Below are 57,671 nucleotides of genomic sequence, written 5' to 3' on the forward strand. Positions count from 1 at the left end.
TCATAATGGGGAATTTCATTTCGTTGAAATTGGGGAAATTTGAATCGTTGTTGACAACAGATACTCCTTGCCACTATTTATGGTATGACTCGTTTAATTATATAAAAACAAAGAATAAGCATTGGAATCTATAACCGAATGCTCATTCCTGTTTTTTCACCTTTTATAACGTTTCAACCTGTCTCATTTGGATATTTCGTAATGCTCGTGTGGAAACTGGACACTTATATCCATTTAACATTTCAATATACCTTTCCTTTTTATTAATTTGAATCACATGCTGGAGATTCACTACGAAGCTTTTATGACATCTAAAGAACGTTGGATGAATATGTTCAATATTCTTAAGTTTACCGTAAAACTCGTATACTCCACTCTTTTCAAACAATCGAACTTTATGGACATTCTCAGATGTTTCAAAATACCAAATGTTTTCATAGGGAATATTTTTTATGAACTCCCCTATTTTTACTTGATAGAAGCCAACCGAGTTAATCTTTCCTAATTTTTCATAACGTTGAATCGAGCTTTCAAAAGAATCAATTAGCTGATCGGTGAAACTTGCATCCGTTCTTTTTATAATAAAATCTAATGCAGCTACCTTGTATTTAAATGTTAATTTTTGTGCTTCTGAATAGTCTGTTATAAATATGATACTCGCTAAAATATCTTTCTTTCTAATTTCAGCAGCTAGCTCAAGTCCATTCTGGCCCTGTCCAAGCTCGATATCTAAAAAGTAACAATCAGCTTGGTTTGTTTCCATAAATGATAAAACTTGCTCTGCATTAGATGCTACCAAGACAATTTCAACACCTGAATGATAAATCATGGCATAGTTTTTCAACCTGGTATAAAGCACTTTTTGTTGTTGTGGATTATCCTCACATATTACGACCCTCATGAAATCCCTCGTTTTTTTTAATTTCGATAATTTGGGTAAATAAGTGCTTCTCTATGCTTGTATTCAAGGTTAAATTGGGATAATTATCAATAATGTTTTTAACAATATTTAAACCTTTTCCTCGTTTTTTTCCTTTCGTAGAAAAGCCATCTGTGAAAATTTGATTAATTGTTATGGAACTGTTATCGAAGGTGTTTTCAATAATAATAATGGTGGAACCAGACATGCTATTAAAAAATGCAATGTTAACCTCTTTTTCTTCCTGCATATCATTTTGCTTATTTGCTTCAATTGCATTATCTAAAAAGATTCCTACTATTCTTGCTAAATCGATTATATTTATACTGATTTCATTAATTTCATCGGAAATTTCAACGTTGAATGATATTCCCTCTTTTTCAGCTTGTAAAGATTTTGTTATGATTAGTCCTTTAAGGCCTGTAATTTGTAACTTGGATAAATTGACAAAGCGTTTATTTCTTTTTAATGTTTCTTCTCCAGCAGTCAAGATATACTTTTTAAAGTACCTCTTTAACTCTTCAAATTCATCTGCTTCTATATAACCTTGCATTGTAACTAAGATATTTGTGTAATCGTGTTGAAACTTCTGCATATCATTATTAATCAGTTCTAACGAATGCATATAGCTAGTAAATTGCTTCGTTTCGATCTCAATTTTTCGAAAGTGAGCTTCTTTCCTAATATTAATAATGGTAATATAAAGAACGGCAATCATCATTGTAAAATAGATAATTTGTGTGATGATATTAAATGTTAAAATGCTATTTCTTGATAAATAATTCGTTAAATAGATATTAATATAGAACGTACTCATCGTGACGAGTGCAACAGACAAAATAAGCATATAAGCCGTCTTCAATTCGCCAATTAATGTATAGATGTTTCGTGTCAGAATACGATAAATGAGAATACTAGCTATAAATAACACGAAAAAAATACAATAATGGATGAATACATGGGGAAGAAATGCAATATGAGTAGCTACCGCTATGTATTGAGTAAAATTGTCCGTTAAAATACCAATAATTAATACAAAGCAAATATGTATGAAAATAAGAAGATCTTTTGATAACCAAAAAAAGTAGATAAAAGAGCTAATAATTAAGTAAATAATTCCTTGCCAATTCCCACCAAGCTCATAAATAAGTGTGGTGGGAATAACAATGAATACAGTATAGATGATTGTAGACTTTATACTAATCTTAATTTGTGTTGTATAGATAACAGCCCAAAAGATTAAAGCCAACTCAATCATTAAGGTGAACAAATCCATTTTCTTCTCCGAATCAATTTATTCTTTGTTAGCTGCAAACGGATGACTGTCAATCAGTTCACTAGGAACCTTGTTCTCATGAAATAACGTAGTACAACCTGTAATAGTTGCCATTCCTCCTACTGAAACTACAATTTGAGCTACCTTTGATACGAAAAATTTTAAATTAAGTTGTTTTTTATTCATTTTTAATTCCTCCTATGATTGTTTGCAAAACTAGCATAATTGTTTCTAAAAATATTCCATAAAAAATAAAAAACTTTACTACTATTGGACTAAAAAGGTATACACCTATCAAGAGTAATCATCGGATGCTCATTTTTCTTCTTAAATAATCTTTATGTGTTTTACTAATGACTGGTTGATTATGAGTCCCTTTTGGTGCAAGTATATAAATGAACAGTAAAACTAGACAAAACGCAATATTCAATGAAATAGCTGAGAAATTTGTATAAGAACTGGATAAGTAATAAATGACTCCAGGGAATGCAACCATACTCCATGCAATACAAGTAGACAAGCTTTTAAAGTGATAACCAAAACATACTTGTCTTAAAAGAAAGAAGGACAGATGCGTAATTAAAGTTGGAAGCACACAATCTAATAAAACTGCCACCAAATAGATTAATAGTAATTTGGCAAATTCCGATAAAATGATTTTTATACCGAATTTCAGCTTTTCTCTTTCAAGAAACGAATAATGCTCCTGATTTAATAAATTAAATAGAGTATTTTCTAACCTATATATTTTGTATCACCCCACTTATTAAAAGCCTCATTATACCGCAGTAATCCTTCTCTTTCACAGTACATAGTATACCATTATTTCCTATTTATTCATTTTTTCCTCATAATTGTTCATATTCTTGTCATAATCGTACCTATCTTTGTGTATTAGTTTCATTTCGTTTTTTATCATACGAATAAAACACCCTAACTTTGACATATAAACCCGAAGTGTTGTTAAGGATTCTGGATATACCTCCTCATCATTTACACTTACCACAGTAGATCCTTGCAAAAAAAAGTGCGCCATACTGTGGCTGAGACATGAGCAAAAGGAAGAAAGGTATTCATACGAAAACCCTTGCCTCTTTATCCGTTATCAATTGGACTTTTCAGGCAAGGGTCTGTTTTAGGATGAGATAAATATGGTTATGCTTTACCTCTTTTCATACCTTATCTTACTATGAAAAGAAAAGTAGTTATAGCTCATTACATAAATTATAAGTTGATGACCTTAGAACAATTTGAGATTGCATCTTCATCGTGACTCACCATGATAACCGTCTTTCCTTGATTGTGAAATTCTTTAAGCAAACCCATGATAATTTCTCCATTCTTCTTATCCAAACTTCCTGTAGGTTCATCTGCTAATATAATTTCATTTTTGCGTAATATTAACCTTGTAATTGCTACTCTTTGTTGTTCACCACCAGATAACTGAAAAACTTTTTTATCTAAAATATCACCCAATCCTACTTTATTCAACTCCTGTAAAACCAGCTTTCTACCTTCTTTTTTAGGGATCTTATCTAAAACAATTTGTAAATTTTCATACACCGTTAAATCATCAATTAATGCATAGTTTTGAAACAAATAACCAATCTCATTTTTAAGTAGGTTACGTACTTCTTTTGTATTTCTATAACTTATTTTTTTCCCTTTAATCATTACATTTCCATCGCATTCTTCTAATAATCCTATTATATTCAATAGTGTAGATTTTCCCGCTCCACTCTTCCCTGTTATTCCTAGAAATTCACCTTTTTCTATTTCTAAATTGAAATTGCTGAATATCTGATTTCCATTATATGATTTTGTAATATTCTCTAGTTTTATGATGGTCATTTTCTTCTCCACTTCTATATTTATTCACCTTTTAAGACGAGCACTGCCTTACTTCTCATATATCGATGTAATAAAACTACATAAATCATTCCTTCGATGAAGAATAAAAAAAAGAAAATTGGATTTATAATTAGTGTGATTCCCACAGTAATAATTCCGTTTAATATGGCAAATTTACCGATTGATTTAATTGGGTAAAGACCATTTAATTGATATACTGCAAGTTCCTTTTTTCGTAGCTCTAAAAAGATAGTTATGATTGATAAAACACAAAGTAAAAAAGATAGTAGGCTAATTATGACGTGAAAGAGAGATTCAAAAAGATTCAATTCTAAATTTCCTTTTAGAACATGATAATCACTATTTAAGGAATCAATTCTTATACTATTTGTGTCTAATCCTAAACGAACTAATTCTCCTTCAATTATTTCTGCACCCTTTTTATCTAGTAAGTTCTCTCCTGAATTCAAATACAATGTTTTTTTAAATTCGTGTATATAGTAAATAGAGTCGTATATATAATATCCTGGCCACAAAATATTATCTTGAATTTGTCCATTTTTGATATAGATTATTTTAGTATTTTCGTCTAGCTGAAAATGATTAAGAACCATTTTTACATCATTTTTAATATGAACTGGAATTAATAACGTGTTTTCCTTTACTTGGGAAGCATTAATCTTATTGCCTTTTTCATCCACAATATTTAGCAATGTTAATACGTTAGGAGAAGTAGAAGTATAAGCAAACTCATCGGGACCTCTTAATTTACCGCTAGATTGATAAAGTTTGAGTTTGGTTATATCAAGTAAATGGTCTGTCGGTGAGTAATTATATACATGTTCATCATCTAAAGAAGCCATTAGTTGATCTAATTTTTTATGTATTTCTTCATCTGGTATAACAGAGGTTTGTATTTTATAGAAGTCATAATTTTGCAGCTTGCTTATGGATTGAATGTTTGCATTAACTTTGTAAATATTCGTAATTGAAGTATTTAACGACAGTAATAATAAGGTTACGATAACAAACTTAAATATAATCAATGTATAGAATAGTAATTTATTATTTCGCTTGTTTTTTATAGCTCCTACTTGATTTACCTTATATATATAAAGAGTCCCTATCAAGGCACATAATAAAAAGACTATTGCTAAAAAGAAACATAACAAAATATATATTCGAGCATATAGAATAACTTTGCTAAAATCACTTATAGCAATATATATACTAAAAGGTATCATTAAAAATAAACTAGCTAAATAAGAATGAATTAATAGCTTAAACAGTAATCTAAACGAAATTTTCCTATGATTCCATCCATGTAACTTTAAGATCCCTATTTCTTTTAATCGATACACATAATAAGTTGCTATACTTAATATGATCAACAGAGTAAGCAATGCAAAGAACTTTAAATTTAACGCAGAAAAAAGAATTCCTAAATTAAAGTTTATTGGCTCGCTTTTGCGTAAACTTACACCATATCCTTCTTTTTCGAGCGAAGTTTTCATCTGTTCTATTTTTTCATATTCATCGCTTTGAATCGTAAAAAGTTTAATTTGTTTGTCAATTTTCTCATCAAAAGCATAGTAAATAATCTTATTTCTAGGAAATACACTAGGCTGCTTTCCTAATTTAATGGTTGCAGCCGGATTAATAAAGGTAACCTCTAATTCGTTTCTTCCAAAGCTAATATTTTTAAAATTCACCAATCTAATCATCAAATTCGTATCTTCAACTATCTCTTTTAATTCTTTACCTGATATACTTTGAGACAACTCAAAATCATAAATGGTCTCGTCGTTATGATAGACCATCTTATCTGCAACTAGTAGAAAAAAGAAAAAAGAGAAAGCTGCTACTAATATACCTATCCCATAAAAGATTTTTTTCATATTTCTTCCTCTGTTCTCATTTTAAAATGGTTTATGTTACGTTAATTGTACAAATACAGTATTTCAGATGAAAAAAGTGTACACTGTAAAGCTTTTGAGAGCTTTACAGTGTAGATGTTGAGGATATATTAATTAGCAGATTTTGCTACAAAATCTTTATAACCAGTTCTTTCTGGTACAAATGGATTTGAATGAGTAGACGCTCTCGTTACTTTTACTTCTCCTGCTGCATCTACTCCGCTAGTTGTACCTGATTTTTGACTTGTAGTTCCTTTATCATCGGTAACCCAAACAGTTACAGAATATACTATGCCATCACTTTTTCGATCCCAAAGCTTAGAGTAAAGGATACCATCAGCATTTTCTCCACCATACCATGTCGCACCGCCACCATTTAAAGATTCAGAAGCTGCCATAGCAACTGTTGAAAACCCTAAAGTCATTACACATGCTGCAAGTAAACCTGTAGCACCTTTTTTGATTTTTTTGAATTCCATTGTATCCATCTCCCTCTATTAACAGTAATTAATCAACGATTTAAATTTTTAAAAAGCTTGAAAACTTGAATAGATTAACAATTTAAGGAATACTTCGCTAGAGTCTTTTAACAAATAAGTAATCCAAACACTCAGTGATATAACCTTGTCATGCATTGGAATCTTTATGTATATTTAAACGCTCATAATTAAGTTTTCACATTCTCTAACATACATACTGGCGCATATAAACGCACCACTACTCATTTTTAAAGCTCTCAACTCGAGAAGATATACAAGGCTTACGCTTAAATGTAATATCTACACGATTGGGTTTTGAGTTACTTGATTAATGACTTCATTCATATTAGAATTCATAAATAGAGTCCTTCCGTGTGATGATTGGTCAATGGCTGTCGACACTCATACATCATACTAGAGGGCTTTTTCATTCCAATACTTTCACAATCCCTCTCACACAAATACTCCTTAATGAAAATCCTTACATAATAGCTACTTCCGACGTCGGTAACCAAATTATAGCAAGTCAATTTTCTTAAAGACTATTTTTTTCATAAAATGCAATATTTCTATCATAATCGCTAATCGTCTCATTCTGACGATATGTTTAAAATTTTTAATGGTTTTATTCATCAATATAGGGGGGTTGCTGTGGTAGTCATATCACAGCATGAAGAAAGCAGCTATGGATATCGTATCGTAAAACTACTTTCTTTTCGTATCATGATCATCATGACGTCAAAGAGAAACCGGGTTAACCCCCTAATTTTGGACACATACTACTCTTAGCTTATTATTTCATAGAATTGCTCTTTATTTTAGGTGAGGCAAGAAAATCATCCTGCCTCATACTCTCACTTCTTTAATTGTTAGCTCTGCTGTTTGGTTTCGTTGATAAAATTCATTTGGTGCTAAATCTAAAATGCTCGAATGGATTCTTCGATTATTGTAGAAATCCATGTATTCAGCCACCTCATGATATGAATCTGTGTAGGAATGAAAAGCGAACCGCCTCAAACATTCATACTCTAGTAATCGGTGAAACGACTCGATATGGGCATTCATATTCGGTGTTCTCGGCGGAATGCGTTCATGTTCGATGTGGAACGTTTCACATGCTTTCTGAAATGCCAGAGAAATAAATTATGGACCATTATCCGTTCGGATGACTAGCTTTGTTTCTCTTTCAAATTTTGCTGGCGTTTAAACAAGGCACGCTGCACAAGTTGGCCAGCATCGTATCTGGTACAATGTAAACCAATATGATAATCAATGATGGAACGGTCATACACATCAATGAGTGACAGAATAAAGAAGAAACGCTCTTCGCCTTCGATGTAGCCGTATTTACTATCTGCTTCCCACAGCTAATTCGATTCAGTGATGATCCGGTTCCTTGCTAATTTTCTTGGATAGTGGAACTTCACTTCTCGCTGTGGCTGTAGGACATCGAGCTCCTTACATAACCGGTACACTTTCTTTTTGTTAATCTGTAGCGCATACTCGCTTCGAAGGCGGAGGCACAACTTTCGATAGCCATAGACACCAGATTCGCCTGAGATGAGTTCCATCAGCCATTCCTGTATTTGTTCATCCGGTATTTTCTTACCGTTCTTAGTGAGTGAATAGCCCGGAATGGGCCGGCCCTCACTTACTGATTTTTCTTCTTTCTTGTATTGATAATAGTACGCAGAAGGAGAAATCTCTAAAATCTTCAGGACTTTGCGGACGGCATAACCTTTCGCAATCCACTCATTCGCTACTTCAAGCGTTTCAGTAAGTGAGGGTTCTTCTTTTTTAGTACGTCACGGAGAATGGCAATTTCTAAATCTTTTTCGCCTAACAGCTTTTTAAGCTGGTCATTCTCCGTCTCCAACTGTTTGAACACTGAGAGAGAAACGATCTCCTGAATGCCGGAATCATCTAGATTTCCTTTTTCCTTAAAAGCTTTTACCCATTTGCTTACGAGATTTGGACTAAGTTCATGACGCCTTGCCACCAAAGCTCGATTGTCGGTTTCAATTGCTTCTTGTACCACCTGTTGTTTAAATTCTGCAGAATGTTTTCGTCTTTGCATCACAAAAGCCCCTTTATTTGGCTACTTTAAGTATAAAACCACTCTTAGTAGGTGTCCAAACTCATTAAGGGGCTAAAGAGCACTTAACAAAGCACATCAACTATATGAAGTTGCTTGTGAAAAGGAAATCCCTGTCTACGAGCCATTTGAGGGAGCCCTAATTGGAGAATTTAAAGTACTTTCCCCTTTCGAAGACTGGTATATTAACTACTTATTACCCTATTTCCCAAATTTACCAAATAGAAAGGAACAAAATGTTATTACTAAAGCAATTTCAGAGGCTTATGCAAAACTTTTAGAATGGATTGATGAAACATGGGATAAAGAAACTTTAAGTGAGAACTATGATTCTACTGGTGCAAGAAATGAAAGTAGTGTTGTCTTATACGCTAATATTGATGACTATCAAGTTCTACTTACTGGCGATGCTGGGAAACAAGCACTTCATAATAGTGCTGATTATGCTGAATCTTTAGGCATAGATTTAAGGGAATGTAAATTTGTACAAATGCCTCATCATGGTAGCAGACGCAATGTTTCACCTAGTGTTCTTGATAGGATTATTGGTGAAAAAATATCGGAAGGTACACAACCAAATACTACTACATTTGTTTCAATATCAAAGCAGACTGAAGATCATCCAAAAAGGGTTGTAGTAAATGCATTTATAAGAAGAGGAGCAAAAGTGTGTGAAACAAGAGGACAAACTATAAGACACCACAAAAATATGCCAGAAAGAACTGGTTGGACTGCCATAACACCTCTTTCATTCAATCCTAATGTTGAAAAATAACAATAATAGAGGAGATACAAATGAACCTAGATGTTGTACTAAATACATATGAAAGAAGAGCAAGATACCTACCAGCAGTTTTGACAGTTTCACCAGTTATTATTTGGTTATATCTTTGGTTCCCTGATATACGCTCATTAGAAGGGACATTTATTAGTTTAATTGTTGGTTTAGGTATTTCAGTTCCACTTTCTATACTCCCAAGAACCTTAGGTAAAAAAGAACAAGAGAAATTACTAGTTAAATGGGGTGCTCTTCCTGCTACTTTAATCCTAAAAAGTAATGATTCGTCTATAAATAGAGAAACGAAAAACCGTTATCATCAACGACTGAGGTTATTAACAAACGTGGATATTCCAACACCTGAAAAAGAATTAGAAGATCCACTAGATGCAACAAGAAAATTTGATTCCTGTATTGATTATCTTAGGCAAAGAACTAGAGATAAGGTTAAATATTCTTTAATTTTTAATGAAAACGTTTCTTATGGTCAGGCAAGAAATTTACTTGGGTTAAAACCTTTAGGATTAACACTATGTTTAATTGTATTAGCAATTCAATCATTTCATATTTATAAAAACTATGGGTTGGGACTGAATATTTCTGCAGTTCCAATTTTAGAAGTAATTTCAGTAGTTATTACCCTGATATTTTTATCGTTTTGGATATTCTTTGTTAGTTCCAAACAAGTATATAATGCTGGGGTAAATTACGGAAAAGCACTACTAGAGTCATGCGAACATATTGAATAAATTGGAACATATATGTATTTGCAGAAAAGAGAGAATGATTTTTTCATTTATTCTCTCTTTTTACTGCTAAATTGTGATAACAACTAAATAATGTTTAAATCTAAAAATAACTATTACATCAACCTTTTCAGCCACTCTTTATCAAGAATAACTTCAACTCTCTGCTTTACCACTATTTGTGATACGGTTCCCCCTATCAATTTAAAGGTAATGGACAATTAAAAGCAGTCATCAAGTAGTTTACTTGGTGACTGCTTACTCATTTATTCAGATTGGGCATCACTCCGATCTAAAAACTCCCCTAACTCCTGCTTCGATAAATCTTGTAGTGTCTTATTGTTGGTCTGACAATACTCATATAGAGCTCGCACCTTTACTCTTGGTTCGTATTTATCCCTTGGTACAGCAAATACTCCATCTTCAAAAAAGTCATCCATTTTCTTCCTATTAGTCAACCAACCCACCTCATAAGCGTGTTCTTTTCTTTTATAGACAGCCCTTTCATCTTCTCTTTCACATCATCCTCAAAGTATATTAATTCGTAGCTTTTGTCGAAGACAAGAAGTTGGTTGATGGCATTGACTTTTTCAATAATAGTTTCTATTGCGATTTCAATATCAGCGACTTCTTTTGTTCCACACAAATGTTCTCTTGCCACATTGATGTCACTCATGGTTTTCCTCCCATAACTATTTCCTTTTTAACAGTGTGTAGCATGCATTATGAGATGCCTTCATAAAAGGGTTATGTTTCTTCTGATGTGTTGACAAGTATTGTATAGAGATCGTAATTTGGCAGTATTCCTTTTTCTTTGCTTCATATAAGGAAATTAACTCTGATTGCAACTTAGATAGCGTTTCGTTTTTCCTAAAAATGACTTCTTTTGAAATGAGTTGTTCAATGTTGTTGACATCAGAGTAAATAACAACGTTCTTGACGTTCTTTCCCATATGCTTTTGAAAATGTTTAATACCAAACATTATTGCTTTCAGTTCCCCGTATATATTTTTTCCAATACAATCATAAGGCGGATAAAACGAGTACTGTTTTACGATGACTGAACCATTTGTTACATATGTACAAGCAACAGCCATCTCTTTGCTCCCTTCTGTCCTACAGGAGCTGTCACAATACACATACAAAGCATCTATACTATAATATTGTTGTAGTACGACCTCCTTTATTTCAACAGGTATACGATGTTCCCTACCTCTCCAAAAATTCACTTTCCCTACTCTTTTCACATTCCCTTTTGCTTTCATTCAAACATGCTCCATCTATTAATCATTTCAGATATAGTATAAACTATCACTTGTTAATTATCAAAATATTCAAATTATTTATAGTCGATAAAAAAATCCATGTTGCCTATATACAGCATGGGTGCATCCTTTTTTACTTGTCCTGGCTCGAACGACACCTTTCCAACATCTCTCCTAAGTCAATATCTAAAGCATTAGAAAGGTTAAATAAAACCTCAATACTTATATTATTTCTCTCTCCATTTTCAATTCTGAATATAAAAGAAGCACTTACCGATGATATTTCACTCAAGCGATTCAAACTTAGTGATTGCTCTTCTCTTTTCCTGCGTAATTTCCTTGCAAACTCTTTCACAAACACGTCTTCACTGTACATGTCCCTTCCCCTTCCCATCTTTTTTTCAAAAACCTTTTTCATGATTTCCCTATATCTTAAACATGAGCAAACCAGACAATAACTTCGCTTTTGTACTATTTTCTCTTGCTTGAATAAATTCAAGGTCAGGAATCTATAATGAAAAAACTTTATTATGAGAAAGGAGTTAGATTGACATGAACAGAGAACAATTTTACAACACAGTGCCTGAGAAAAGAGTTATTCTCATCAATGAAATGTTAAAAAACAGCAGTATAAAGGAAGTGGCAACTAATATTGGTGTCCCAGAAAGCAGTTTCAGTAAGGAGATGACAAACGGGGATTATGTCTATATCAAGAGAGATAATCAATATTACAAGTTTTTGAGAGACCCAAACTCTTCTATCACCAAAGAGTCACTTCCGAGTGCCGACACGATACAATTTGTTGAGGAGAATCTTGAAACATTACGAGACATTATCACTGTTTTCCAAAAACAACAAGACATGCTGGTGTTAGATGAACGAGTCTATAATAAAAGCAAAAAGTTTGTGAATAAGAGTATTAAAATGAATCATGACGTTTACGAGCAATTTGTGCAGTTTTGCGAGAAGCATTATCCCTATTTAACCATCCAAGACTTGGTGGCACAGAGTTTGCTTGATTTTATAGACAGGTATGAAAAAAAGTAGTGCTGCGATGCACTACTTTTTTCATTTAGGCTCTCAATCCTTCATATACTTCCTCAAACATATCTTCCATGATTAGCGTTTTGAAATCGTTGTTTTCAAGCATCTTCAGGAAGAACGCTTCATTTTGCGACATGCGTGAAATGACAAAATCCATAAATGCCTTTTCATAGCTGAACTTGAAGTTTTCTTTTGTGTTGTTCTTCGCTTTTTGAGCTAATTCCTCGTCTTTTATCATGTCTTCTTTAATTTGATCTCTTGACAGTTTGTCCGTTTCCGTAAATTCTGTTCCAAATCGTTCATTCAGTCGATCAATGATGGAGGATAAACGTTCTTTTTCTTCTTCTGCTTTTTTTCCTTTTCCATGTGATTGCGGGCTAAGCTCTACTTCTCCTTGGACAGTTAGGGAGATACTGCCTTCAAACACTTTTTCGTTTCGATAATATTCAAGAGCGACATCATCAGCTAAATAGACACCTTCTGATACGTTTTTCGGCAACTTTTTCAACAGATAGTTCAGGTACACATACAGCTTGTGTAAATCAATATCTGCAAACGGCCCAATCTGTAAAATGAACGAGTAGGTTCGAATGAACTTCGTAGAAGCCCCTTTGAAGTCGTCTTTTTGCTCTGGTGTTAAATCCTTATTGTAGCGGTTTACTGCATGATCAAGGATGGAATTGAGCTTTTCTTGAGTTCTTGTTGTCTTTTTCTTGCCACTGAACTCTAACTCACATACTTGATTGATTTCTTCTTCTGTGTAAACCTGACAAGCATCTAACTCTTGTTGCAAGTCGTATAAGAGATTGGGATCTGTCGTACTTTCTAATCCTGTCACTTCATAATAAGGCTGGAAAGCTTTTTGAATGTCTTCTGCTTCATTGACAAAATCAAGTACGAACGTGTCATTCTTCCCCTTGCATGTTCGATTCAGTCTGGAAAGAGTCTGAACGGCTTTAATCCCATCAAGAGGCTTATCGACATACATTGTGTGAAGCAAAGGCTCGTCAAAACCTGTTTGATACTTCTCCGCAACAAGTAATACCTTATATTCATCTTGGTGAAACTTCTCAGGCAATTCTTTTTCTCCAAAACCGTTCATATCTGGTTCAGTGTATGACATTCCACCATCTTGAACGGTCCCTGAAAAGGCAACAACTGCTTTGAGGTCGTCATATCCCTTTACATGAATATACTTATCAAATGCTTGCTTGTATTTAACAGCATGAAGACGGCTTCCTGTCACAACCATTGCCTTTGCCCGACCACCAATTTTGTGCCTTGTGACTTGTCGGTAATGTTCAATCATTATTTCGGTCTTCTGTGCAATGTTATGGGGATGAAGCGACACATACTTAGCAATTTGTTTCGTTGCTTTACCTTTTGCCACCTCTGGATCATCGTCTATACTCTTCGCAACCTTGTAGAAGGTTTTATACGTTGTGTAGTTCTTCAATACATCTAAAATAAAGCCTTCTTCAATCGCTTGTCTCATCGTATACACATGAAAAGCATACGGCTTTCCTTCAGCATCATATGTGCCGAACTTTTCAATTGTCTTCGGTTTAGGCGTTGCAGTAAAGGCGAAGAACGATATGTTATCCTGTTTGCCACTTTTGGCTATTGTTTCAGCAATTTTCTCTTCCATATCACCCATGTTTTCTTCTGCCAGTCGATCTGCTTCAAGAGCCTCCTCTAACGTCTTGTCCGATAAGATGTTCGTCATAGCTGTTGAAGCTTTCCCACCTTGGCTTGAGTGTGCTTCATCAATAATGATGGCATATTTTCCTTTATGGAAATCGCCCACTTTTTCCATGATGAATGGGAACTTTTGCAACGTAGTTATGATGATTCTCGTACCATTTGCAATCGCATTCGCTAATTGAGTGGAATCTTTATCAATCTTTTCGACCATTCCCGCTTTATGTTCCAATTGGTAGACGGCATCTTGAAGCTGTTTATCCAACACTCTACGGTCGGTAATGACTATCACACTACTGAAAACAGCGTTGTTTTCATCATCATGAAGTTTTGCCAGACGGTGTGCCAACCAGGAAATACTGTTCGTTTTCCCGCTTCCTGCACTATGTTGAATTAGATAGTTCTCCCCAACACCTTTGTTCTTCACATCTACTTCTACCTTGCGAACGACATCCAATTGATGATAACGAGGGAAAATGACCGTCTCTTTCTTATCAATGATCTCACCTGTGCTATCTTTGATATCCTCTTGCTTTACAAAAACAAAGCGGAAGAGAATGTCTAAGAGACTGTCTTTCTGTAATATGTCCGTCCATAAGTACGATGTTCGATAGTCATTGTAGACAATAGGATTCCCTTTCCCTCCATTGTTTCCTCGATTAAACGGTAGGAAGAACGTCTTTTCCCGATTTAATTGTGTTGTCATGTAAACTTCATCCGTATCAACAGCAAAGAAGACAATGGCACGCTTTTTAAACTGGAACAGCAACTCTCTCGGATCTCGATCATTCATAAATTGTTTTTTTGAATGTTCAACCGTTTGATTTGTTAGTTGGTTTTTCAGCTCCATGACTGCAATAGGCAAGCCATTGAGGGAGATGAGCATATCAATACTGTTTGTGTTCTGACTGCTGTAATACACTTGACGACTAACTGTGAAAATATTTTGCTCATACTGCTCCACTAACGTACGATTCATCGTGCTGACAGGCTTATTGTAGGCTAATTTAAGTGTCACCCCATAATCTTTAATACCATGTCGTAGACAGTCAATCATGCCTCGCTTGTCCAACTCTTTTTGCAATCGGTCAATGATTTTGGACTTGTATTGATCTTTGTATGCCTTGTGCAGACGTTCAAGCGACTTAGGTTGCGTTGCTTCCAAAAATTGAAACAGCACGTCAGTGTCAATTGCGTACTTCTTGAAGACTTCCGCTGACTGTCCTGTCAGTTGACGTTTGACATAGCCAGATTGGATTAAATGACTTTCAATATTTGCTTCAAATCCTTTTTCCGTTGTATCTATTGCCACTGCTCTCCCCTCCTTATGACAACACTTTTTTATACTCCCGCACATCTATTTTCCCTGTGACTGCTTCATAGATGAGAGATTGGCGGTATTCTTTGAGTTTTCCAATTTGTTCTTTAATATCCATAATTGAGGAATATAATTCTTTTGTTTGTTTCTCAATATATTTTGAAATATATCGTTGCTCTTCAATACTGTCAGATAACGGAAGTAATAAATTCCTTACTTGCGGAAAATTTAGTCCTTCTCTTGAACTTCCATTCTGTGCCATGATAATTTGTTCTTGTACAATTTGTGAACCCATTATTTTTGATAGTAGTGCAGGGACTATCTTACTTTTACCTGGTCTTATTATACAAACATGTTGGTTTACATTAGCAGGTGGAAAGTTAGCAGGAACTATACACGTTCTACCAATAGATGCTCCTGTAATATTTAACAAAATGTCTTGAGATTTAACCCTTGTAGACTTCATATCATCGTCTATTTCAGGATTTATATAAACTATATCGTTTAATCTTAAACCTTCAAAGTGTACATTCATACTTCTCAAGAACATGACACCTTCATTAGTATATATTTCCCCGCCACCTTTTGGAGTTTTGCCACTACCAACGTAGGTAGATAGATGTTTTATTTTCTTAATCTTCCAATGCTCTGGAATCTCCCCAATCCATTCCACACCTGAATCTTTCATTTTCACGTTTGGGTTTAATCCTTTTGTGACAGCTTCGGTGATGATCGCTTGACGTTTTTCTTCGAGCAATTCAATTAGCTTTTCCTTGTCGGCAATGAGCGAGTCGATTTCGGATGTTTTTTCATTTAAAAAGTTTGCAATATTTTTTTGTTCTGCTTCCGAGGGCACTAAAGTTACTAAATTCTTTACATCCTCTGTAGTAACCGATTCAAACGTACTACCTTTAAGTTTAGAATTCATTTCAACCTTAGCATACTGAATCAAATACCATAAATATCTATTTTTCTCTTTTGGTCTTATTGCACATAACCCTCTTCCAATTGCATAAACTTGATTAGATATATTCATTGCTCCAACAGGTGCTCTTACAGAAAAAAGAATATCATCAACTTCTGAAACCTTATTAGTTGATTTACAGTACAGCTTTGGTAAAGGATAATATTGTCCAAACTCTGCATTCCCCTGTAAAAATGGAGCACCAACTTCAATATCACTTACTTCATCAGAAGATGGAGATTGTCCCATTACAATATCAGAAACATATTTTAATCGTGATATTTTCCAATCATAAGGGACTTGCTTAATCCAATCTAAACCACTTTCCTTATACTTGGAATAATTCTGAATCCTCCTCATCTACCCATCACCTTCTTCAACTTCTCCAAGATGCTCTCTTCCAACGCCTTGATTTCTTCCTTGATAACCTCGGAGCTTCTGAGTGCTGTGTATTGGTAGAAATGGCGAGTAAATGGAATTTCATAGCCAACCTTTGTTTTGCTTTCGTCAATCCACGCATCTGGGACATGGGGTTTCACTTCACGCTCGAAATATTCATAAATGTCCTCTTTTAATGGAACGTTTTCTGTATCTCGTAAGTCTGTATCAGGTTCTGGATTTCCTTTGCTATCCTTGCAAATCTCGGCTGTTTCATCTTTTTCCGATAAAGCATTCAAGATGGCTTTCAACAGTGGAGCACCAACGGTAATATCCTTTTCTTTGAACAGCTTCTTTACTTTCTTTGTAAACTCTTCTCGATTCTTGTATAGCTCGTCAGATTGAATGGACAATAGAGCATCCACAATGTTTGTTTGTTGTTTGGTTCCTAACTCTATCTCTTTTAGCCCTGCTTCACCTTTTTTCTTGGACTTTGCCAAATTGACAAACGCAGTTTGTTCGTAGAGCTTGTTTACTCTTTCTTCATCTATTTTGAAGTTCAGGCGTAATGGTCTTTCCACTGTGATTTTGTGATAGCCGAAATCTTGATTATCAAAGATCTTAACGTGCTCTCCCGCTTTTAGATCTCCATACATTCTCACAATCTCATGGATATGCTGTTCAGAAAGCTCATTCCGCTTACTTCCCATGCTTTTCTTCATTTTTTGATACAGATGTATAGCATTGACAAGTTGAATTTTCCCTTTTCGTAAAGGACTTTTATGGTTAGTTAAAATCCAAATGTACGTTGCAATACCTGTGTTGTAAAAAAGGTCGTTTGGCATCGCCACAATACCTTCTACTAAGTCATTTTCAATCATATATCTGCGGATTTCACTTTCTCCGCTTCCTGCATCTCCTGTGAAGAGAGGGGAACCGTTCATAATGATCGCAAGTCGAGAACCTTTCGGATTATCCTCAGTGACTGGCTTCATTTTGGACACCAGGTGTTGCAAGAAGAGTAGTTGTCCATCTGATATTCTTGGAAGTCCCGCTCCAAATCTACCGTTAAACCCTAAGTTTTCATATTCTGCTTTCACAGCCTTTTCTGCTGGCTTCCATTCCACCCCATATGGCGGATTTGTGATGAGGTAGTCAAATTTCTTGTCAGAAAACGCATCGTTCGATAACGTATTCCCAAACCGAATGTTTTTTGCTTCTTCCCCTTTGATGAGGATGTCAGCCTTACAAATGGCATACGACTCTTCGTTGATTTCTTGGGCAAAGAACTCTAATTCAGCCGTAGGATTAAGCTCCTTTAAATACTCTTGAGCTACTGAACCCATCCCTCCTGTACCCGCACATGAATCGTAGAGTGTCTGCGTAATGCCAGGTTTCGTCAAAATGTCTTCATCCTCAAGGAATAATAGGCTGACCATCAAACGTACAACTTCTCTTGGTGTGTAATGGTCCCCAGCTTCCGCATGCTCTGAAAATCTACGAATAAGCTCCTCAAAGATATAGCCCATCTCGACATTCGATACGACCTCTGGATGCAAGTCAATTTCACTGAAACGTTTAACTACAAGATAGAGCAAGTCGTTCCGTTCCATCTTTTCAATTTGCTTGTCAAAATCAAAATACTCGATAATGTCTCTTGCTGTTTTTGAAAAACCGTTAATGTAGTCTCTTAAGTTATCAGCAATATTGTCTGCATCGCTTAGTAGCTTTGAGAAGTCATATTTACTGATGTTACTGAACTTTTGTTTTGCTTCACGATTTAAAATTTCATCTCTTGAATCTTCAGGCAAACTTTTGAACTGTTCATATTTTTGCAAAACATCTTCTTTTGTTTCTGACAATACACAATCAAATCTGCGTAAAACCGCCATAGGAAGAACGACTTTTCCGTAATCGTCTGGCTTGTATGGTCCCCTTAAGATTTCTGCTATGGACCAAATAAAACTAACTTTTTCTTGGAAATTCATTTAGACAAACTCCTTTTTTCACTCTATGTAATCCCACACCAAATGGGCATGGGTAAAAAAACAATGCTACTACTATTTTATCAAATATAGACGCTGTTGTTTACAAATAATTGGAACATGCCATTGGATCGGTTGTTTTCATTGGATAATGAAAGGATTATTCATGTGGCTTGGAAAATCTTTGCGGTTTTTGGGGATGAGGATGGGATTAATGTTTAGTTGTTCTAATTCCTTGAGGTAATTACGGTAGGTTGGCTTGGAGAGATACTTTTTAGGGGCGTCAATGCCGTTATTGCTTATATCCACGAGGAACGCTCGAAGTTTTTCTTTTCTCTTTCTTGAAAGAGGACTATTCTCAATGATTTTTTCTGCTTGATGAATTTTGTAGTAGTCTCCTTTTCGAATGATGGGTGTGATTTGATTGATCATATAATGTTTATACAGATTTTCCTTAAAATACTCTTTTAACTTTTTCGGTCTTCCTTTTCCTTTGCTATCGTTTCTTTTCATAGAATTTAAATGTTCATTCTTTAGCCTCAGTTCATATCGGATTACATCTTTCTCATATGGTTGAACGATTTCTCTCTTCGCCATTCTTTCATCCTCTTTTGAATAAATGACAAACTCTGTGCTCTGACATTTGTGATATTGGGATGTTTCATACTTCATTGGATTTCCTTCCTCGTCTTTGCCCCACTTGATTTTCTTTTTGTAAAAGTAAATGCGAGTGTATTTCTCGTATAAATGAAAGAGTAACTTTCGATGATCTTTGTTTGGTATGACAACGTCAAGCTTATAATCTATTCTTGTTAGTCTGTGATTGTTGAAATATTCTGTGCTACCAAACTGAGAATACAAAAACTTCTTGATTGAAGATTCTACCGTTAGATAATCTGCTTCCACGATTTTCCCTTTGCCCAACAATTTCACCAAGTCCACTTTGAGATGAGCATCCCAAACTCCTTTTCCTTGGGAACAAAGCCAAGTGAAGACAAATTCAGAGTGTGACTGTTTGAGGTTTTCGTTTAGTTTCTTTACTACAGCACCAAAATGATGATAAGCATCTGATTGAACATTATGTTTCTTTAATAGTCGTTTAATAGTTTCATAGTCAATTGAAAGAATCATCTCTATTGTGTGAATCATTTTTCTATCATCTCCTTCATAGACAATCGGGAACAATGCAGTCTTCTTCCTGCTTAGTTTGAACTACAAGAAATTTTTCCCGCCCCCAACCAATTTAAAAGACCTTCCAACACATTGAAAGAACAATGTGTTTCTTTGTTATTTGATTGATAGAATGTGGGGAAATAATACGAAGTGACAAAAAATGGAGTGCTTTTAAAAGACATTTTATACACTTGTCAATGGATAATGAAGGGGAAAACGGTTCTATATAGTTCGAGTAATGGAAGCTACGCTTCTTGCTAAATAAAAAAAACAGTTTTCGGCCGCTGCGGAAAACTGAATCAACTATCATCACCTTCTATTCCTCATATAACGTTTCTCCTGCATTTGCTATTTTGTTTAAGGCTTCTTCCACTTTGAGGAGGTCGTAAATGCCGATTTCTAAACAAGAAACTATTATTCTATCTTTGATCGAATTGCTAAACGTATACCCCCTGGTGAGCAACAATTCTTTTGTTTCTTCTACTGTTAGAGTCATAGCAAATGCCATTCTTAATAACTTATACTTTGACGGATTCGTTCGCCCATTTATCACATGACTGATATACCCTTTTGAGAAACCAGATTTATTTGCAAGATCTTGTTGCGTCATCTCAAGCTTGAAGAGAGCTTCATTAATGAATTGTCCTAATGTTTTAGTAGGACGTTTATTTCTTTCTACAAGACTAACCAATTTTTCCAATTCGTGGATTGATAAAGCATGATGAAAGATTGTGCTCTCACTAATTCCATAAAGTTCACTGATACATAACAAGTCAAAGCCATGTAACATATATTCATTTATCTCAGACAAAAAATCATTTTCCATATCCTCATATCCCCCCAAAAGAGTATAAAAATTTTATACCACATAGAAAAATGGTTTTTATATACTATAGTCAACAAAGCAAAAATTTATTTTTCAAAGAAAAGGTGGTGTTTCTTATGACCAATTTTCATCAAAATAATATTACACAACAAAGAGAATTTCCAGCAAAAGAGAAAGCATTCTCAAGTAAAACAAGTGATGATAAACTAAGAACAATTTCTGAATTAATTTTCACTGCAATCTTTAGAAAAGAAAACCAAACATTAAAGGAAGGTGCGTAATAGATGAAAAAGAAAGAGATTGTTGTTGGAATTTATCTTCGAGTTTCTACTGATAAGCAAGCTCAAGAAGGGTTTTCAATTGACGGACAAGAACATGAAGCGACAGAATTTGCTCACAAGTATTTTATCGGTCATGAATTAGCGATAAGAGTCTATGTAGATGAAGGAGTTAGTGCTAAAAGTATAAAAGGGAGAAAAGATTTGAATAGAATGATGAGAGATGTTAAAGCTGGGGCACTGGATGTTGTCATCACTTATAAGGTAAGTCGATTAAGTCGAACTTTGTCTGACTCTCTCAAAATTGTGGAAGAAATACACAAAGAAAAAGTCAGATTTATTAGCATCAAAGAAGGAGAGTATGGAACTCCACACGCCAATCTTCAATTCAATATATTAGCATCCGTGGCCCAATATCAACGTGAGGAGTTGGTAGAAAACGTAAAAATGGGCATGAGTCAACGTGCAAGGATTGGGAAATTCAACGGCGGTTTAGTGTTAGGCTATGAAACGATTGAAAAGGAATTAGTTATCGTCCCTGAAGAAGCTGAAACAGTGAAATTAATCTTTACAAAATTTGTTCATGAAGGTTGGGGAACCAAAAAAATTGCGAATTATCTTAATGATATCGGAAGGCGAACAAAGAAAAACAATCCTTTCTCCGTCTCTACAGTTTCCATCATCCTTGATAATCCCATATACAAAGGATATATACGATTTAATCAAGTGATTGGCTGGGAACAAAACAGAAGAAAAGGAAAAAATCCTGATTATATCCTATCAAAAGGTCAGCATAAGCCTATCATTGATGAGGAAACATGGGATAAAGCAAATTTGATAAGAAAACAACGAGCAACAGGAATGCCACGACAATATTCAGGGACTTTTCCTTTAACCTCTATTCTCAAATGTCCCCAATGTGGTGCTTATATGACCAGTTTGTACGGTGCAAAAAGAAAAGATGGAACAAAAAAGAGATATTATGCTTGTGGGATGTATCATAACCAAGGCAGATCGGTGTGCAATCCAAACTTAATAGATGCTGACTGGATTGAAAAAGAAGTGTTCAAACGAGTACAGGAGGCATTTATTTCTGATGAGAGTGTAAATAACATCACAAATGAGATTAACCATCACATTCGACAACATCCAAGCTATATGAATAAAACAAATGAAGAACAAATATGGAAAAACAAGTTGAAAGAGCTTGAAAATCGAAAAAAAAGAATTCAAGAATTAGTTGAGTCAGAAATTTATACCGTTGAAGAAGCAAAAGCAAGAATGAGTGAATTAAGAAGTGAGACCGAAAAGACAAAAGAGAGTTTACAAAAAGCAATAAAAAGGCAATCCACCTCCACTGTTACTCTGAAAGCTGTAACACCAGATTTTATTAGACAACAATTACAAGAGTTCATGGAGTTAAAAGAACAATTATCTGTTCAAGAGTTTCGACAATTACTGGTGGCTTCCATCGAAAAAATAGAGGCAAGCAAAAAAGAACTAAAAAACATCTACTTCTCCTTTATTGCTCACCTACCGAACTTGGATCCCTCAGATCCAGTTCTACATAAGACTGATGATTCTCCTATCCTGCTGAGGGGATTATATTTTAAGTCCAACCATTACCTATTTGTGATACGGTTCCCCCCGATTAATCCGAAACGCTCTGTATACTTGTTCTAACAAAATCAACCTCATAAGCTGATGAGGAAAGGTCATCTTAGAAAATGAGAGCTTGTCGTTTGAGCGTTTTAGGACTTCGTCGCTGAGGCCGAGTGAGCCGCCGATGACGAAGGCGATTTTGCTTTTTCCGTATGTTGCGAGCTTGTCTAAGTCGGTTGCAAGCTCTTCAGATGATTTTTGTTTGCCTTGGATCGCTAAGGCGATGACGTGGGTGTCGTCTGAAATTTTAGATAAAATACGCTCGCCCTCTTTGTTTTTGACTTGCTCCATTTCAGATTCACTTAAATTTTCTGGGGCTTTTTCATCAGGTAGTTCGATGATGTCGATTTTTGCGTACGGCCTTAGACGTTTTGTATATTCGGCAATGCCTTGTTTTAAATATTTCTCTTTTAATTTTCCAATTGTCACAATTGAGATATTCACAGTTAATCCCCGCTTTACAAACATGTTATCCACAAAACTTATCCACATATCCACATTTACTATCCACATCTTGTATGAGAATATTAGTTCCCTACTACATATATTGCGTTGCTTTCACAATATTCACATGTGGATGACTGTTGTTCAGGTTCGATTTTTTCGAACACTGGTGCTAGTTCAATCTCATCTACCGCAACGTCTAGTGCTAATTCTACGTGCTCTTCACAGCAATAAATTTTCATCTTTTTCCCTCCTTTTATCAGTATCAGAAAAAAGACCACAGGAGGATTTCTCCCCCCTGTGGATATCTTTTACATCATTTGTTCGGTTAATGTCATTTCGACTTTGTTTTGTTTTCCTTGACGATAGTACGTGACTTCAATTTTATCGCCGATTTCTTTTTGTGTATAGAGATACTTACGAAGAGCCACGACGTCTGGAATTTTCTCTCCGTCGAATTCGACAATGACGTCATATTCTTTCATTCCGGCTTTGGCAGCTGGTGATAAAGGTTCCACTCCTAGAACCGCTACCCCTTCGACCACCTTTTGAGGCAATTTTAATGTTTCTTTTAAATGATACCCTGAAATTTCATTAAGTGATAATGTACTTACCCCAATGTATGGTCGACGCACTTCACCAAACTTTTCTAAGTCATTAATAATAGGCTGTGCGATGTTAATGGGAATCGCTAATCCAATTCCTTCAACTTCTTGTTGGGCAATTTTCATTGAGTTAATGCCAATTAGCACGCCATCAATATTAATAAGTGCACCCCCGCTATTTCCTGGGTTAATCGCTGCATCCGTTTGAATAACTTCTGCTTGCCAATCAGGTGTGCCGTCTTGATTTAAGTCTTGCGGAATGACACGATTGACACCAGAGACGACTCCTTGTGTCACAGATCCTGAGAATTGTAAGCCTAATGGATTTCCAATAGCAATGACAGGTTCGCCTGCTTTTAACACATCAGAATCTCCAAACTGTGCCACTTTTGACACGTGCTTTGAGTCAATTTCTAATACAGCAAGATCCGTTAGTTGATCGCTTCCTAGTGAACGCGCCGGAACACGCGAACCATCTGCAAGACTCACTTCTACTTGCGTGGCTCCTTGAATGACATGGTGATTCGTCACGATGAACGCTTTCTCACCTGCTTTTTTATAAATCACTCCAGAGCCTGTTCCTGCATCCGTTCGTTCTTCATTCCAAAAGCTTTGTGATTGCTGAATGTTTACAACTCCAACAACCGCTTCATTTACTTGATCAACAGCTTGTGTGACACTCGTCGTCACGTCAACTGCGACATTCTTTTGAATGATTTCGCCCTCTTCATTTCGAATCGTTTCATTCTTTGTTTCATCACCAGGCATCATACCTGTATTTGATAAAATAGGAGAAGCAATGGCGACAATCAATCCACCGACAATGGCGCCGATTAAAGCAGGAAGAAATCCACCTCTTCTGCTTTTTTTCGACTTTTGTTCATACTGCTCATCATAATAACCCACTTCTGTGATCAATCCTTTCACGGTAAAGTGATTATTGAAAGAGTTCCGCGATTTTTTCATCTTTGTTTACGTATGTTTTTCACCATTGTTAGTTTCGACGTTCTTCATTCGCTCTATACATACACGAGTTCAGTTGGTTGTTTTGGATCGGTATCATGTAAAGTAAAGCGTTCGTCGACTCCGACATCTTTTTCTGTTAACACTTGATGAACAGACATTCTCGCAATTTCTTTCATATTGTTATCTTGACTTAAATGAGCTAAATAAATGCGCTTTGTCTTATCTCCTATGACGTCCGCTAACGCTAATCCTGCATCTTCATTTGAAACGTGTCCGACATCACTTAGAATCCGACGTTTGACACTCCACGGATAGCGTCCCATCCGAAGCATTTCCACGTCATGATTGCTTTCAAAAATGAAGGCATCACTATTTTGAATAATACCTTTCATGCGGTCACTCACATATCCTGTATCTGTAATAAGGGTCACTTTTTTATTGTCTTGATGAAAAGAAAAGAACATCGGCTCTGCAGCATCGTGAGACACACCGAACGATTCCACCGAAATACCGCCAAATGTCTTCACTTCTCCTGTTGAAAATATGAATTTTTGATCAGAAGGAACAGTACCAATTAATCCTTCCATCGCTTTCCACGTTTTTTCATTCGCGTAAATCGGAAGGTTATACTTTCTCGCTAACACACCAATTCCTTTAATATGATCACTATGTTCATGCGTCACTAAAATACCTGATAGATCTTGGACGTTGCGATGAATTTGTTGAAATAATGCTTCCATTTGCTTTCCGCTTAACCCAGCGTCAACAAGCAATGAGTGATGGTCATCACCAACAAAGACCGCATTTCCTGTGCTTCCACTTGCAAGCACACTAAAATGCAAACTCATGTTTCTCACTCCAATGTTTAATTAGTTCGTTTACTCAAAATTTGCCCTTCAAATGCGTTCACAAAGTAATGTTTTTTCTCATCCACAATAATGTGCCAAGTCGGAACGAGTACTTGTGAACTTGAAACGGGAAGGTCGAATGTGTAATATCCTAATGATACTTTTGTTACTTTGCTTCCTGGTTTCAATTCATCTTTAAGAAGTAAGTTTTCAAGTGCTTTAATGGGTGTTAAAATTTCTTGATCATCATCCATTTTTTCAATGTCTTCTAAAAGCTTTTGTTCATATGAAATCATTTCATTCTTTTCGTTCAAATGAACAACAATCATGGCGTTCGTATTATCATAAATAAATTTATCATGATGCTTTTGATAAAAAATGATGACTTTTGCTTCTTTATCAATATGCCAAATCCCGTAAGAACTACCTTTGAAAATATATTCTTTTAAAAATTGATTTAAGCGAAACGACGTATTATTGGAAGGCAAAGAAACGGGTTCATCAAATACACCTTGAATTTCATAGTCACTTAAAAATTCAATTTGTTGATTTTTTAATTTCGTTAAATCTTCTTCCGCAAAATTCACACTTCGTGCGTTCAAATATGTCTTCTTTTCAACGTTCTTTGGCAGCTCTTCATACGTAATGTTTTCTTGAGCTAGTTGCTCTTCTACACTTGCTTCTGTAATGAAGTCTAAGTCATTTTGATTTTTTTTCACCATAAATTGATACGCTAAAAATAAGTCGAGAATTAAGAAGGTAACGATAAAGACGGTTTTTGTTTTATTCCAATCCATCCGTTTTACCTCCTGATTCTTTTTCCATCACAACTTGAAACCACTTTTTATCATATACATAAAACCAAGCTGGCTCTAAAGACACATCCGTCAAGTTGAAGACTTCGTTAAACTCACTATCTTCTTCGAGGTTTTCATTTTTCACAAACACATATCCAACAATTACATCTTCTAGTAACTCTTGTTGAAAGTTAGGATGCTTATTTTCAATAAATGAAACAATTTCTTTCCCAGACGATAAGGTCACCTGGTACGCATCTGATCGGAAATTCAGCATGCGATACAATGATCGTTTGTAGTTTAAAATCTCCATACTTCCCCATCGCTGATAAATTTCTGTTAACCCTTGAGCATTAAAAACAGGGTAGTTCCCTTCATGAAACCGATAAATAATTTCTCTTGTATTACGATTCCAACTCGCAAATCGATACGACTTGTCAACCCATCCTCCATGATCATTCATGAAAGTAAAGCTACGTTTTAGTAAGTTGTTGCTTTCTGGCCCTTCTGTACCTGAACTCATAAGACTTGTGTATTCAATCATGTTCGTTTGCGTATTGACATCCAACACACGTGGGCCATCCGTATACAAATCACGGTTCATGAGTGATTCTTTTTTTACGTACTCAGGACTGTTAAACAACGACTTCCAAAACTTCTCTACCTCAATCGTTTCAAAATAAGACTGTACACGCTTCATTTTTTGAGGTTTTTCGGGAATAAAAATGGTTCGAGCATCTTCAATTTGATAAGCAAAGTAAGGTTCATAAACAGACTTTAGTTTCTCTTCTAATTGTTGAAAACTTGATCGACTAACGTTATTGACGTTTGCCTCAAACACAGACCGCGTTTCATAATCAACAAAATAAGCCGTGACTACTTGAGATTGCGGACTTTTCAACCTAAAAACAATGCGATCAAAATAAGATTCAGGAAATGATTGTTCTTGAATTTCAAACATGAGTTGAAACACATTGAATGAAATTTGATCTGGATAAATCACTTCAATCCCTTGACGGTTATGAACAAATGATAAAAAGTCTTCTTCAAGTGTTGGCGTATTTACAAAACGAATATTTGAGAACGTCCACTTTTTCATCCCTTTAATGAAACTTTTCATGTACTCATTTTCTGTAGAGCCCAGTATATTCTTTTCATCATGATAAATAATCTTAGATGGAATGATGTGATCTTCAAGCTTGCGCTCATCACTTGTTGCGACGTCTTGTAGAAATTGCGTGTTATCTACCACATCATACGCTGGTTGATAGGTCCATAAATTCCATGTCAACACAAGACTAATGGCTACTAGAATAAACAAGAAGACGGTTTTTACATGTTCATACTTCATGCCCACTCATCTCCATCATCTTCTTCAACAGGCAGCGTAAAATAAATCGTCGTCCCTAATCCTTCTTTACTCTCAGCCCAAATACGTCCGTGATGAGCAACCACAATTTCTTTCGCAATCGCCAAACCTAGCCCTGTACCACCTAATTTTCGTGTTCTCGCTTTATCTACACGATAAAAACGCTCAAATATTTTCGTTACATTTGCTTGAGGAATTCCCATACCTTGGTCTTTTACGCTAATCAATACGTCGTTTTCACGTTTATCAAGCGAGAAGGTAATCGTTCCACCTTCTGGCGAATATTTAATTGCGTTGGAAATAATGTTGTCTAACACTTGGGTAATTTTATCTTGATCAATAGACACGTAAACAGGTTCATTCGGCAGCTCACGTGTAAATGAAATGCTTTGTTCGATTGTCATTTCAAAACGATCGATAACATGGTGATAAAAGTCCACAAAATTAATATAATCTGTTGCAAAGCGATAATCTTCACTATCTAACTTCGACAATTGTAATAAGTCGTTCACTAAACGAATCATGCGTTCCGTTTCTGTTTGCGTCACGTTTAAAAATTTAGGTGCAATGTCTTTATCTTCCCACGCACCTTCTGCAAGTGCTTCTAAATAGCTTCTCATCGTTGTTAACGGTGTACGCAATTCGTGAGAAACATTTGCGACGAACTCACGACGCTCTTGATCAATTTTTTCTTGTTCAGTAATGTCATGTAAAACAAGAATAATTCCATTAATAAACCCTGTTTCCTTTTGAATTGCCGACACCGTAGCACGTAAAATGAAGTGATCTGAATGCGTACTAAAATCTAAAATTAACGCATCTTGATTTTCCAGAATACTTTCAAACGTGTGTGTTTCTTCTAACCCTAACAAAGTTACAACTGGTTCTGATAACACTGTTTCACGTGAAACGTTCAACATATCTGCCGCTGGATCATTAATTAAGATGACACGCCCTTTACGGTCTGTCGCAATTACACCGTCTGTCATATGCGCTAAAACAGAACTGAGCTTTCTTCGCTCTCCTTCTGTTGTCGCCTGTGCTTCTTGAAGCTTGCGTGTTAAGTTATTGAACGTTAGCGCAAGCTGTCCAATCTCATCATAGCCGTAGACTTTGGCTTTTCGCGAAAAGTTTCCTTTTGCCATTTCAAGGGCTTGTTTCCTCATCTCAGACATCGGCCGCGTAATCGTTTGGGCCAAAAGCACCCCTAACACGGCAGTAATGACGAGAGCAATCATCGTTCCGGTCACAAAGATGCTATTGATGTCACGCATTTGGTCATAGATTGGCTCCATCGTTGCCTTTAAATAAATCGCACCGACAATTTCATCTTGACTACCAATAGGAATAGGAGCAGTAATGATCCTCATTCGTTGGCCTGTTTGAGGATCTACTACTACTCGCTCTGATTTCGTTCCAACTAAAAGAGCTCGTCTCACATTGGTCTCGGTTGATCGCTTTCCTAGTATTCGCTGTGGATACTCATGAGACGTTCCAATGACTCGTCTATTTTGATCAATCACTCGCACTTCTGAAATATCCTTTGATACAACATCTTGGAGAATGGTTCGAATATCTTGTTCTAACGTTGTTGTTCCTTCATCTCGCTTCTTTTTCATCTCTTGATCGATATTATAGGAAAGGAAGCTAATTCGCTCATCTAACGATTCTGAGAAATTTGTGACGAGCTCTTTTTCAAGCTGACGAACGAAGTACACACCAATAATTTGCATCGCAATTAAAATGAGCAATACATAAATTAATACAAATTTTAAATGAATAGACTGTAAAAACCGAACTTTCTTCATCTTTTATTACTCCTGTTCAGGATTGCGTAGGTAATAGCCCACTCCTCGTCTTGTCACAATCCAAGCTGGGTGACTAGGGTTATCTTCAATCTTTTCACGTAGACGGCGTACGGTAACATCCACTGTACGCACATCACCAAAGTAGTCGTAGCCCCACACGGTTTGTAGTAAATGTTCACGTGTCATAACTTGTCCGATATGCTTGGCTAAATAGTGAAGCAACTCAAATTCTCGGTGTGTTAACTCAATGGTTTCACCGCGCTTAGACACGATATAAGCATCAGGATGAATCACAAGCGAACCGATTGCAATTTCATTGGTTTCACTTTCTTCTGCTGCATTCGCCACTTGTTGATGTCTACGCAAGTTCGCTTTTACACGTGCTAATAACTCTCTTGTACTAAAAGGCTTTGTGACATAGTCATCTGCACCCAGTTCTAACCCTAATACTTTATCGATTTCAGAATCCTTTGCTGTTAACATAATAATGGGCATGTCATACTTTTTTCGAACTTCACGACACACTTCCATGCCGTCTTTTTGCGGTAGCATAATGTCTAATAAAATCAATTCAGGTTGTACTTCTTCTACTTTATCTAATGCATCCGCTCCATCATACGCACAAAATACTTCATAACCTTCTTTTTGTAAGTTGAATTTTAAAATATCTGCAATTGGTTTTTCATCGTCAACCACTAAGATTCGCTTATCCATCATTATCGTTCTCCTTTTTCATTAAGAAACCATTAAAAATAAGATGTTATCACTAATTTTTCAATCCATCATTTTTATTATACTTGATAATTAAATAATCGTCATATACATGATGCTGCCGCATCAGCACTTAGGTTAAAAATCTTTTGAAAGGTTGAGTGTCCTGCATAGCTAGTTTGGTTGCTCTCTCTTGGTCGAATACTTAATATTTATGAATTAAACGGCTTATGCTTTCTTAAAACAGATGACATAAGCCACTATCTATAACACACCTGCTAAACCTACGCGTATGGATACCCTCTTATAGGGGAGGTCAAACCTGTTAAGAGTCATGAAAGTAAATAATGAATGGTACTTTTTTGCACAAAACAACAAAAAGCATGACTATTGAAGTCATGCTCAGGCTGTCGAGAAAGTCTCAACAGCCATTCTTTTTGAGAGTATTCTTTAACTATTCACCGCGTTAATTTATTATAATATAAATAACAATTAAAGGCGGTGTTTCTCATGCTTCACACTAGGAAAAATGCACAAAATGAACTCGAATTTGTATCCATTGAAGACCTTGTCCCTCAAGACCATCTCCTTAGAAAAATTGATAAGTACATAGATTTCTCTTTTATCCTCGAAAAAGTTCGACCATATTATTCAGAAGATAACGGTCGCACATTCACGCAACTCCACCAGGCCGTATCCTTCTTCTTCTGTCAACTCGATGAATGATGGAGCGTCTCCCGGGATGTGCGAATCGGTGTATGTGAAAGATTCCTTTGTGATCAAGTATCCCCAGTAATTGACGATGACCCGCTGTTCAATCGTCACAGGAATGCTCATGTCGTTCCCCGCGTGGCGCATGACATAAAAATGATGATTTTCATTTCTTGCCTGTTTTAACTCCTCTTTTGAAATGCGCTTTCCTTCAACAACCTTTACGATTTCTGTTCCTCGAATCGACATCTAATCATCTCCTTTAGTGGTATGGGTATAAGAAAAAAAGAGATAAGCAGAATTCTGCCTATCGCTTTTTGTGTGAAATTAGTTCTTTTTACGAGTATCCGGCATAAGAGCGATCCATTAGGTTATAGATGTTCGTATAACCGTTATTTTCTTTGAATTCAACCGCAACCAGTTGACCTTTTGCAAGGCTTGCATAAAATTCCTCAAGCTTGTCTTTTCCTTTCGCGATGAACGCACTCGCTGTGAAGAACTTGGTTTCTTCTGTATCCTTGTTGTACGCCGCTAACCGGAAAATGGCCAATTTATTGTTACCTTTAATTGGTTTGATGTTCGCTGGTTTCACCAGGCGAGCAAGTGTTTCTTCGATTCCGCGAGCTTCGCGTTCCTTTTGGTACTTTGCTAAACGCTGTTGTTGTCCTTTTTCTGTTAATTCCTCGAATTTTTTCTTTGCCATGATAAATCTCTCCTTTTAGGTTTTTTATTTGTTTTTTAGCTTCATGTCTTTTACTGGCGGTGGTCATCACCGCAATGGTTTCCTTCAATGTTTTATAACTGATACGATCCATTCAAAAAAAAGAAGGGTTACCTGATATTCGGTACCCTTACGTACATTGATCGATGATCATCATTTTGTTATTCAATTTTAAGATTCTATGAGGAGTATAAAGTAGATAATACCGTAAATAGGAATGGAGATGTATGTAAGTATGTAAATTATTTTCTCCCCAATAGAAAGACCGTTTTCCCATTTTTTTAATTTGAGGTTTCTCAAGTAAAGAATGCTAGAAATCAGTATTATCAAAAAAGACAAGTCTTTTATGTTTACCAAGAGAGTATTCAACTTATCATCTCCTTGAGGTTTTTAATAATCTCCATGCACGGCTAGGTGAAACAAAAAAGAGTCTCTATCTACTGTTAAGTATATCAGACTTAGAGACTCTTTTATATTGAACAAGGTATTTCATTTAAGTTAGCTCGCAGAAGATGGCCCGCATGTGGCAACAAATATAGCAATAGCGATCGGGTTGGTTGCTATTCCGCCTGCAATTGCAATGGCTCCGGCAGCTGAAAGGTATTGTTTGGCATCAATTAAACCTTTTATTTCTTTCCATGCCGCAGATCCAATACCTAATGCATCCTGCATGCATCTATCAAATGTGCCAGCTGTCTTGAACTTGCTGGTAGCAGCCCGAAGTTGCGCCTTCTCTTCATCTGTATATGGTGCTTTTTTCAATTCTTCCTCATTCAGAACATATTCCCCGGTCTTTTCATCTTTTACCATCACTTCAGTGAAAAGATATTCCAGCTCATTAGCTAATGCTTGTACATCTTCATCTGTTGGGGGATCACCGCTTGTTTTCAGCGGTTGCTCTGAAGCTTGCGCTGGCGATAACCCCAAACAGAAAACGGCCAATACTAACATCATAGGTAAAAACTTCTTTAAACTAGACAAAATAAACCATCCCCCTATAAGTTTTGTTGAACAAAATTCATTATACAGAAAAAAACCATTTAAATTCCATAAATTCCTCCATTTTCTATTTTATTATATTTTAAAAAAGATAGATTAGTAGGCGTGCAATCCTCCTGAAAATTCGAATCAAATTCCTGTTGCTTAGACGACGCTAAGGTCTTTTTAATTGACGTATTCGTCATGTCCCTTCACTCCTTTGTATGTTTGGTTATCACAAGAAAAAAGCAATGTGTGAATCACACATCCAGGCTGTCGAGAAAGTCTCGACAGCCATTCTTTTTGAAAGTATTCTTTAACTATTCACCGCGTTAATTTGTTATAATATAAATAACAATTAAAGGCGGTGTTTCTCATGCTTCACACTAGGAAAAATGCACAAAATGAACTCCAATTTGTATCCATTGAAGACCCAGTCCCTCACCACTCTACAATCAGCTGGAATCGGAGAAAACGCTTCAACGAAACAAATATCTTTCAGGAAATCTTTGATGAAATCGTCTTACAGGCGATGAATCATAAAATGGTTGAAGGCCGTGTATTATTTACCGACTCCACTCATTTAAAAGCGAATGCCAATAAAAATAAATTTACGAAGAAAACCGTAGAAATAGAAAAGAAAAAATTGAGCGAAGCTTTGCAGATTCAAAACAACTGTATGGGCTTCGCTACTGCGGGTTGAGGGGCATTCACAATGCGAGTGAGCAAGTGCTTCTCACCGCAGCGTGTCAGAACATGAAAAAGATTGCCACACACCTAGCCTAGCTAGGCTAGGTGTGTGGGAGTCTATTTTCTAGGATAATTCACTTTAAATTTGTATTCATATCAACCAATAAAAAAAGCCTGTAGAAAAACACTAGGTTTCTCTACAAGCTGAGCATGACTTCAATAGTCATGCTTTTTTGATGGCTCGGGACGGAATCGAACCGCCGACACATGGATTTTCAGTCCATTGCTCTACCGACTGAGCTACCGAGCCCAATAACGTATTCAAGTATGTATAATGGCGGTCCCGACGGGAATCGAACCCGCGATCTCCTGCGTGACAGGCAGGCATGTTAACCGCTACACCACGGGACCTAACAAAGATGACCCATACGGGATTCGAACCCGTGTTACCGCCGTGAAAGGGCGGTGTCTTAACCGCTTGACCAATGGGCCATATTAAATTTTATCGAAAGTGAGCCATGAAGGACTCGAACCTTCGACCCTCTGATTAAAAGTCAGATGCTCTACCAACTGAGCTAATGGCTCATGTTACTGTTGCTGTTATCAGCGACAAGAATTATATTATCATAGATTATAAATGTTTGGCAATATCTTTTTTACACTTTTTTTCTCGTTTTTTTAGGAAAGATTCATTTCTTTCTTAACAGTGAAAAGGTAGCGACTCAATGAGCCACTACCTTACACCTTTTTAGCTGTATACGCTACGAAGTACGTTCGTTTGAGAACGATCTGGACCTACAGAGAAAATCGATAATGGAATTCCTGTTAATTGAGATACACGCTCTAAATAATGACGTGCATTTTCAGGAAGCGCTTCTAACGATTTTGCTCCTGTAATATCTTCTGTCCAACCTGGTAACTCTTCATATACCGGTTCACATTCTGCTAATACTTTTAAGCTTGCAGGGAATTCTTCCATGATCTCCCCTTTGTAACGGTAAGCAACACAAATTTTTAATGTTTCAATACCTGTTAATACGTCAATTGAGTTAAGAGACAAGTCTGTAATCCCACTCACACGACGAGCATGACGAACGACAACACTGTCAAACCAACCAACACGACGAGGGCGTCCCGTTGTTGTACCGTACTCACGACCTACTTCACGAATTTGGTGTCCAATTTCGTTGTCTAATTCTGTTGGGAATGGGCCGTCTCCAACACGTGTTGTATACGCTTTTGATACACCTACAACATGGTTGATTTTTGATGGACCTACACCAGAACCAATTGTTACGCCACCTGCAACAGGATTTGAAGATGTAACGAACGGATATGTTCCTTGATCGATGTCTAACATAACCCCTTGTGCACCTTCGAATAACACACGTTTTCCACCGTCTAATGCGTCATTCAATACAACAGATGTATCACAAACGTATTGAGCAATTTGCTGTCCGTACTCATAATATTCATCTAAGATATCTTCTAACTTGAAGCCTTCTACCTCATACATTTTTTCTAAAAGGCGATTCTTTTCAGCTAAGTTATGAGCTAATTTTGCTTCAAATACTTCACGATCTAGTAAATCTGCGATTCGAATTCCTACGCGCGCAGCTTTATCCATATAAGCTGGTCCAATTCCTTTTTTCGTTGTTCCAATCTTATTGGCACCTTTACGCTCTTCTTCTACTTCATCGAGCTTTAAATGATAAGGTAAAATCACGTGTGCACGATTACTGATACGAAGATTATCAGTCGTTACGTTGCGATCATGTAAGTATTTTAACTCTTGAACAAGTGCTTTTGGATCTACAACCATTCCGTTTCCAATTACACATGCTTTATCTTTATAAAAAATACCTGAAGGAATTAAATGTAACTTATATGTTTCACCATCAAATTTAATTGTATGCCCAGCGTTATTACCACCTTGATAGCGCGCAATAACCTCCGCATTTTCAGATAGGAAATCGGTAATCTTCCCTTTACCTTCATCTCCCCATTGTGTTCCTACTACAACTACAGAAGACATAAATTAAGCACCTCCGCTTAGTCAATCACAGATTACTACAATATAATTTAACCGTTATTAAGTGTAACAATTCACCGTAGTAAAGTCAATAAAATCCGAACAATTAAATCATATTAAAGTTTATTTATCGTATTTTAATGAATTCCCCTTCTGTTATATCCGAAAAACACCTACTTATGTAACATTAAAAAGGTAAAACGCTCATTTTTATAGGCTGTGTGAAATGCTGTCCAATTACAACATTTCACACAGCCTCTATGCACCTGGTGGCATATTTGAATCATCAAAGCGCCGCTCTAAATTAACAAACTTATTGTATTCTTTTACGAATGCTAATTGAACTGTCCCTACAGGACCGTTACGTTGCTTGGCAATAATAATCTCGATGATGTTTTTATCTTCAGATTCTTTGTCATAATAATCATCACGATATAAAAAGGCAACAATATCCGCATCCTGCTCAATACTTCCTGATTCACGAATATCAGACATCATCGGACGCTTATCTTGCCTTGATTCTACACCACGAGAAAGCTGTGATAAGGCAATAACCGGTACATCTAATTCACGCGCTAATCCTTTTAATGCACGAGAGATTTCAGATACTTCCTGTTGGCGGTTCTCCCCGCTTCGACCACTACCTTGAATGAGTTGCAAGTAGTCAATAAGAATCATCCCTAAGCCACTTTCTTGCTTTAGACGTCGACATTTTGAACGAATATCACCAACACGAACCCCTGGTGTATCGTCAATGTAAATTCCTGCGTTTGATAAAGACCCCATGGCCATTGTGAGCTTACCCCAGTCATCAGAAGTCAAAGAACCTGTACGTAAGTTTTGGGCATTAATGTTTCCTTCCGCACACAGCATCCTCATCACTAGCTGTTGGGCACCCATCTCTAAACTGAAGATCGCGACATTTTCATCTGTTTTTGTGGCCACGTTTTGGGCAATATTTAACGCAAAAGCGGTTTTCCCTACAGACGGTCGAGCAGCTACGATAATTAAATCACTTCGTTGAAAGCCTGCTGTCATACGGTCTAATTCCGCAAATCCTGTTGGGATACCTGTGATGTCCCCTTTACGATTATGAAGCTGCTCAATGTTATCATACGTTTGAACAAGTACATCTTTTATGTTTTGAAACACACCGGTATTTTTACGTTGTGCCACTTCGAGAATGTTTTTCTCTGCTTCATTTAATAATACTTCTACTTCGTCTTCCCTTGCATACCCTTCAGAAGCAATGTTCGTCGCTGTACGAATCAATCTTCTTAAAATTGACTTCTCTTCTACAATCTTTGCATAGTACTCTAAATTGGCTGCTGTTGGAACAGCATTTGCTAAATCGCTTAAATACGCAACACCGCCAACTTCTTCTAGAATCTTTTGGTCAGCTAATTCAGATGTGACAGTAATTAAGTCGACTGGCTCACCCTTATCAGCAAGTACCAGCATACAATTGAAGATTTTTTGATGCGCTGCACGATAAAAATCTTCTGGTATAAGTAATTCAGAAGCCAATGTTAAAGAAGATGGCTCTAAAAAAACAGCCCCTAAGACAGCTTGTTCAGCTTCAATATTCTGGGGCGGAAGACGGTCTGCTAAAAGATCACTCATCGTTTCTTTTCCCTGCCCCTCTTCGTTCATTTTTTATACAAGTTTCACCTTTTAAAAGAAAAAGGCCAGATTCTCCACAACAATAACTAGCCTTTGAATAAAAATAAGTACTGGATATTGTAACATGAGAGAATCAGGCACTTTCATGACTCATCGTGTTATCTTACTGTTCAGTTACATGCACTTTCATTGTTGCTATTACGTCTGAATGAAGCTTCACAGGAACGTTTGTATAGCCAAGCGCACGAATCGCATCGTTCATTTCAATTTTACGCTTATCAATTTTAATTCCGTGCGTCTTTTTAAGTTCATCAGCAATTTGCTTACTTGTAATTGAACCGAATAGACGTCCACCTTCTCCTGATTTTGCTTTTAACTCAACTGTAAGTTTTTCTAGTGTTTCTTTTAACTGCTTGCTTTTTTCTAACTCTTCTGCCGCTTCTTGTTTTGCTTTATTTTTCTGTGCTTCTAATGCTTTTAAGTTACCACCTGTTGCTTCAACCGCTAAGCCTTGCTTTAGTAAAAAGTTATGCGCATAACCGTCTGCAACGTTTTTTGTTTCACCTTTTTTTCCTTTACCTTTTACATCTTTTAAGAAAATAACCTTCATGATTTTTTTCCTCCCTCTAAATACTCATCAATGACTTGTTTTAATCGTTCTTCTGCTTCATCAAGTGTGAGATTATTTAATTGTGTCGCAGCGTTTGTTAAATGTCCGCCGCCTTGTAATCCCTCCATAATAACTTGAACGTTAATGTCACCTAATGAACGAGCACTAATGCCTACTTGTTGATCGCGTCTCTTTGAAATAACAAAAGATGCACCGACGCCACTAATACCTAATAACGTATCAGCTGCTTGAGCAATTAAGACATGATCATATGTTTCACCTTCATCACCTTTTGAGATAGCAATCCCGTCTCGGTAAATTTCAGCTTTTTCAATAAACCTTGCTCGTTGCACATATTGATTTAAATCTTCTTTTAAAAACTTTTGTACCAGAACCGTATCTGCTCCTTGTGAACGTAAGAAGGATGCCGCATCAAACGTGCGAGAACCTGTTCGTAATGTGAAGCTTTTGGTATCAACAATGATTCCAGCTAAAAGAGCTGTTGCTTCTAACATATCTATTTTAAATCGTTTTGGTTGATATTCAAGTAACTCTGTCACAAGTTCAGCAGTAGACGACGCATAAGGTTCCATATACACAAGTAGAGGATCTTCAATAAATTCTTCTCCTCTACGGTGATGGTCAATCACAATAATATTCTCCACTTTATTAATTAACCGCTCTTCAATTACAAGAGATGGCTTATGCGTATCAACAACAACTAGTAACGTATCATCCGTTAACAGATTAAGTGCTTCTTCTGGTGTAATAAAACGCGACCATAAATCAGGATTTTTCTTAATCTCTTCTAACAAACGTTGTACACCTGTATCTACTTGGGTTGTATCCAAGACAATAAATCCTTCTTTTTGATTCACTTGTGCCACTTTTAAAATCCCGATAGCTGATCCGATAGCGTCCATATCAGGGAATTTATGACCCATGATAATGACCTTTCCACTCTCTGTAATTAGTTCTTTTAATGCATGAGAAATCACACGCGCTCGTACTCTTGTACGTTTTTCCATCGGGTTTGTTTTTCCACCGTAAAACTTCACTTTCCCATTTGTCTGTTTAATCGCGACCTGATCGCCACCACGACCTAATGCCAAGTCTAAACTAGACTGCGCCAATGCGCCGAGCTCTGGTAAAGTCGATCCGCCCGTTCCTACACCCACACTTAGCGTAAGGGGAATGCTTTGTTTTGATGTTTCTTCTCTCACTTTATCTAAGATCGAGAACTTACTTCTTTCTAAGTGAATTAAAATCTGCTCATTCATAACGGCGATAAACTTATCAGAAGATGTTCGTTTAAGGAATACACCTGATTCATTTGCCCAGTTATTAATTAAGGAAGTGACTTGGCTGTTTAAGTTACTTTTAAGCTGGTCATCCATTCCTTGTGTTAACTCATCATAATTATCTAGAAAAATGATTGCTAGTACTGTTCGCTCATCTTCGTATAACTTTTCAATCTCAGTTTGCTCCGTAATATCAAAGAAATAAAGCAGACGCTCTTCTCGCTTAATAATGACTTTAAACTTCCGATCGTGAAGTGTCACTACTTCTGATTCCACTTCTTGCTTAATAAGAGGGATTAGACTCTCTGCTACGTCGTACAATGAGCGACCAACAAGTGTATCTTCTGCAAAGCACGAAGCAAGAAACGGATTTGTCCATTCAACTTGAAAATCATCATTAAAGAGCATAATTCCAATTGGCATTTCCATCAATGCCTCTTCCCCTACTTTCTTCAATCGATGAGAAAGCATGGAGATGTATGATTCAAATTCATTGAACATTATTCGCTCCATCTTAACAAAAAGGGCTAGAAAAGCAAATAGCAACAAAAACCCTACTGCTCCTACCATCCAATTATGATAAGTAACAATACCTGTTAAAATTAAGGTAAGGCTATAAAGCAAATAAAATGGATAGCGAATCACGTTCTTTTTTGTAAAGACAGGCATCCATTTCAGCTCCTAATCTTTAAGTTAATCAATCATTGCTTTGCTAAAAGCAATCGATTTATTTCTGCTGTTTTTTACGCAAATCAAACCCTAAATCAATTATACCTAAGATTCGTACGAATTGAAGGACAATTGGAATAATAGATAGGACAACGACCATAATTGCAATGGCTTTTGAATATCCTTTTTGACGACAAAAATAAAAAATAAATGAGTATCCTTGGATTAAAATTAACGTTTGTAACACCATTAATAAATTCACAACGGCAATAAATAAAAATGAACCAGTCTGCAAATCAAAGAACGACAAAATGAGTACAAGTAAATAGTACCAAAGGATGCTCTTAGGAAGTTTCAACTCGTGAAACGGAGGAAACTTTTCCACTTTGTACTGTAACCTTTTTAAAATAGGTGTCGCAATTAACTGAGTGAAAAAGGCAAACACAAATGACATCATCACAATAATAGATGGAAACATATACTTAATAATATCCACCGCTTGTTCTAACTGTTGTACTTGCTGTTCGTTTGCAGTCTGCCCCATCATTTCTAATGTATTTTTAGACATCTCCATTGATTCATTTAATGTTTGCTCCATTAGTTGCATTAAATCAATTTTAAACAGGACATTTACTACTACATATAGTAGTAATAAGTTAATGCTGAATGCAACTGTTCCACCTAAAAGAGTGACATATCGGTTTTTTTGTTGACTGTACAAATACCCCATGAACACACCACTTACACCAAAAGCAAAAACAGTAGGTAATGCGACAACACGTCCAAATAAGAGACCCAAAAGAAGGGATACAATAAAGAAAACAACCGACTTTTTCACGCCATGGCGGACAGTAAAAATGATAAACGGTACAGCTAAACTTAACATGAAAAGCTGACCAATGATCGGTATGTATAAAGAAAAGAGAAGCAACCCAACTAAAATGGCTAAAAGCATTGCTCCTTCGGTAATAAATCGTGTTCCTTTCACAACTCCACCTCATATGTTATAAGCTATTTCTTATTTTATCGGTTCGTTGCGTGATAATCAAATGTTTGCCAAGGAAATAATAATGTAAAAAAGACAGTAAGGATGTCCTTACTGTCTCTTATATATCTAAATTATTATTCGCCAGAAACGTATGGTAATAACGCCATTTGACGAGCACGTTTGATTGCGATCGTTAATTTGCGTTGGTACTTAGCGTTTGTACCTGTCACACGACGAGGTAAAATTTTACCACGCTCAGAAACGAACTTTTTAAGTAAATCTACATCTTTGTAATCGATGTGCGTAATGCCGTTAGCTGTGAAGAAACACACTTTACGACGCTTCGCACGTCCACCTTTGCGACCTGCCATCTAAATACGCCTCCTTCCTTTTTGTAGAATGTTATATTCCATGCTTATACTCTACAGATACATGCTTAAAACGGTAAGTCATCATCTGAAATGTCAATAGGTTGGCCATCATTTGCAAATGGATCATCATCGACGCGAGTATAACCTTTATTGCCTGAGTTACGGTTCTGATTATCACCAAATGGAGAACCTTGTCCAGAGCCACCTGAACCTTGACCTTGTGCAGCAAAGTTATTTCTTTGCATGTCACTGCCTCCGCCAGACTTCGGCTCTAAGAACTGTACGCTTTCCGCTAAAATCTCTGTAACATAGACACGACGACCGTCTTGTCCTTCAAAGTTACGAGTTTGTACGCGACCATCTACGCCAGCTAAACTACCTTTTTTCAAAAAGTTTGCTACGTTTTCAGCAGGACGACGCCATACTACGCAGTTAATGAAATCTGCTTCGCGTTCACCTTGCTGATTTGTAAACGAGCGGTTTACAGCTAATGTGAAAGTTGCGACAGCTACTCCATTTGGTGTATAACGTAATTCAGGATCTTTTGTTAAGCGCCCTACTAGAATTACGCGATTCATCATCAGAACCACTCCTTAAGGATTTAGAAACTGTTTATTTAAACGATTAATTATTCTGCTTCTTTAACAACGATATGACGGATGATGTCTTCGCTGATTTTAGCAAGACGATCAAATTCTAAGATAGCTTCGTTACCAGATGCTACATTAAGAATCATGTAGTAACCGTCGCGGAAATCGTTGATTTCATAAGCTAAACGGCGTTTACCCCATTCTTTTACGTTTGAGATTTCTGCCCCATTTTCAGTTAAAACGCCATTAAAACGCTCAACTAAAGCTTTTTTTGCTTCGTCATCAATGTTTGGACGGATGATATACATAACTTCGTATTTTTTCATCACTGTCACCTCCTTTTGGTCTAACGGCCCTCTGAGGGCAAGGAGCAATAAAATATCACTCACAAATTCAGATTATAGCACAACAAAAACATGAAAGCAATATCCTCTTAAAAATTGAATTAATTCATCCTCCTCATCACCTTGCTTCCATATCTTCATGCTCATCTGTGTAGGAATATCATGCTAAAAGAACATATGTTTGTATAGTGAAACATGTTGTGATTGTATTCAACCACCTTAGAACATGTCAATACTTTCCTAAACAACACAACCCCCCCGGTAAACCGTTCAACATAAGGCCACCAGAGGGGTTCATTTTTACTTATTTATCATTTCATGAACAGATTAAACGTTAAATCTAAAGTGCATAACATCGCCGTCTTTTACGATGTATTCTTTTCCTTCAAGTCTTACTTTCCCTGCTTCACGAGCTGCTCCCATCGAACCATTTGTAAGAAGGTCTTCGTAAGCCACCGTTTCAGCACGGATAAATCCACGCTCAAAGTCAGTATGAATGATTCCTGCACATTCAGGAGCTTTCATTCCTTTTTTGAACGTCCATGCGCGAACTTCTTGCTCACCAGCTGTGAAATAAGTTGCTAACCCAAGAAGGTTATAAGAAGCCTTGATTAATTGATCTAAACCTGATTCTTGAATGCCTAGCTCTTCTAAAAACATTTCTTTTTCTTCGCCTTCAAGTTCAGCAATTTCAGATTCAATTTTTGCACATACAACAATTACTTCTGCACCTTCTTTTGCCGCATACTCACGAACTAAGGCAACATATTCGTTGTTAGACGCATCCGCTACTTCATCTTCTCCTACGTTTGCTACGTAAAGAATTGGTTTAATCGTTAACAAGTGCAATTGTTTCACAATACGCATTTGCTCATCTGTAAATGAAACCGCACGAGCCGGTTGATCGCTTTCAAACGCATCTTTTAGCTTCACTAAAATTTCATGCTCATACATTGCATCTTTATCTTTTTGCTTTGCCATTTTTTCTACACGGCTAAGACGCTTATCAACTGTTTCTAAGTCAGCTAAAATTAACTCTAAGTTAATCGTTTCGATATCTGAAATTGGATCTACTTTACCTGACACATGTGTAATGTTTTCATCAACAAAACAACGTACTACTTGGCAGATCGCATCTACTTCACGGATATGAGATAAGAATTTATTTCCTAACCCTTCACCTTTACTTGCACCTTTTACAATTCCTGCAATATCTGTAAATTCAAACGCAGTTGGAATTGTCTTTTTCGGTTTTACTAATTCTGTTAATTGTTGCAGACGCTCATCTGGAACCTCAACAATCCCTACGTTTGGATCAATGGTACAGAAAGGATAGTTCGCTGATTCTGCACCTGCTTGTGTAATTGCATTAAATAACGTTGATTTTCCAACATTCGGAAGACCAACAATTCCCGCTGTTAAAGCCATATCTATTTCACTCCTCTTTGATTATCCGAAAACAAGTTAACCTTTCACAATTATAGTGAGTCAAAATTAAAAAGACAAGCACTATTCACTTACGCACAATGGAGGAAACGCTTGCCTCGTTACTCCTCAAACAGAAAAAACATGAGGTTATTCCTCATGTTTCACCAACACTTTCTTCATTTTGCGTGCAAAATCACGTCGTGGAATTAAGACGCTATGGCCGCACCCTTCACATTTAATTCGAATGTCCATTCCCATACGAATAATTTTCCAACGGTTTTCACCACAAGGATGGGCTTTTTTCATTTCTACGACATCTAATAAGCCAAATTCTTTCTCAATCATTGTCCTACCCCTCACTTACGATTACTCATTCATTCTTGTCTGTTTAGAGCTCATTTCTTCTGTACGATTATACATAACCATTCGTGGAAATGGAATCTCAATGCCATGTTCATTTAATCGCATACGAATGTCTTTTCGTAGCATTCTTGAAATAAAGAAATGACGCATCGGCTTAACTTCACTAATGACTCGAATGACTAATTCAGATGGTCCGAGTGTTTGGACCCCTAGAATCTCTGGTGCTTTGACCATATCTTCATACTTAGATGGTAATTCTTCTAGAAGATCTGAGATAACTTTCTCCGCTTTTTGAATATCTTCTTCATATGAAATACTCACATCAACAAACGCAACACTGTTATGAATCGAAAAGTTCGTGACCTCAATAATACTTCCGTTCGGTAAAATATTGAGCTCTCCTGTCCAACTTTTAATTTTTGTCGTTCGTAATCCAATTTCTTCAACAGTTCCTTCAAATGCTCCAATACGCACGTAATCTCCAACAGAAAATTGATCCTCGAAAATAATAAAAAAACCTGTAATGATGTCGCGCACAAGGTTTTGAGCACCAAAACCTACTGCTAAACCAACGATACCAGCTCCCGCTAATAACGCGCTTATGTTGATCGTCATCGCTTCTAAAATCATCACGAGCGCGATAAAGTAAACCGCATACGTAAAGACATTTTGTACGAGCTTCATTAACGTTGCTTCTCGACGCTCTGAAATACGAAGAGGACTTTTCGTTCTTGCTTCAAAAATCTTATTTAGCATGACTTTTCCAACTCGGATAATAAGAGCTGCAATTAACAAGATGAAAAAGATTTTAATAATCGACGTTCCAATTTGTTGCCACGTGTTTTCATTAAAGATTGATTTAACTATTTTACTGATCTCTTTTTCTAACGATTGTATCATTCTTTGTTCCTACCTTATGTTGTAAATATGTGATGACTTTTATTTTAGCAATTTTTCTTTATAGTTTGTAGCGATTTAGGATCGGATATAACAAGATAGCCGTTAATAAATATAAATTTAACAATCCATAAATCGGATATAGAATTGAAATCAGTGTTGAGAACCCAAAGGTTGTAAAAGGAATCATCAATAAAAGTAGAAAAGCAGCTAAAAGCCATAGAGGTTTCTTTGTGTACGCTTTAAATCTTGTCGTTAAACCGAGAACGCCAGATACAGCCGTCGTGTAAATAGCGATAAGCAATAGAATCGTCATAAAAACAAGCATCGCGTATGGAAAATGTTTCAAAATTGCAAACAGTGGAATTTCATATAAAGGGAGAGAATCCGCTACTTGCATGAGTGATTCATTATATATAAACGAAATTACCCCCAAAATGACTCCACTCCCAATACTTGCAATCCCAATCTCTGCTTGATGTTTAATTTGCTTGCCTACTGCCGATAAAACAGCAACTAGGGGTAAGATATTAAGAGCGGTAAACGTAAATGCTGCAGGCCAATTCGCTTGAGATGTCCACTCCAAAGCCCAAGGTCGATCATTATCAAACATGAAAACGAGTAGCACACTGATTAATCCAACAATCAAAATAGGGATAATCACCGCATTCATCGTGATCATACCATCTAATCCTTTTAAAAACACTAAAATAACAAACAATGAAAACAGAATAATGCCAATCCAATAAGGAATGTGGAACGTTTCTAGTGTCGCGCCTCCACCTGCTAACATCACAACAGTTGTCGTAAACAAATATAAAATAATGAGTACGTCATAGATATAACTCCACTTTTTCCCGATTAAGACTTGTAACACCGGTAGAAAATGCTCTGTTTGATGTTTATAACTAATGGTCATCACTGTATAGCAGCAAACCGAAAAGATAATGGTAAATAGAATAATAGCCAGTACACTTTCTTCCCCAAAAAATTGCCATAGCTCTCGACCTGATGCATAACCTGCTCCAATCATTGTTCCCATAATTAAAAACATCCACTTACATCCAGCCTTCCACATTCACTCTCCCCCAAACTTTCCAATCTATGTATAGATTTCTATAAATCTTCGTATACTGTTACTACTATGTAAAAGGAGTGGGCACTATGAACGTAAAATCCTCCTTCTTTGAGAGGAATCGAGATCCAATTCGTGTTCCCCATGATGAACGAGAAGCTTCACTTGTTTTAAAAGATCATTTACTTTCCCTTCTACCTTCTTCTCTAGATAAACAAATTGTCGTTGTATGCATCGGAACTGATCGCCTAACTGGGGATTCATTAGGTCCACTAGTTGGCACAAAGTTAAAAGAAAAAGGATTGTCCTCTTTTCATATATATGGGACATTAGAAGAACCTATTCATGCTGTTAATTTGAAAGAAACGTTAAAAGAGATTTATAAAGTTCACCATAATCCATTTGTTATCGGAATTGATGCATGTCTTGGAAAAATGAAAAGTGTAGGCATGGTGACAATGGGTGGAGGACCTGTTAAGCCAGGTGCTGGGGTAAATAAAGATTTACCACCTGTAGGAAATATGTACATCACGGGCATTGTGAATGTGAGTGGATTTATGGAGTTTTTTGTGCTTCAAAACACACGTCTATTCCTTGTTATGAAAATGGCTGATTTAATTGCAGAATGCATTTATGAAGCAAGCGAAGATCCTTCAAGAAAGAAGCAAAGTCGCTCTATTTTTTTAAATTTACGCAAATCCACGCAATAAAAAAGATCGTCCTTAAGAAGAGACATTTCTTTAGGACAATCTTTTTACAAATTCTATTTTATGAATTTGGTACCCGCTGAAGTAACTCTAGTAGTCTATTTAAATCTTCAGGTGAAAAGAATTCAATTTCAATCTTTCCTTTTTTCTTTTGTTGCGTAATGTGAACAGATGTACCGAATGTTTCACGTAGTTTTGCTTCACTTTCCTTGAAAAACACATTCTTTTCTAATTTTGGCTTCGTTTCACGTGAAACATGTTCATTTACATGAGAAATATATTCTTCTAATTGGCGAACATTTAATTGCTCTTCAATAACTTTTTGTGCAACTTTCAATATCAACTCTTTTTTCTTTAACCCAAGCAATGCTCGTCCATGTCCCATTGACAGTTTACCATCTGACACAAGTTGTTGAATTGAGTTTGGTAGATTTAATAACCGTAAGTGATTCGCAATGTGAGGGCGACTTTTTCCTAGTCGAACGGCAAGCTGTTCTTGCGTCATATCTAACTTTTGAATAAGGGTTTGATAAGCCAATGCTTCTTCAATCGGTGTTAAATCTTCTCGTTGTAAGTTTTCTAGTAAAGCAAGCTCCATCATTTGTTGTTCAGAGAACTCTCGAATGATGACAGGAACCGTTTCAAGCTGCGCTTCTTTTGCTGCTCGAAATCTTCGTTCACCTGCGACAATTTCGTATCCCTTTATACTTTTACGCACAATAATGGGCTGTAAGATACCATGTTGTAAGATGGATTGTTTTAACTCTAAAATCGCTTCTGGTTGAAACGTTTTACGAGGTTGATAAGGGTTAGGCCTTAACTCATGAAGAGACATTTCTTTAATCGAATCTTCACTTTGTACATCTAATCCAGAAAATAATGCATTAATGCCCTTTCCTAATCCTTTCGCCACTATATATCACTTCCTTTGCAAGTTCCATATAAACTTCGGCTCCTCTAGATCTTGCATCATATAAAATAATCGGTTCACCATGACTAGGTGCTTCACTCAAACGAACATTTCGTGGAATAATAGTTTGATACACGCGATCTTGGAAATACTTCTTCACTTCAGCTGTTACTTGTAACCCTAAATTGGTTCTTGCGTCTAGCATCGTTAATAACACACCTTCAATGCGAAGATGTTGATTTAGATGCTTTTGAACTAAGCGAACGGTATTCAACAGCTGACTTAATCCTTCTAATGCATAATACTCGCATTGAACAGGGATTAAAACAGAGCCTGATGCTGTAAGCGCATTGATTGTTAACAAACCTAGAGAAGGTGGACAATCAATAATAACATAATCATATTGATCTTTCACCGCTTCTAACGCTCTTTTTAAGCGAACTTCCCTTGAGATAGTGGAAACAAGTTCAATCTCTGCACCAGCCAACTGAATGGTTGCAGGAATAATAGAAAGATGATCAACTGCTGTGTAACAAATGACTTCACTTGCATCCATATCTTCTACAATGACATTATAAATACAAGCGTCTACTTCAGCTTTATCAATCCCCACTCCACTTGTTGCATTCCCTTGAGGATCTCCGTCTACAAGTAGCACTTTCTTGCCTTGATGCGCTAAGCATGCTCCTAAGTTTACTGCAGTAGTAGTTTTTCCAACTCCACCTTTTTGATTGGCAATTGCAATAATCTTGCCCACGGTGTCACCTACCCTCATTTGCATAAAATCGATTACTCTACCACCTATTCTATCAGTAAATTATGAATACTTTCACTTTTTTTACAAAAAAACCTCATCATGACAAAAGATGAGGATTATTCACGACACTACTTCTTCGGAATTTTAATGGTAAATTGGTAATAATCATCAAACTCTTCTTCTTCAGAATCAAATGAAATGCCACTATCATTTACCATTGATAGAGATTGACGAATCGTATTCATCGCAATTCGTGCATCTTTACTAAATGCTTTTCGTTTTGCTCGTTTCTTCGCCGTCTGATTCTCTAACAACTTCGCCACACGTTCTTCACTTTGCTTCACATTTAATTGCTTTTCTAAAATCTCATTCAAGACCATTAACTGCTTTTCTGGATCTTTTAATGGAATAAGCGCACGTGCATGTCGTTCTGTAATTAACTTTTTCTTGATTGCTTCTTGTACTTCATTTGGAAGTTTTAACAATCGAAGCTTATTTGCAATCGTTGATTGACCTTTTCCAAGACGTTGCGCTAATGCTTCTTGTGTTAAATTATGTAACTCTATTAATTTGGCATAAGCTATTGCTTCTTCAATAGCCGTCAGCTCTTCACGTTGTAAGTTTTCAATTAAAGCCACAGAAGCGGTCTCTGTATCATTAAAGTGTTTCACAATTGCAGGAATTGTCTCCCAACCGAGCGTCTGTACAGCCCTCCACCGACGTTCCCCAGCAATTAGCTCATAAGATTCTTCATCCATTGGACGCACTACAATGGGTTGAATAATACCATGTGTGTGAATCGTAAGTGCTAATTCCTCAATTTTATTTTCGTTGAACACAGTTCGCGGCTGATAACGGTTTGGAATGATGCTTGAAACCTCTATTTGTTTCACTTCATCTCGTGTCACTTCTTCTTCGTTTTCACTTTTTATTGGCTGTTCAATGTCCATTTCCTCTTGAACTTTGTCTTTTAAGTTAAAAAAACGTGAAAAAGCAGATTTCATCGTGCTACACCACCTTTAGGAAAATCCCACCATAAATTAGTTCTCTACTTCTATTTCTTTTCCTGCTAATTCTTATGAAATTCTAAAAGTAGATAGATGTTTCACATGAAACATCTATCTATTCTTCTTCATTATTCAAGAGGCATTTTCACCGGTGTACCCGGCTTTCTAGGATACTTGTTAGGGGTCTTTTTTACTTTATCTATAAAAATAATATAACGCTCACTTTTTTCTAAAGGCAATTGGAAATGTTCAATTCGGTTCAGTTTTCCACCTAATACTTGCATCGATTTTTCACCTTTTTCTAACTCTTCAGGCGCTGATGCCCCTTTCATTGCAATAAAAAGGCCATTTTCCTTTACAAGTGGTAAACAAAACTCATTTAAAACCGAAATACGTGCAACGGCTCTAGCTGTTACAACGTCGTACGACTCACGAATTGGCTCTTTCTTTCCAAATGTCTCTGCTCGATCATGATAAAGAGACACGTTTTCAAGATTCAATGCATCCACTAAGTTTGATAAAAAGGTGATTCGCTTCTGTAGTGAATCAACGATTGTCACATGAAGATGAGGGAAACAGATTTTCAATGGGATACTCGGAAACCCAGCTCCTGCACCGACATCACAAATCGTTTGAGCGGATGAAAAATCATGAAAAAAAGCAGCTGAAATTGAATCGTAAAAATGTTTTTCAAGCACTTCACTGTATTCTGTAATCGCCGTTAAATTCATTTTCTCATTCCACTCGACAAGCAACTTGTAATACATATCAAATTGTTCAAGTTGTTGAGACGAAAGGGTGATGCCTCTTGCCTCAAGTAATTGTTGAAACTGTTCTTTGTTCATATGTCTTCCCTTTCACATTGAAAATTCGCGATTTTATTCATTTGATACTTTCGCAATACGACCTTGTTCAATATAAACAAGTAAAATCGATACGTCCGCTGGATTCACTCCAGAAATACGTGACGCTTGCGCAACAGTCAATGGACGAACTTCTTTTAACTTTTGTCGAGCCTCTGATGCTAATCCATTGATCGCATCATAATCAATGTTGTCTGGAATTTTTTTATCTTCAAGCTTTTTCAAACGCTCAACTTGTTGTAATGATTTTTGAATATAGCCTTCATATTTTGTTTGAATTTCGACTTGTTCTGCTACATCTGAATCAATGTCTACATCTGCTGGAGCTAACTTATAAATATGTTCATATGTCATTTCCGGACGCTTTAATAAATCGATGGCTTTAATACCATCCTTTAACTCACTGCCGCCTGCTTCTTTAATGACAGCCTGTACATCAGTTGATGGTTTAATTATAAATGCAGCTAAGCGTGCTTTTTCTTCTTCAATTTGCTCTTTCTTCTTTTGGAAACGAGCATAGCGCTCATCGGATACTAGTCCAATCTCTCGTCCGATATCCGTTAAACGTAAATCTGCATTGTCGTGACGAAGTAATAAGCGATACTCCGCTCTTGATGTTAATAAACGATAAGGTTCATTCGTCCCTTTCGTAACTAAATCATCAATTAAGACACCGATGTATGCATCTGAACGGCTAAGAATTAACTCTTCTCGACCTAATGCTCTTCTTGCTGCATTAATTCCAGCCATTAACCCTTGACCTGCCGCTTCTTCATAACCAGACGTTCCGTTAATTTGACCGGCTGTATATAAATTTGTCACTACTTTTGTTTCAAGCGTTGGCCACAGTTGCGTCGGCACAACCGCATCATATTCAATTGCATAACCAGCACGCATCATTTGAACATTTTCAAGACCAGGAATCGTAGATAAAATCTTACGTTGTACTTCTTCTGGTAAGCTTGTTGACAGTCCCTGTACGTAAACTTCTTGTGTGTTACGACCTTCTGGCTCTAAGAAGATTTGATGTCTTGGTTTATCGTTAAAGCGAACGACTTTATCTTCAATCGATGGACAATAACGCGGACCTGTTCCTTTAATCATGCCAGAATACATTGGTGATAAATGTAGGTTATCATCAATAATTTGATGTGTTTTTTCACTTGTATATGTTAACCAACACGGTAACTGATCTGTGATATACTTAGTTGTTTCATACGAAAACGCTCGTGGTACATCATCACCAGGCTGAATTTCTGTTTTGCTGTAATCAATCGTTTGACTATTTACACGAGGGGGTGTTCCCGTTTTAAAACGAACCAAATCAAACCCAAGCTCTTCTAAATGCTCTGATAATGAAATCGAAGGCTGTTGATTATTTGGACCACTTGAATATTTAAGTTGTCCAAGGATGATTTCACCACGCAAGAATGTACCTGTCGTAATCACGACTGTTTTCGCGTTATACGTTGCACCTGTTTGTGTGATAACGCCTTTACACTCGCCATCTTCCACAATTAAGCGCTCGACCATTCCTTGTAGCAAAGTTAAGTTTTTTTCGTTTTCTAATGTTTTCTTTAGTTCATGTTGATAAAGAAATTTGTCAGCTTGTGCACGTAACGCTCGAACCGCTGGACCCTTCCCTGTATTCAACATTCTCATTTGAATATGCGTTTTATCGATGTTTTTACCCATCTCTCCGCCTAGGGCATCAATTTCACGTACAACAATCCCTTTAGCTGGACCACCAACAGACGGATTACATGGCATAAACGCAACCATATCTAAGTTAATTGTAATGGCTAATGTTTTCGCACCCATGCGAGCAGAAGCAAGAGCTGCTTCACACCCTGCATGTCCAGCACCAATTACAATTACATCATAATCTCCACCATGATAATGCATATGTGTACCTCCTTTTATTATTTTCCTAAACAAAATTGAGAGAACAATTGATCAATTAAGCTTTCATGAACAGACTCTCCGATTACTTCTCCTAGTAACTCCCACGTTCTTGTTAAATCAATTTGAACAATATCAATTGGGATGCCACTTTCAATTCCTGAAATAGCTTCATCAATGGAACCTTGAGCTTGTGTTAAAAGTGCAATGTGTCTTGTATTTGAAACATACGTTAAATCTTGTGACTCAACAGAACCTTCAAAGAACAATGAAGCGATTGCCTCTTCTAATTGATCAATTCCTTCTTCACGCAATAAAGAAGTTGTCACAACAGAATGTCCTTCTGCTAGTTCGTGTACTCGTTCCAAATCGATTTTTTGTGATAAATCCGTCTTATTTACAATCACAATGTAATCCATGCCTTTGACCGCTTCAAATAGACGCTCATCTTCTTCTGTTAAATCCTCATGGAAATTTAAGACGAGTAAAATTAAATCTGCTTCTTTTAAGTATTGACGTGAACGCTCTACACCGATTCGCTCGACGATATCTTCCGTTTCACGAATACCAGCCGTATCAACTAATCGTAAAGGTACACCTCTTACATTCACATACTCCTCGATCACATCTCGAGTGGTACCAGGAATGTCAGTCACAATTGCTTTTGTATCTTGTACTAAGCTATTTAAAAGTGATGATTTCCCTACGTTTGGACGACCCACAATGACCGTTGCTAGTCCTTCTCGTAAGATTTTTCCTTGCTGAGATGTTTGAAGCAACTTCGCAATTTCATTTCGTACTTTCGTTGCTTTTTCAATTAAAATAGAATGAGTCATCTCTTCTACATCGTCATACTCAGGATAATCGATGTTTACTTCTACATGAGCCAATGTTTCTAAAATTTCTTGGCGAAGTTTACGAATCAAGTTTGACAAACGACCTTCCATTTGATTAATCGCCACGTTCATCGCTTTATCCGTTTTCGCACGAATTAAATCCATCACTGCTTCTGCTTGAGACAAATCAATTCGACCGTTTAAAAATGCTCTTTTTGTAAATTCACCTGGTTCTGCTAAACGAGCACCGTTTGCTAACACGAGCTGCAAGACACGGTTCACGGAAACAATCCCACCATGGCAATTAATTTCAACGATATCTTCTCTTGTAAACGTTCTAGGCCCTTTCATAACGGACATCATTACTTCTTCAACAGTGTCACCTGTTTTCGGATCAACAATATGACCATAATGAATGGTGTGAGAAGGAACTTCTAATAAATCTTTCTTACCGGGACTCTTAAAAATTGCATTGGCAATCTTAAACGCTTCATCTCCACTTAAGCGAACAATAGCAATTGCACCCTCTCCCATCGGGGTCGAGATGGCCGCAATTGTATCAAAATCTAACATTAGCCTTCACCTCATTTCCTTTCTATTTCTCTTTCTTATCTATTTCAACACGACTTTCTTATTACTATCGTTTACAGTTTTTCAAAATCGAAAACATTTAACACTGAAATAAAGCACAATAACACCAAATAAATAGGATACCATATTTTTATAAAATTCAACATCAATAACTTCTCAAAAATTATTCACAGTCCGTCTAGTTATAACAGTCTTATTTTAACTTATCCACATGTGAATAACAATTATCACTTCACGCTTCTTTCATACCAATTCCTGTCGTCTTTTTTACTCATTGTCCGCACTCTCTTTACATCGTTTCATGTGTTAACGGTTTTGATCTATCAAAAAAAGCCCTCGTTTCAACGAGGACTTTTTGGTTCAATAACAACACTTCGATTTGGTTCTCGTCCTGTTGAAGACGAGCGAACAGAAGAGTGATGAGCTAAGATATGGTGAATGACTTTTCTTTCATAGGAAGGCATTGGCTCTAAATGAACCGCCTTATGTGTTTTTGTTGCATGTTTCGCCATCTTTAATGCAAGGTTTTCCAAAATCTCTTTTCTTTTTTCTCGATAGCCTTCAGGATTTAGCATAATTGTTATATAATGTGAGCTATATCGATTCGCTACGATTTGCGTAAGAACTTGTAGAGCATTGAGTGTTTGTCCTCTTTTTCCAATTAAAACCCCAATTTCTTTACCGCGAATTTTAAATTCGTACTCTCTTGCACGCTGGATGACTTCAATTTCGATTTCTACATTCATTTCTTTACTAACACTTTTTAGAAACATTTCAGCTTCTTCGATTGGGTCTTGTAACACTTCAATTCTTACAACAGCTGGCTTGGATTTAAAGATGCCAAGAAACCCTTTCTTTCCTACATCAAGTACTTCAATTTTCACTTTATCTTTTGAAACGCCTAGTTGAGCTAAACCATATTTGACTGCTTCATCGACTGTTTGACCAGTAGCAGTTAGTTGGTTCACTTTTTCGCTCCCCCTAGTTCATGTTTTTTCTGACTCAAATCGGGACCTTTAATAAAGTAAGTTTGAGCAATCATAAACAAGTTCCCTACTACCCAGTATAAAGATAAAGCTGCTGGGAAATTAATGGCGAAAATAACAATCATAATTGGCATAATCCAAAGCATCATTGCCATTTGTGGATTTTGTGTTGCAGATCCAGCCATCATCATTTTTTGTTGAATAAATGTTGTGATACCTGCGATAATTGGTAAAGCGAAATATGGATCTCTTGTTCCTAGATCAAACCACAAGAATGTATGATTTGCAATTTCTTCGGTACGTGTAATGGCATGGAAGAAACCGATTAAAATTGGCATTTGAACTAAAATTGGTAAACAACCAGATAACGGGTTCACATTATGTGTTTGAAACAACTGCATCGTTTCTTGCTGAAGCTTTTGCTGCGTTTTAGCATCTTTTGAGCTATATTTTTCTCTTAACTTTTGCATTTCAGGCTGTAACGCTTGCATCGCTTTTGTATTTTGCATTTGTTTTACCATTAAAGGTAGAATTAATAAGCGAATTAAAATCGTTACAACAATGATTGATAATCCATAGTCTCCAAAGAGGTTAGCAAAATACGTAATTAGCCATGATAATGGGTATACAACATACTCATTCCAAAACCCTTTACTCTCTGATGTAATAGGCTGATTGATCTCTGTACATCCAGCTAAAACTGTTAATGATAAGATAAGAACGAGCCCGAATAGTAGCTTTTTCCTCAATCTCTATATCCTCCTTTTATTCATTCATCCCTCTTGCAGAGGTTGTCCAAGTACATTATATAAGGATTAAACTAAAAAAACACCTCTATGTGTTAATCAAATACTTCTCTTATTTATGTACTTTATTTAACACTCTAGCTTTATTTAAGACATGTTGCAAACTCTTTTTTACCTCATCATAATTCATTGTTGCCGCAGGTTGTCTTGCAATAATTACGTAATCTTTCGGTTGCCGTAAAAATGGGCTCAGTTCGAAGACTGTTTGTCTAAGCAATCGTTTCACTCGGTTACGTACTACAGCGTTTCCAATTTTCTTTCCTACCGACAAACCTACACGAAAATGTAGCTGATCCGGTTTATCTAATACGTAGACAACGAATTGTCTATTTGCAACTGACTTCCCCTTTTTAAACACTTGTTGAAATTCTTCATTTTTTTTAATTCGATAACTTTTTTTCATTTTCACAGCTCCTGTTCAATTCCAGGTCATCGCAATCTTCTTTATTCCTTGTCAAAAAAGAGGTAATTTATGACATGAAATCGAAAAAAAAGACCACTGACGTCTCAGTGGCCTATTATGCAGATAATACTTTTCTTCCTTTACGACGACGACGTGCTAAAACTTTACGTCCGTTTGCTGAGCTCATGCGAGCACGGAAACCATGTACTTTGCTACGCTTACGTTTATTTGGTTGATAAGTTCTTTTCATCTATTAACACCTCCCTGAGGAATATCTGAAAAAGACAGTCCTAATAATTATAGAGAACCGCTTGGTAATCTGTCAATGTTATTTGTAAAAAAAGCTGTTTTATTTCTATTTCACAACATTATAATCCTATCTTCTTTTTGAATACTTGTCCATACCTATCTTACTTTTTTTAAAAGGTCGTTTTCTTGAACTTTGTTGCACTTGAACAAGTCATAACGTATCACTAAATTGTACTCTAGGCTCCCCTTTTCCATTAAGGATGTGGTGCGTCTTTTTACAATTTAATCCCTTACTCTTTGACCAACCTTCGCCTGTTGTTATTCAAAAGCTCGACTAAAAAACGCTGTGAAGAACCTTTTATCTGTTCATTATAAGTTTACAGGAAGATGTTGATTTACAGTCTAGGATACTTGCTTTCTGTAGAGCATCTGGTATACTTCCTCATCAAAAAGCTCCTGGGGAATCTCATCTATTATGTTGCTTCTACTAGAATCTTGCACGTTCCACTTCAATCATCCTTGACAAATAATTGGGTGAGAAACGACTTTACACATAACAACCTTTCAGAAACAAGCCTTCTCTTAAAATAAATGAGATCAAAACATTTATCGTCTCCTATCTAGTTTCACCCTTGTTCACTTCGTTATACACTTCCTATTTTTCAGTGAATCTGTCTGCTTCAAAAAAAGCATAAAAAGAATCACATTTATTCATTTTCTTGATCCAATGCTATTGTGGATAAGTTTTTTCGACATTTTTCAGTTATCAAAATGTTTATCGACAAATCATACACATCATCTAGTATTGTGGAAAACTATGTTCCACAACCTGTAGTTCTTGTGGATAAGTTTTGAAATTCCATTGCAACTATTGATTTTATTTGATATTATATTTTTGTTTTCACTCTTAACAACTTTTCCACATAATATTCTTATCCACAAATGTGGATAACTTGTGGACATTGAATTCACTGTAGAGGATAACAATTATCCACAAGTTGTGGAATGTGTCGAATAGTCGACTATCTTCTATAATATATATTTGACACCATAAATGCAATTGTATAAATATTGATTTTTCATGCATACCGATGTATATATCGTTGTACATGTTTTGTACAACTCAATAAAATGAATGCAAAGGAGGGGTATTTTGGAGAATATACATGACTTATGGAATCGAGCACTAGGAGAAATTGAGAAGAAATTAAGTAAACCTAGTTTTGAAACATGGTTAAAATCCACAAAAGCACATGCTTTGCAAGGCGATGCTTTAATTATTACGGCTCCTAATGACTTTGCTAGGGATTGGCTTGAATCACGTTATTCTAACCTGATTGCTGAAACTTTATACGACTTAACTGGCGAAGAGCTAGATGTAAAATTTATTATCCCTCAAAATCAGACAGAAGAAGATTTTGATATACAGCCGCAAAAGAAAAAAGTATCCAAAGAAGAGCCCGCTGAGTTACCACAAAGTATGCTGAATTCAAAATACACATTTGACACGTTTGTGATTGGCTCAGGTAATCGCTTTGCACACGCCGCTTCTCTAGCAGTGGCTGAAGCACCAGCTAAAGCTTATAATCCATTGTTTATTTACGGAGGGGTTGGATTAGGTAAAACCCATCTTATGCATGCGATTGGGCACTATGTATTAGATCATAATCCATCTGCGAAGGTTGTTTATCTTTCATCAGAAAAATTTACAAATGAGTTTATTAATTCAATTCGTGATAACAAAGCAGTTGAATTTCGAAACAAGTATCGAAACGTAGATGTTTTACTCATAGATGATATTCAATTTTTAGCTGGTAAAGAACAAACACAAGAAGAATTTTTCCATACATTTAATACACTTCATGAAGAAAGTAAGCAAATTATCATTTCAAGTGATCGACCACCAAAAGAAATCCCAACGTTAGAAGATCGCTTACGCTCTCGATTTGAGTGGGGATTAATTACAGATATCACACCTCCAGATCTAGAAACTCGAATTGCGATTTTACGCAAAAAAGCGAAAGCAGATGGGTTAGCGATTCCTAACGAAGTCATGCTGTA

Annotated in this window: 59 protein-coding genes, 4 tRNA genes and 3 pseudogenes (1 of these 66 running past the window's edge); 10 read left to right on the forward strand and 56 right to left on the reverse strand. The window is 36.4% G+C overall.

Annotated elements, in window-relative coordinates; translation table 11 throughout:
- Positions 1–163 precede the first annotated feature (163 nt).
- From DIS06_RS17170 to DIS06_RS20995, 10 genes are all read right to left on the reverse strand, one after another.
- Positions 164–901 carry a LytR/AlgR family response regulator transcription factor gene (locus DIS06_RS17170; RefSeq protein ID WP_110114467.1) on the reverse strand — a complete coding sequence of 246 codons (738 nt, stop codon included), beginning with the start codon at positions 899–901 and terminating at the stop codon, positions 164–166.
- A complete protein-coding gene (locus DIS06_RS17175; RefSeq protein WP_110114468.1) occupies positions 882–2,195 on the reverse strand; it encodes a sensor histidine kinase in 1,314 nt (437 codons plus the stop codon). Before DIS06_RS17175 ends, DIS06_RS17170 begins: the two co-directional genes overlap by 20 nt.
- 18 nt (positions 2,196–2,213) lie before the next feature.
- Positions 2,214–2,381, reverse strand: a complete 168-nt coding sequence (locus DIS06_RS17180; RefSeq protein WP_110114469.1) for a hypothetical protein — start codon at positions 2,379–2,381, stop codon at positions 2,214–2,216.
- 118 nt (positions 2,382–2,499) lie between these two features.
- Positions 2,500–2,943, reverse strand: coding sequence for an accessory gene regulator B family protein (locus DIS06_RS20980; protein ID WP_110114470.1), 444 nt, complete (start codon positions 2,941–2,943; stop codon positions 2,500–2,502).
- A gap of 476 nt (positions 2,944–3,419) precedes the next feature.
- A complete protein-coding gene (locus DIS06_RS17190; protein WP_481746880.1) occupies positions 3,420–4,058 on the reverse strand; it encodes an ABC transporter ATP-binding protein in 639 nt (212 codons plus the stop codon).
- A gap of 8 nt (positions 4,059–4,066) precedes the next feature.
- Positions 4,067–5,944: a hypothetical protein gene (locus tag DIS06_RS17195; protein ID WP_110114471.1), complete on the reverse strand. Its 1,878-nt coding sequence runs from the start codon at positions 5,942–5,944 to the stop codon at positions 4,067–4,069.
- A 128-nt stretch (positions 5,945–6,072) separates the two neighbouring features.
- Complete coding sequence (locus DIS06_RS17200; RefSeq protein WP_110114472.1) at positions 6,073–6,441, reverse strand: hypothetical protein; 369 nt, start codon at positions 6,439–6,441, stop codon at positions 6,073–6,075.
- Positions 6,442–7,287: 846 nt separating this feature from the next.
- Complete coding sequence (locus DIS06_RS20985; protein ID WP_481746883.1) at positions 7,288–7,581, reverse strand: integrase core domain-containing protein; 294 nt, start codon at positions 7,579–7,581, stop codon at positions 7,288–7,290.
- A gap of 227 nt (positions 7,582–7,808) precedes the next feature.
- Complete coding sequence (locus DIS06_RS20990) at positions 7,809–8,012, reverse strand: helix-turn-helix domain-containing protein (protein WP_481746881.1); 204 nt, start codon at positions 8,010–8,012, stop codon at positions 7,809–7,811.
- A gap of 188 nt (positions 8,013–8,200) precedes the next feature.
- On the reverse strand, positions 8,201–8,518 hold the full coding sequence (locus DIS06_RS20995) for a transposase (protein ID WP_481746882.1): 318 nt from the start codon (positions 8,516–8,518) through the stop codon (positions 8,201–8,203).
- 508 nt (positions 8,519–9,026) lie between these two features.
- Between DIS06_RS20995 and DIS06_RS17210 the strand changes: the two genes are divergently transcribed.
- The gene (locus DIS06_RS17210) at positions 9,027–9,311 is read left to right on the forward strand and encodes a hypothetical protein (protein ID WP_110114473.1); all 285 of its coding nucleotides are present in this window, start codon (positions 9,027–9,029) and stop codon (positions 9,309–9,311) included.
- A 20-nt stretch (positions 9,312–9,331) separates the two neighbouring features.
- A complete protein-coding gene (locus DIS06_RS17215) occupies positions 9,332–10,063 on the forward strand; it encodes a hypothetical protein (protein WP_110114474.1) in 732 nt (243 codons plus the stop codon).
- A gap of 263 nt (positions 10,064–10,326) precedes the next feature.
- On the opposite strand, the gene DIS06_RS17220 is transcribed toward DIS06_RS17215, so the two are convergent.
- The 4 genes from DIS06_RS17220 to DIS06_RS17235 form a co-directional block, all read right to left on the reverse strand.
- Positions 10,327–10,518, reverse strand: a complete 192-nt coding sequence (locus tag DIS06_RS17220; protein ID WP_110114475.1) for a hypothetical protein — start codon at positions 10,516–10,518, stop codon at positions 10,327–10,329.
- Complete coding sequence (locus DIS06_RS17225; protein WP_110114476.1) at positions 10,515–10,736, reverse strand: hypothetical protein; 222 nt, start codon at positions 10,734–10,736, stop codon at positions 10,515–10,517. Before DIS06_RS17225 ends, DIS06_RS17220 begins: the two co-directional genes overlap by 4 nt.
- Before the next feature lie 16 nt (positions 10,737–10,752).
- Positions 10,753–11,325, reverse strand: coding sequence for an RNase H family protein (locus DIS06_RS17230; RefSeq protein WP_110114477.1), 573 nt, complete (start codon positions 11,323–11,325; stop codon positions 10,753–10,755).
- Positions 11,326–11,458: 133 nt separating this feature from the next.
- Positions 11,459–11,701 (reverse strand): helix-turn-helix domain-containing protein, encoded by a 243-nt coding sequence (locus tag DIS06_RS17235; RefSeq protein ID WP_162596010.1) that lies wholly within the window; start codon positions 11,699–11,701, stop codon positions 11,459–11,461.
- A 176-nt stretch (positions 11,702–11,877) separates the two neighbouring features.
- Here DIS06_RS17235 and DIS06_RS17240 point away from each other — a divergent pair, with 176 nt between their 5' ends.
- Positions 11,878–12,372 (forward strand): hypothetical protein, encoded by a 495-nt coding sequence (locus DIS06_RS17240; RefSeq protein WP_110114479.1) that lies wholly within the window; start codon positions 11,878–11,880, stop codon positions 12,370–12,372.
- Between the two features lie 25 nt (positions 12,373–12,397).
- Here DIS06_RS17240 and DIS06_RS17245 read toward each other — a convergent pair whose 3' ends face one another.
- The 5 genes from DIS06_RS17245 to DIS06_RS17265 form a co-directional block, all read right to left on the reverse strand.
- Positions 12,398–15,382 carry a type I restriction endonuclease subunit R gene (locus DIS06_RS17245; protein WP_110114480.1) on the reverse strand — a complete coding sequence of 995 codons (2,985 nt, stop codon included), beginning with the start codon at positions 15,380–15,382 and terminating at the stop codon, positions 12,398–12,400.
- Between the two features lie 13 nt (positions 15,383–15,395).
- Entirely contained in the window at positions 15,396–16,712 is a 1,317-nt protein-coding gene (locus DIS06_RS17250) for a restriction endonuclease subunit S (RefSeq protein WP_110114481.1), read from the reverse strand.
- On the reverse strand, positions 16,709–18,718 hold the full coding sequence (locus tag DIS06_RS17255) for a type I restriction-modification system subunit M (RefSeq protein WP_110114482.1): 2,010 nt from the start codon (positions 18,716–18,718) through the stop codon (positions 16,709–16,711). The genes DIS06_RS17250 and DIS06_RS17255 overlap by 4 nt, the downstream gene beginning before the upstream one ends.
- Before the next feature lie 138 nt (positions 18,719–18,856).
- Positions 18,857–19,864 carry a hypothetical protein gene (locus tag DIS06_RS17260; RefSeq protein ID WP_110114483.1) on the reverse strand — a complete coding sequence of 336 codons (1,008 nt, stop codon included), beginning with the start codon at positions 19,862–19,864 and terminating at the stop codon, positions 18,857–18,859.
- A gap of 340 nt (positions 19,865–20,204) precedes the next feature.
- The gene (locus DIS06_RS17265; RefSeq protein WP_110114484.1) at positions 20,205–20,714 is read right to left on the reverse strand and encodes a helix-turn-helix domain-containing protein; all 510 of its coding nucleotides are present in this window, start codon (positions 20,712–20,714) and stop codon (positions 20,205–20,207) included.
- Positions 20,715–20,830: 116 nt separating this feature from the next.
- Between DIS06_RS17265 and DIS06_RS20235 the strand changes: the two genes are divergently transcribed.
- Together DIS06_RS20235 and DIS06_RS17270 are read left to right on the forward strand one after the other, a co-directional pair.
- Positions 20,831–20,995, forward strand: coding sequence for a hypothetical protein (locus DIS06_RS20235; RefSeq protein ID WP_162596011.1), 165 nt, complete (start codon positions 20,831–20,833; stop codon positions 20,993–20,995).
- A 3-nt stretch (positions 20,996–20,998) separates the two neighbouring features.
- On the forward strand, positions 20,999–22,675 hold the full coding sequence (locus tag DIS06_RS17270; RefSeq protein ID WP_110114485.1) for a recombinase family protein: 1,677 nt from the start codon (positions 20,999–21,001) through the stop codon (positions 22,673–22,675).
- Here the strand turns inward: DIS06_RS17270 and rlmH are convergent.
- The 8 genes from rlmH to yycF all read right to left on the reverse strand — a co-directional run bounded on the left by rlmH (position 22,619) and on the right by yycF (position 30,205).
- On the reverse strand, positions 22,619–23,098 hold the full coding sequence (gene rlmH, locus DIS06_RS17275) for a 23S rRNA (pseudouridine(1915)-N(3))-methyltransferase RlmH (protein WP_110114525.1): 480 nt from the start codon (positions 23,096–23,098) through the stop codon (positions 22,619–22,621). The two genes, DIS06_RS17270 and rlmH, sit on opposite strands and share 57 nt — an antisense overlap.
- An 83-nt stretch (positions 23,099–23,181) precedes the next feature.
- Positions 23,182–23,340 carry a CxxH/CxxC protein gene (locus tag DIS06_RS17280; RefSeq protein ID WP_110114486.1) on the reverse strand — a complete coding sequence of 53 codons (159 nt, stop codon included), beginning with the start codon at positions 23,338–23,340 and terminating at the stop codon, positions 23,182–23,184.
- A 69-nt stretch (positions 23,341–23,409) separates the two neighbouring features.
- Entirely contained in the window at positions 23,410–24,609 is a 1,200-nt protein-coding gene (locus tag DIS06_RS17285; RefSeq protein ID WP_110114487.1) for a S1C family serine protease, read from the reverse strand.
- Positions 24,610–24,722: 113 nt separating this feature from the next.
- On the reverse strand, positions 24,723–25,517 hold the full coding sequence (locus tag DIS06_RS17290; RefSeq protein WP_110114488.1) for an MBL fold metallo-hydrolase: 795 nt from the start codon (positions 25,515–25,517) through the stop codon (positions 24,723–24,725).
- A gap of 17 nt (positions 25,518–25,534) precedes the next feature.
- Positions 25,535–26,314 (reverse strand): two-component system regulatory protein YycI, encoded by a 780-nt coding sequence (locus DIS06_RS17295; RefSeq protein WP_110114489.1) that lies wholly within the window; start codon positions 26,312–26,314, stop codon positions 25,535–25,537.
- Positions 26,301–27,665, reverse strand: coding sequence for a YycH family regulatory protein (locus DIS06_RS17300; protein WP_110114490.1), 1,365 nt, complete (start codon positions 27,663–27,665; stop codon positions 26,301–26,303). The genes DIS06_RS17295 and DIS06_RS17300 overlap by 14 nt, the downstream gene beginning before the upstream one ends.
- A complete protein-coding gene (walK, locus tag DIS06_RS17305; RefSeq protein WP_110114491.1) occupies positions 27,662–29,491 on the reverse strand; it encodes a cell wall metabolism sensor histidine kinase WalK in 1,830 nt (609 codons plus the stop codon). Before walK ends, DIS06_RS17300 begins: the two co-directional genes overlap by 4 nt.
- A gap of 6 nt (positions 29,492–29,497) precedes the next feature.
- Positions 29,498–30,205, reverse strand: coding sequence for a response regulator YycF (gene yycF, locus DIS06_RS17310; RefSeq protein WP_110114526.1), 708 nt, complete (start codon positions 30,203–30,205; stop codon positions 29,498–29,500).
- Between the two features lie 507 nt (positions 30,206–30,712).
- Between yycF and DIS06_RS17315 the strand changes: the two are divergent.
- Positions 30,713–30,871, forward strand: a pseudogene (locus DIS06_RS17315) (transposase); the annotation flags it as partial.
- On the opposite strand, the gene DIS06_RS20790 reads toward DIS06_RS17315, so the two are convergent.
- The 3 genes from DIS06_RS20790 to DIS06_RS17330 form a co-directional block, all read right to left on the reverse strand.
- Positions 30,854–31,162: an LPD28 domain-containing protein gene (locus tag DIS06_RS20790; protein ID WP_162596012.1), complete on the reverse strand. Its 309-nt coding sequence runs from the start codon at positions 31,160–31,162 to the stop codon at positions 30,854–30,856. The pseudogene DIS06_RS17315 and the gene DIS06_RS20790 sit on opposite strands and share 18 nt — an antisense overlap.
- A gap of 88 nt (positions 31,163–31,250) precedes the next feature.
- Positions 31,251–31,616, reverse strand: coding sequence for a hypothetical protein (locus DIS06_RS17320; protein ID WP_110114492.1), 366 nt, complete (start codon positions 31,614–31,616; stop codon positions 31,251–31,253).
- Between the two features lie 516 nt (positions 31,617–32,132).
- Entirely contained in the window at positions 32,133–32,615 is a 483-nt protein-coding gene (locus DIS06_RS17330; protein WP_110114494.1) for a hypothetical protein, read from the reverse strand.
- A 421-nt stretch (positions 32,616–33,036) separates the two neighbouring features.
- Between DIS06_RS17330 and DIS06_RS17335 the strand changes: the two are divergent.
- Together DIS06_RS17335 and DIS06_RS21000 are read left to right on the forward strand one after the other, a co-directional pair.
- Positions 33,037–33,240: pseudogene (locus tag DIS06_RS17335) on the forward strand (transposase); the annotation flags it as partial.
- Positions 33,240–33,395: pseudogene (locus DIS06_RS21000) on the forward strand (transposase); the annotation flags it as partial. The pseudogenes DIS06_RS17335 and DIS06_RS21000, both read left to right, overlap by 1 nt.
- 144 nt (positions 33,396–33,539) lie before the next feature.
- On the opposite strand, the gene DIS06_RS17345 reads toward DIS06_RS21000, so the two are convergent.
- From DIS06_RS17345 to DIS06_RS17420, 16 genes are all read right to left on the reverse strand, one after another.
- A tRNA-Phe gene (locus tag DIS06_RS17345) sits at positions 33,540–33,612 on the reverse strand.
- A 25-nt stretch (positions 33,613–33,637) separates the two neighbouring features.
- Positions 33,638–33,713: transfer RNA gene (locus DIS06_RS17350), tRNA-Asp, on the reverse strand.
- Positions 33,714–33,722: 9 nt separating this feature from the next.
- Positions 33,723–33,794, reverse strand: a tRNA-Glu gene (locus DIS06_RS17355).
- A 20-nt stretch (positions 33,795–33,814) separates the two neighbouring features.
- Positions 33,815–33,887: transfer RNA gene (locus DIS06_RS17360), tRNA-Lys, on the reverse strand.
- A gap of 163 nt (positions 33,888–34,050) precedes the next feature.
- Positions 34,051–35,337: an adenylosuccinate synthase gene (locus tag DIS06_RS17365; RefSeq protein WP_110114496.1), complete on the reverse strand. Its 1,287-nt coding sequence runs from the start codon at positions 35,335–35,337 to the stop codon at positions 34,051–34,053.
- Between the two features lie 255 nt (positions 35,338–35,592).
- The gene (gene dnaB / locus DIS06_RS17370; RefSeq protein WP_110114527.1) at positions 35,593–36,957 is read right to left on the reverse strand and encodes a replicative DNA helicase; all 1,365 of its coding nucleotides are present in this window, start codon (positions 36,955–36,957) and stop codon (positions 35,593–35,595) included.
- A gap of 163 nt (positions 36,958–37,120) precedes the next feature.
- Positions 37,121–37,567 (reverse strand): 50S ribosomal protein L9, encoded by a 447-nt coding sequence (rplI, locus tag DIS06_RS17375; protein WP_110114497.1) that lies wholly within the window; start codon positions 37,565–37,567, stop codon positions 37,121–37,123.
- Positions 37,564–39,537: a DHH family phosphoesterase gene (locus DIS06_RS17380; RefSeq protein WP_110114498.1), complete on the reverse strand. Its 1,974-nt coding sequence runs from the start codon at positions 39,535–39,537 to the stop codon at positions 37,564–37,566. Before DIS06_RS17380 ends, rplI begins: the two co-directional genes overlap by 4 nt.
- Positions 39,538–39,595: 58 nt before the next feature.
- A complete protein-coding gene (locus DIS06_RS17385; protein WP_110114499.1) occupies positions 39,596–40,525 on the reverse strand; it encodes a YybS family protein in 930 nt (309 codons plus the stop codon).
- Between the two features lie 134 nt (positions 40,526–40,659).
- Positions 40,660–40,896 carry a 30S ribosomal protein S18 gene (rpsR, locus tag DIS06_RS17390; RefSeq protein WP_110114500.1) on the reverse strand — a complete coding sequence of 79 codons (237 nt, stop codon included), beginning with the start codon at positions 40,894–40,896 and terminating at the stop codon, positions 40,660–40,662.
- A 65-nt stretch (positions 40,897–40,961) separates the two neighbouring features.
- Positions 40,962–41,477, reverse strand: coding sequence for a single-stranded DNA-binding protein (gene ssb, locus DIS06_RS17395; RefSeq protein WP_110114501.1), 516 nt, complete (start codon positions 41,475–41,477; stop codon positions 40,962–40,964).
- A 47-nt stretch (positions 41,478–41,524) separates the two neighbouring features.
- A complete protein-coding gene (rpsF, locus tag DIS06_RS17400) occupies positions 41,525–41,812 on the reverse strand; it encodes a 30S ribosomal protein S6 (protein ID WP_110114502.1) in 288 nt (95 codons plus the stop codon).
- A gap of 345 nt (positions 41,813–42,157) precedes the next feature.
- Positions 42,158–43,258, reverse strand: coding sequence for a redox-regulated ATPase YchF (gene ychF / locus DIS06_RS17405; RefSeq protein WP_110114503.1), 1,101 nt, complete (start codon positions 43,256–43,258; stop codon positions 42,158–42,160).
- Positions 43,259–43,405: 147 nt separating this feature from the next.
- The gene (locus DIS06_RS17410; protein ID WP_110114504.1) at positions 43,406–43,603 is read right to left on the reverse strand and encodes a DUF951 domain-containing protein; all 198 of its coding nucleotides are present in this window, start codon (positions 43,601–43,603) and stop codon (positions 43,406–43,408) included.
- A gap of 21 nt (positions 43,604–43,624) precedes the next feature.
- Positions 43,625–44,521, reverse strand: coding sequence for a mechanosensitive ion channel family protein (locus DIS06_RS17415; protein ID WP_110114505.1), 897 nt, complete (start codon positions 44,519–44,521; stop codon positions 43,625–43,627).
- Positions 44,522–44,579: 58 nt separating this feature from the next.
- Positions 44,580–45,596 (reverse strand): YkvI family membrane protein, encoded by a 1,017-nt coding sequence (locus tag DIS06_RS17420; protein WP_110114506.1) that lies wholly within the window; start codon positions 45,594–45,596, stop codon positions 44,580–44,582.
- Between the two features lie 86 nt (positions 45,597–45,682).
- On the opposite strand from DIS06_RS17420, the gene yyaC reads away from it, so the two are divergent.
- Positions 45,683–46,303 (forward strand): spore protease YyaC, encoded by a 621-nt coding sequence (gene yyaC, locus DIS06_RS17425; RefSeq protein WP_110114507.1) that lies wholly within the window; start codon positions 45,683–45,685, stop codon positions 46,301–46,303.
- 58 nt (positions 46,304–46,361) lie between these two features.
- Here the strand turns inward: yyaC and DIS06_RS17430 are convergent, their stop codons facing one another.
- The 10 genes from DIS06_RS17430 to rpmH form a co-directional block, all read right to left on the reverse strand.
- On the reverse strand, positions 46,362–47,213 hold the full coding sequence (locus tag DIS06_RS17430) for a ParB/RepB/Spo0J family partition protein (RefSeq protein ID WP_110114508.1): 852 nt from the start codon (positions 47,211–47,213) through the stop codon (positions 46,362–46,364).
- The gene (locus DIS06_RS17435; RefSeq protein WP_110114528.1) at positions 47,185–47,967 is read right to left on the reverse strand and encodes a ParA family protein; all 783 of its coding nucleotides are present in this window, start codon (positions 47,965–47,967) and stop codon (positions 47,185–47,187) included. Before DIS06_RS17435 ends, DIS06_RS17430 begins: the two co-directional genes overlap by 29 nt.
- Positions 47,968–48,095: 128 nt before the next feature.
- Positions 48,096–48,971, reverse strand: coding sequence for a nucleoid occlusion protein (noc, locus tag DIS06_RS17440; RefSeq protein WP_110114509.1), 876 nt, complete (start codon positions 48,969–48,971; stop codon positions 48,096–48,098).
- A gap of 131 nt (positions 48,972–49,102) precedes the next feature.
- Positions 49,103–49,819 carry a 16S rRNA (guanine(527)-N(7))-methyltransferase RsmG gene (rsmG, locus tag DIS06_RS17445; protein ID WP_110114510.1) on the reverse strand — a complete coding sequence of 239 codons (717 nt, stop codon included), beginning with the start codon at positions 49,817–49,819 and terminating at the stop codon, positions 49,103–49,105.
- Positions 49,820–49,852: 33 nt separating this feature from the next.
- On the reverse strand, positions 49,853–51,742 hold the full coding sequence (gene mnmG, locus DIS06_RS17450; RefSeq protein WP_110114511.1) for a tRNA uridine-5-carboxymethylaminomethyl(34) synthesis enzyme MnmG: 1,890 nt from the start codon (positions 51,740–51,742) through the stop codon (positions 49,853–49,855).
- A gap of 17 nt (positions 51,743–51,759) precedes the next feature.
- Positions 51,760–53,148, reverse strand: coding sequence for a tRNA uridine-5-carboxymethylaminomethyl(34) synthesis GTPase MnmE (gene mnmE / locus DIS06_RS17455; RefSeq protein WP_110114512.1), 1,389 nt, complete (start codon positions 53,146–53,148; stop codon positions 51,760–51,762).
- A 359-nt stretch (positions 53,149–53,507) separates the two neighbouring features.
- Entirely contained in the window at positions 53,508–54,134 is a 627-nt protein-coding gene (gene jag, locus DIS06_RS17460; RefSeq protein ID WP_110114513.1) for an RNA-binding cell elongation regulator Jag/EloR, read from the reverse strand.
- Positions 54,131–54,901, reverse strand: coding sequence for a YidC family membrane integrase SpoIIIJ (gene spoIIIJ / locus DIS06_RS17465; protein ID WP_110114514.1), 771 nt, complete (start codon positions 54,899–54,901; stop codon positions 54,131–54,133). Before spoIIIJ ends, jag begins: the two co-directional genes overlap by 4 nt.
- 109 nt (positions 54,902–55,010) lie before the next feature.
- Positions 55,011–55,361 (reverse strand): ribonuclease P protein component, encoded by a 351-nt coding sequence (rnpA, locus tag DIS06_RS17470; protein WP_110114515.1) that lies wholly within the window; start codon positions 55,359–55,361, stop codon positions 55,011–55,013.
- Between the two features lie 115 nt (positions 55,362–55,476).
- Positions 55,477–55,611, reverse strand: a complete 135-nt coding sequence (gene rpmH / locus DIS06_RS17475; RefSeq protein ID WP_110114516.1) for a 50S ribosomal protein L34 — start codon at positions 55,609–55,611, stop codon at positions 55,477–55,479.
- 1,152 nt (positions 55,612–56,763) lie between these two features.
- Between rpmH and dnaA the strand changes: the two genes are divergently transcribed.
- Positions 56,764–57,671, forward strand: the 5' portion of a protein-coding gene (gene dnaA, locus DIS06_RS17480) for a chromosomal replication initiator protein DnaA (protein WP_110114517.1). It continues 436 nt past the right edge of the window; 908 of the gene's 1,344 nt are visible here — the first part of the coding sequence; it begins with the start codon at positions 56,764–56,766; its stop codon lies off the right edge, out of view.

It is taken from the genome of Bacillus sp. CGMCC 1.16541 (genome assembly GCF_003184905.1).
In the GTDB taxonomy this organism is placed as follows: Bacteria; Bacillota; Bacilli; order Bacillales; family Bacillaceae_H; genus Priestia.

What these genes read in the sequence shown, in the direction of transcription:
- DIS06_RS17290 (WP_110114488.1), bottom strand. Translation starts at nt 25,517, where the DNA reads ATGAGTTTGCATTTTAGTGTGCTTGCAAGTGGAAGCACAGGAAATGCG.
- DIS06_RS17380 (WP_110114498.1), bottom strand. Translation starts at nt 39,537, where the DNA reads ATGCCTGTCTTTACAAAAAAGAACGTGATTCGCTATCCATTTTATTTG.
- DIS06_RS17270 (WP_110114485.1), top strand. Translation starts at nt 20,999, where the DNA reads ATGAAAAAGAAAGAGATTGTTGTTGGAATTTATCTTCGAGTTTCTACT.
- DIS06_RS17265 (WP_110114484.1), bottom strand. Translation starts at nt 20,714, where the DNA reads ATGGAAAATGATTTTTTGTCTGAGATAAATGAATATATGTTACATGGC.
- DIS06_RS17420 (WP_110114506.1), bottom strand. Translation starts at nt 45,596, where the DNA reads ATGTGGAAGGCTGGATGTAAGTGGATGTTTTTAATTATGGGAACAATG.
- DIS06_RS17235 (WP_162596010.1), bottom strand. Translation starts at nt 11,701, where the DNA reads ATGTACAGTGAAGACGTGTTTGTGAAAGAGTTTGCAAGGAAATTACGC.
- DIS06_RS17225 (WP_110114476.1), bottom strand. Translation starts at nt 10,736, where the DNA reads ATGAGTGACATCAATGTGGCAAGAGAACATTTGTGTGGAACAAAAGAA.
- DIS06_RS17250 (WP_110114481.1), bottom strand. Translation starts at nt 16,712, where the DNA reads ATGAGGAGGATTCAGAATTATTCCAAGTATAAGGAAAGTGGTTTAGAT.
- DIS06_RS20995 (WP_481746882.1), bottom strand. Translation starts at nt 8,518, where the DNA reads ATGCAAAGACGAAAACATTCTGCAGAATTTAAACAACAGGTGGTACAA.
- DIS06_RS17365 (WP_110114496.1), bottom strand. Translation starts at nt 35,337, where the DNA reads ATGTCTTCTGTAGTTGTAGTAGGAACACAATGGGGAGATGAAGGTAAA.
- DIS06_RS17180 (WP_110114469.1), bottom strand. Translation starts at nt 2,381, where the DNA reads ATGAATAAAAAACAACTTAATTTAAAATTTTTCGTATCAAAGGTAGCT.
- rpsF (WP_110114502.1), bottom strand. Translation starts at nt 41,812, where the DNA reads ATGAAAAAATACGAAGTTATGTATATCATCCGTCCAAACATTGATGAC.
- yyaC (WP_110114507.1), top strand. Translation starts at nt 45,683, where the DNA reads ATGAACGTAAAATCCTCCTTCTTTGAGAGGAATCGAGATCCAATTCGT.
- mnmE (WP_110114512.1), bottom strand. Translation starts at nt 53,148, where the DNA reads ATGTTAGATTTTGATACAATTGCGGCCATCTCGACCCCGATGGGAGAG.
- ssb (WP_110114501.1), bottom strand. Translation starts at nt 41,477, where the DNA reads ATGATGAATCGCGTAATTCTAGTAGGGCGCTTAACAAAAGATCCTGAA.
- DIS06_RS17280 (WP_110114486.1), bottom strand. Translation starts at nt 23,340, where the DNA reads ATGAAAATTTATTGCTGTGAAGAGCACGTAGAATTAGCACTAGACGTT.
- rplI (WP_110114497.1), bottom strand. Translation starts at nt 37,567, where the DNA reads ATGAAGGTTATTTTCTTAAAAGATGTAAAAGGTAAAGGAAAAAAAGGT.
- rnpA (WP_110114515.1), bottom strand. Translation starts at nt 55,361, where the DNA reads ATGAAAAAAAGTTATCGAATTAAAAAAAATGAAGAATTTCAACAAGTG.
- yycF (WP_110114526.1), bottom strand. Translation starts at nt 30,205, where the DNA reads ATGGATAAGCGAATCTTAGTGGTTGACGATGAAAAACCAATTGCAGAT.
- DIS06_RS17200 (WP_110114472.1), bottom strand. Translation starts at nt 6,441, where the DNA reads ATGGAATTCAAAAAAATCAAAAAAGGTGCTACAGGTTTACTTGCAGCA.
- noc (WP_110114509.1), bottom strand. Translation starts at nt 48,971, where the DNA reads ATGAAATCTGCTTTTTCACGTTTTTTTAACTTAAAAGACAAAGTTCAA.
- DIS06_RS17195 (WP_110114471.1), bottom strand. Translation starts at nt 5,944, where the DNA reads ATGAAAAAAATCTTTTATGGGATAGGTATATTAGTAGCAGCTTTCTCT.
- DIS06_RS17300 (WP_110114490.1), bottom strand. Translation starts at nt 27,665, where the DNA reads ATGAAGTATGAACATGTAAAAACCGTCTTCTTGTTTATTCTAGTAGCC.
- ychF (WP_110114503.1), bottom strand. Translation starts at nt 43,258, where the DNA reads ATGGCTTTAACAGCGGGAATTGTTGGTCTTCCGAATGTTGGAAAATCA.
- rpmH (WP_110114516.1), bottom strand. Translation starts at nt 55,611, where the DNA reads ATGAAAAGAACTTATCAACCAAATAAACGTAAGCGTAGCAAAGTACAT.
- dnaB (WP_110114527.1), bottom strand. Translation starts at nt 36,957, where the DNA reads ATGAGTGATCTTTTAGCAGACCGTCTTCCGCCCCAGAATATTGAAGCT.
- DIS06_RS17415 (WP_110114505.1), bottom strand. Translation starts at nt 44,521, where the DNA reads ATGATACAATCGTTAGAAAAAGAGATCAGTAAAATAGTTAAATCAATC.
- DIS06_RS17260 (WP_110114483.1), bottom strand. Translation starts at nt 19,864, where the DNA reads ATGATTCACACAATAGAGATGATTCTTTCAATTGACTATGAAACTATT.
- DIS06_RS17410 (WP_110114504.1), bottom strand. Translation starts at nt 43,603, where the DNA reads ATGATTGAGAAAGAATTTGGCTTATTAGATGTCGTAGAAATGAAAAAA.
- DIS06_RS20235 (WP_162596011.1), top strand. Translation starts at nt 20,831, where the DNA reads ATGACCAATTTTCATCAAAATAATATTACACAACAAAGAGAATTTCCA.
- DIS06_RS17215 (WP_110114474.1), top strand. Translation starts at nt 9,332, where the DNA reads ATGAACCTAGATGTTGTACTAAATACATATGAAAGAAGAGCAAGATAC.
- DIS06_RS17210 (WP_110114473.1), top strand. Translation starts at nt 9,027, where the DNA reads ATGCCTCATCATGGTAGCAGACGCAATGTTTCACCTAGTGTTCTTGAT.
- DIS06_RS17230 (WP_110114477.1), bottom strand. Translation starts at nt 11,325, where the DNA reads ATGAAAGCAAAAGGGAATGTGAAAAGAGTAGGGAAAGTGAATTTTTGG.
- walK (WP_110114491.1), bottom strand. Translation starts at nt 29,491, where the DNA reads ATGAAGAAAGTTCGGTTTTTACAGTCTATTCATTTAAAATTTGTATTA.
- DIS06_RS17240 (WP_110114479.1), top strand. Translation starts at nt 11,878, where the DNA reads ATGAACAGAGAACAATTTTACAACACAGTGCCTGAGAAAAGAGTTATT.
- DIS06_RS17295 (WP_110114489.1), bottom strand. Translation starts at nt 26,314, where the DNA reads ATGGATTGGAATAAAACAAAAACCGTCTTTATCGTTACCTTCTTAATT.
- rsmG (WP_110114510.1), bottom strand. Translation starts at nt 49,819, where the DNA reads ATGAACAAAGAACAGTTTCAACAATTACTTGAGGCAAGAGGCATCACC.
- DIS06_RS20790 (WP_162596012.1), bottom strand. Translation starts at nt 31,162, where the DNA reads ATGTCGATTCGAGGAACAGAAATCGTAAAGGTTGTTGAAGGAAAGCGC.
- rpsR (WP_110114500.1), bottom strand. Translation starts at nt 40,896, where the DNA reads ATGGCAGGTCGCAAAGGTGGACGTGCGAAGCGTCGTAAAGTGTGTTTC.
- DIS06_RS17255 (WP_110114482.1), bottom strand. Translation starts at nt 18,718, where the DNA reads ATGAATTTCCAAGAAAAAGTTAGTTTTATTTGGTCCATAGCAGAAATC.
- DIS06_RS17170 (WP_110114467.1), bottom strand. Translation starts at nt 901, where the DNA reads ATGAGGGTCGTAATATGTGAGGATAATCCACAACAACAAAAAGTGCTT.
- DIS06_RS17320 (WP_110114492.1), bottom strand. Translation starts at nt 31,616, where the DNA reads ATGGCAAAGAAAAAATTCGAGGAATTAACAGAAAAAGGACAACAACAG.
- DIS06_RS17175 (WP_110114468.1), bottom strand. Translation starts at nt 2,195, where the DNA reads ATGGATTTGTTCACCTTAATGATTGAGTTGGCTTTAATCTTTTGGGCT.
- DIS06_RS20990 (WP_481746881.1), bottom strand. Translation starts at nt 8,012, where the DNA reads ATGGAACTCATCTCAGGCGAATCTGGTGTCTATGGCTATCGAAAGTTG.
- mnmG (WP_110114511.1), bottom strand. Translation starts at nt 51,742, where the DNA reads ATGCATTATCATGGTGGAGATTATGATGTAATTGTAATTGGTGCTGGA.